The sequence below is a fragment of the Aquipuribacter aurantiacus genome, from assembly GCF_051216895.1.
Taxonomy (GTDB): Bacteria; Actinomycetota; Actinomycetes; order Actinomycetales; family JBBAYJ01; genus Aquipuribacter.
Window position 1 is genome coordinate 1 of the sequence record NZ_JBPKAO010000013.1, and the last position, 57671, is coordinate 57671.

At 74.8% G+C, this 57671-nt stretch carries 51 protein-coding genes (1 of these 51 running past the window's edge); 27 read left to right on the forward strand and 24 right to left on the reverse strand.

The genetic code is table 11. From position 1 onward, the window contains the following. Positions 1-208: 208 nt before the first annotated feature. Positions 209-1360, reverse strand: coding sequence for a ThuA domain-containing protein (locus tag ACR80Q_RS15435; protein WP_435378532.1), 1152 nt, complete (start codon positions 1358-1360; stop codon positions 209-211). Positions 1361-1509: 149 nt separating this feature from the next. On the opposite strand from ACR80Q_RS15435, the gene ACR80Q_RS15440 reads away from it, so the two are divergent. Then, positions 1510-2205 (forward strand): hypothetical protein, encoded by a 696-nt coding sequence (locus ACR80Q_RS15440; RefSeq protein ID WP_435378533.1) that lies wholly within the window; start codon positions 1510-1512, stop codon positions 2203-2205. A gap of 68 nt (positions 2206-2273) precedes the next feature. Here the strand turns inward: ACR80Q_RS15440 and ACR80Q_RS15445 are convergent, their stop codons facing one another. Further along, positions 2274-3410: a GTPase family protein gene (locus ACR80Q_RS15445; RefSeq protein ID WP_435378534.1), complete on the reverse strand. Its 1137-nt coding sequence runs from the start codon at positions 3408-3410 to the stop codon at positions 2274-2276. Between the two features lie 50 nt (positions 3411-3460). On the opposite strand from ACR80Q_RS15445, the gene ACR80Q_RS15450 reads away from it, so the two are divergent. Then, on the forward strand, positions 3461-4015 hold the full coding sequence (locus ACR80Q_RS15450; protein ID WP_435378535.1) for a 2'-5' RNA ligase family protein: 555 nt from the start codon (positions 3461-3463) through the stop codon (positions 4013-4015). 108 nt (positions 4016-4123) lie between these two features. Here the strand turns inward: ACR80Q_RS15450 and hrpA are convergent, their stop codons facing one another. Next, positions 4124-8122 (reverse strand): ATP-dependent RNA helicase HrpA, encoded by a 3999-nt coding sequence (hrpA, locus tag ACR80Q_RS15455; protein WP_435378536.1) that lies wholly within the window; start codon positions 8120-8122, stop codon positions 4124-4126. Positions 8123-8190: 68 nt separating this feature from the next. Between hrpA and ACR80Q_RS15460 the strand changes: the two genes are divergently transcribed. From ACR80Q_RS15460 to cls, 4 genes are read left to right on the forward strand one after another with little or no spacing between them, the layout of a single operon-like run. Beyond that, positions 8191-9615 (forward strand): DMT family transporter, encoded by a 1425-nt coding sequence (locus tag ACR80Q_RS15460; protein WP_435378537.1) that lies wholly within the window; start codon positions 8191-8193, stop codon positions 9613-9615. A gap of 10 nt (positions 9616-9625) precedes the next feature. Beyond that, entirely contained in the window at positions 9626-10660 is a 1035-nt protein-coding gene (locus ACR80Q_RS15465; RefSeq protein ID WP_435378538.1) for an alpha-hydroxy acid oxidase, read from the forward strand. 43 nt (positions 10661-10703) lie between these two features. Further along, positions 10704-12041 (forward strand): lycopene cyclase family protein, encoded by a 1338-nt coding sequence (locus ACR80Q_RS15470; RefSeq protein WP_435378539.1) that lies wholly within the window; start codon positions 10704-10706, stop codon positions 12039-12041. Positions 12042-12097: 56 nt separating this feature from the next. Then, positions 12098-13555, forward strand: a complete 1458-nt coding sequence (gene cls, locus ACR80Q_RS15475) for a cardiolipin synthase (protein ID WP_435378655.1) — start codon at positions 12098-12100, stop codon at positions 13553-13555. A gap of 30 nt (positions 13556-13585) precedes the next feature. Here the strand turns inward: cls and purB are convergent, their stop codons facing one another. The 3 genes from purB to ACR80Q_RS15490 form a co-directional block, all read right to left on the reverse strand. Then, positions 13586-15031, reverse strand: a complete 1446-nt coding sequence (gene purB / locus ACR80Q_RS15480) for an adenylosuccinate lyase (protein ID WP_435378540.1) — start codon at positions 15029-15031, stop codon at positions 13586-13588. A gap of 82 nt (positions 15032-15113) precedes the next feature. Continuing rightward, on the reverse strand, positions 15114-15971 hold the full coding sequence (locus ACR80Q_RS15485) for a fructosamine kinase family protein (RefSeq protein WP_435378541.1): 858 nt from the start codon (positions 15969-15971) through the stop codon (positions 15114-15116). Continuing rightward, positions 15968-16546: a low molecular weight protein-tyrosine-phosphatase gene (locus ACR80Q_RS15490; protein WP_435378542.1), complete on the reverse strand. Its 579-nt coding sequence runs from the start codon at positions 16544-16546 to the stop codon at positions 15968-15970. The genes ACR80Q_RS15485 and ACR80Q_RS15490 overlap by 4 nt, the downstream gene beginning before the upstream one ends. A gap of 188 nt (positions 16547-16734) precedes the next feature. Here ACR80Q_RS15490 and ACR80Q_RS15495 point away from each other — a divergent pair, with 188 nt between their 5' ends. The 8 genes from ACR80Q_RS15495 to ACR80Q_RS15530 all read left to right on the forward strand — a co-directional run bounded on the left by ACR80Q_RS15495 (position 16735) and on the right by ACR80Q_RS15530 (position 24573). After that, a complete protein-coding gene (locus ACR80Q_RS15495) occupies positions 16735-16926 on the forward strand; it encodes a hypothetical protein (protein ID WP_435378543.1) in 192 nt (63 codons plus the stop codon). Continuing rightward, positions 16923-17513, forward strand: a complete 591-nt coding sequence (locus ACR80Q_RS15500; protein ID WP_435378544.1) for a hypothetical protein — start codon at positions 16923-16925, stop codon at positions 17511-17513. Before ACR80Q_RS15495 ends, ACR80Q_RS15500 begins: the two co-directional genes overlap by 4 nt. A gap of 21 nt (positions 17514-17534) precedes the next feature. Continuing rightward, complete coding sequence (locus tag ACR80Q_RS15505) at positions 17535-18464, forward strand: alpha/beta hydrolase family protein (protein ID WP_435378545.1); 930 nt, start codon at positions 17535-17537, stop codon at positions 18462-18464. Next, positions 18385-19455: a histidinol-phosphate transaminase gene (locus tag ACR80Q_RS15510; protein ID WP_435378546.1), complete on the forward strand. Its 1071-nt coding sequence runs from the start codon at positions 18385-18387 to the stop codon at positions 19453-19455. The genes ACR80Q_RS15505 and ACR80Q_RS15510 overlap by 80 nt, the downstream gene beginning before the upstream one ends. A gap of 167 nt (positions 19456-19622) precedes the next feature. Continuing rightward, positions 19623-20645, forward strand: coding sequence for a hypothetical protein (locus ACR80Q_RS15515; RefSeq protein WP_435378547.1), 1023 nt, complete (start codon positions 19623-19625; stop codon positions 20643-20645). Positions 20646-20937: 292 nt separating this feature from the next. Then, positions 20938-22047 (forward strand): pyruvate dehydrogenase (acetyl-transferring) E1 component subunit alpha, encoded by a 1110-nt coding sequence (gene pdhA, locus ACR80Q_RS15520; protein ID WP_435378548.1) that lies wholly within the window; start codon positions 20938-20940, stop codon positions 22045-22047. Next, on the forward strand, positions 22044-23042 hold the full coding sequence (locus tag ACR80Q_RS15525; RefSeq protein WP_435378549.1) for an alpha-ketoacid dehydrogenase subunit beta: 999 nt from the start codon (positions 22044-22046) through the stop codon (positions 23040-23042). The genes pdhA and ACR80Q_RS15525 overlap by 4 nt, the downstream gene beginning before the upstream one ends. Positions 23043-23070: 28 nt before the next feature. Further along, complete coding sequence (locus ACR80Q_RS15530) at positions 23071-24573, forward strand: dihydrolipoamide acetyltransferase family protein (protein ID WP_435378550.1); 1503 nt, start codon at positions 23071-23073, stop codon at positions 24571-24573. Positions 24574-25593: 1020 nt separating this feature from the next. On the opposite strand, the gene ACR80Q_RS15535 is transcribed toward ACR80Q_RS15530, so the two are convergent. The 3 genes from ACR80Q_RS15535 to ACR80Q_RS15545 form a co-directional block, all read right to left on the reverse strand. Beyond that, positions 25594-26445, reverse strand: a complete 852-nt coding sequence (locus ACR80Q_RS15535; protein ID WP_435378551.1) for an LVIVD repeat-containing protein — start codon at positions 26443-26445, stop codon at positions 25594-25596. A 320-nt stretch (positions 26446-26765) separates the two neighbouring features. Continuing rightward, positions 26766-28505: an MDR family MFS transporter gene (locus ACR80Q_RS15540; RefSeq protein ID WP_435378552.1), complete on the reverse strand. Its 1740-nt coding sequence runs from the start codon at positions 28503-28505 to the stop codon at positions 26766-26768. Next, positions 28502-29044 (reverse strand): MarR family winged helix-turn-helix transcriptional regulator, encoded by a 543-nt coding sequence (locus ACR80Q_RS15545; protein WP_435378553.1) that lies wholly within the window; start codon positions 29042-29044, stop codon positions 28502-28504. The genes ACR80Q_RS15540 and ACR80Q_RS15545 overlap by 4 nt, the downstream gene beginning before the upstream one ends. 79 nt (positions 29045-29123) lie before the next feature. Between ACR80Q_RS15545 and ACR80Q_RS15550 the strand changes: the two genes are divergently transcribed. From ACR80Q_RS15550 to ACR80Q_RS15570, 5 genes are all read left to right on the forward strand, one after another. Next, a complete protein-coding gene (locus ACR80Q_RS15550; protein ID WP_435378554.1) occupies positions 29124-29762 on the forward strand; it encodes a copper resistance CopC family protein in 639 nt (212 codons plus the stop codon). An 8-nt stretch (positions 29763-29770) separates the two neighbouring features. Continuing rightward, positions 29771-31774, forward strand: coding sequence for a bifunctional copper resistance protein CopD/cytochrome c oxidase assembly protein (locus ACR80Q_RS15555; RefSeq protein WP_435378555.1), 2004 nt, complete (start codon positions 29771-29773; stop codon positions 31772-31774). Next, entirely contained in the window at positions 31771-33279 is a 1509-nt protein-coding gene (locus ACR80Q_RS15560; RefSeq protein WP_435378556.1) for a metallophosphoesterase family protein, read from the forward strand. The genes ACR80Q_RS15555 and ACR80Q_RS15560 overlap by 4 nt, the downstream gene beginning before the upstream one ends. A gap of 61 nt (positions 33280-33340) precedes the next feature. Further along, on the forward strand, positions 33341-35434 hold the full coding sequence (locus ACR80Q_RS15565) for a S9 family peptidase (RefSeq protein WP_435378656.1): 2094 nt from the start codon (positions 33341-33343) through the stop codon (positions 35432-35434). Positions 35435-35463: 29 nt separating this feature from the next. Beyond that, complete coding sequence (locus ACR80Q_RS15570; protein ID WP_435378557.1) at positions 35464-36576, forward strand: Gfo/Idh/MocA family protein; 1113 nt, start codon at positions 35464-35466, stop codon at positions 36574-36576. A 27-nt stretch (positions 36577-36603) separates the two neighbouring features. Here the strand turns inward: ACR80Q_RS15570 and ACR80Q_RS15575 are convergent, their stop codons facing one another. The 5 genes from ACR80Q_RS15575 to ACR80Q_RS15595 all read right to left on the reverse strand — a co-directional run bounded on the left by ACR80Q_RS15575 (position 36604) and on the right by ACR80Q_RS15595 (position 39234). Next, positions 36604-37176, reverse strand: coding sequence for a DUF805 domain-containing protein (locus tag ACR80Q_RS15575; RefSeq protein ID WP_435378558.1), 573 nt, complete (start codon positions 37174-37176; stop codon positions 36604-36606). A 57-nt stretch (positions 37177-37233) separates the two neighbouring features. After that, positions 37234-37647: a DUF805 domain-containing protein gene (locus ACR80Q_RS15580; RefSeq protein WP_435378559.1), complete on the reverse strand. Its 414-nt coding sequence runs from the start codon at positions 37645-37647 to the stop codon at positions 37234-37236. Between the two features lie 53 nt (positions 37648-37700). Next, the gene (locus ACR80Q_RS15585; protein WP_435378560.1) at positions 37701-38279 is read right to left on the reverse strand and encodes a DUF805 domain-containing protein; all 579 of its coding nucleotides are present in this window, start codon (positions 38277-38279) and stop codon (positions 37701-37703) included. After that, positions 38230-38409 carry a DUF805 domain-containing protein gene (locus ACR80Q_RS15590; protein ID WP_435378561.1) on the reverse strand — a complete coding sequence of 60 codons (180 nt, stop codon included), beginning with the start codon at positions 38407-38409 and terminating at the stop codon, positions 38230-38232. Before ACR80Q_RS15590 ends, ACR80Q_RS15585 begins: the two co-directional genes overlap by 50 nt. A 243-nt stretch (positions 38410-38652) precedes the next feature. Then, on the reverse strand, positions 38653-39234 hold the full coding sequence (locus ACR80Q_RS15595; RefSeq protein WP_435378562.1) for a YceI family protein: 582 nt from the start codon (positions 39232-39234) through the stop codon (positions 38653-38655). Between the two features lie 121 nt (positions 39235-39355). On the opposite strand from ACR80Q_RS15595, the gene ACR80Q_RS15600 reads away from it, so the two are divergent. After that, a complete protein-coding gene (locus tag ACR80Q_RS15600; protein ID WP_435378563.1) occupies positions 39356-40117 on the forward strand; it encodes a TSUP family transporter in 762 nt (253 codons plus the stop codon). Between the two features lie 32 nt (positions 40118-40149). On the opposite strand, the gene ACR80Q_RS15605 is transcribed toward ACR80Q_RS15600, so the two are convergent. The 4 genes from ACR80Q_RS15605 to ACR80Q_RS15620 all read right to left on the reverse strand — a co-directional run bounded on the left by ACR80Q_RS15605 (position 40150) and on the right by ACR80Q_RS15620 (position 44701). Continuing rightward, positions 40150-41046, reverse strand: coding sequence for a carbohydrate ABC transporter permease (locus ACR80Q_RS15605; RefSeq protein WP_435378564.1), 897 nt, complete (start codon positions 41044-41046; stop codon positions 40150-40152). Further along, entirely contained in the window at positions 41043-42254 is a 1212-nt protein-coding gene (locus ACR80Q_RS15610; protein ID WP_435378565.1) for a carbohydrate ABC transporter permease, read from the reverse strand. The genes ACR80Q_RS15605 and ACR80Q_RS15610 overlap by 4 nt, the downstream gene beginning before the upstream one ends. A gap of 67 nt (positions 42255-42321) precedes the next feature. Next, complete coding sequence (locus tag ACR80Q_RS15615) at positions 42322-43602, reverse strand: sugar ABC transporter substrate-binding protein (RefSeq protein ID WP_435378566.1); 1281 nt, start codon at positions 43600-43602, stop codon at positions 42322-42324. Between the two features lie 76 nt (positions 43603-43678). Continuing rightward, positions 43679-44701 (reverse strand): LacI family DNA-binding transcriptional regulator, encoded by a 1023-nt coding sequence (locus tag ACR80Q_RS15620; protein WP_435378567.1) that lies wholly within the window; start codon positions 44699-44701, stop codon positions 43679-43681. A gap of 134 nt (positions 44702-44835) precedes the next feature. Here ACR80Q_RS15620 and ACR80Q_RS15625 point away from each other — a divergent pair, with 134 nt between their 5' ends. Beyond that, positions 44836-46890 (forward strand): glycogen debranching N-terminal domain-containing protein, encoded by a 2055-nt coding sequence (locus tag ACR80Q_RS15625; RefSeq protein WP_435378568.1) that lies wholly within the window; start codon positions 44836-44838, stop codon positions 46888-46890. A gap of 46 nt (positions 46891-46936) precedes the next feature. On the opposite strand, the gene ACR80Q_RS15630 is transcribed toward ACR80Q_RS15625, so the two are convergent. The 4 genes from ACR80Q_RS15630 to ACR80Q_RS15645 are packed head-to-tail and all read right to left on the reverse strand — an operon-like array spanning position 46937 to position 51050. Next, a complete protein-coding gene (locus tag ACR80Q_RS15630) occupies positions 46937-47932 on the reverse strand; it encodes a HEAT repeat domain-containing protein (RefSeq protein WP_435378569.1) in 996 nt (331 codons plus the stop codon). Positions 47933-47936: 4 nt separating this feature from the next. Beyond that, complete coding sequence (locus ACR80Q_RS15635) at positions 47937-48614, reverse strand: HEAT repeat domain-containing protein (RefSeq protein WP_435378570.1); 678 nt, start codon at positions 48612-48614, stop codon at positions 47937-47939. A gap of 59 nt (positions 48615-48673) precedes the next feature. Next, entirely contained in the window at positions 48674-49330 is a 657-nt protein-coding gene (locus ACR80Q_RS15640; RefSeq protein WP_435378571.1) for a hypothetical protein, read from the reverse strand. Positions 49331-49340: 10 nt separating this feature from the next. Next, complete coding sequence (locus ACR80Q_RS15645) at positions 49341-51050, reverse strand: PHP domain-containing protein (RefSeq protein ID WP_435378572.1); 1710 nt, start codon at positions 51048-51050, stop codon at positions 49341-49343. Between the two features lie 123 nt (positions 51051-51173). Between ACR80Q_RS15645 and ACR80Q_RS15650 the strand changes: the two genes are divergently transcribed. Then, complete coding sequence (locus ACR80Q_RS15650) at positions 51174-51623, forward strand: YccF domain-containing protein (RefSeq protein WP_435378573.1); 450 nt, start codon at positions 51174-51176, stop codon at positions 51621-51623. Here the strand turns inward: ACR80Q_RS15650 and ACR80Q_RS15655 are convergent. Further along, complete coding sequence (locus tag ACR80Q_RS15655; RefSeq protein WP_435378574.1) at positions 51616-52026, reverse strand: DUF952 domain-containing protein; 411 nt, start codon at positions 52024-52026, stop codon at positions 51616-51618. The two genes, ACR80Q_RS15650 and ACR80Q_RS15655, sit on opposite strands and share 8 nt — an antisense overlap. Before the next feature lie 184 nt (positions 52027-52210). Between ACR80Q_RS15655 and ACR80Q_RS15660 the strand changes: the two genes are divergently transcribed. From ACR80Q_RS15660 to ACR80Q_RS15680, 5 genes are all read left to right on the forward strand, one after another. Beyond that, positions 52211-54151: an NHL domain-containing thioredoxin family protein gene (locus tag ACR80Q_RS15660; RefSeq protein WP_435378657.1), complete on the forward strand. Its 1941-nt coding sequence runs from the start codon at positions 52211-52213 to the stop codon at positions 54149-54151. Between the two features lie 45 nt (positions 54152-54196). After that, complete coding sequence (locus ACR80Q_RS15665; RefSeq protein ID WP_435378575.1) at positions 54197-54460, forward strand: DUF6458 family protein; 264 nt, start codon at positions 54197-54199, stop codon at positions 54458-54460. Positions 54461-54576: 116 nt separating this feature from the next. Further along, positions 54577-55296, forward strand: a complete 720-nt coding sequence (locus ACR80Q_RS15670; protein ID WP_435378576.1) for a nitroreductase family protein — start codon at positions 54577-54579, stop codon at positions 55294-55296. A 139-nt stretch (positions 55297-55435) separates the two neighbouring features. Continuing rightward, the gene (locus tag ACR80Q_RS15675) at positions 55436-57043 is read left to right on the forward strand and encodes an SGNH/GDSL hydrolase family protein (RefSeq protein ID WP_435378577.1); all 1608 of its coding nucleotides are present in this window, start codon (positions 55436-55438) and stop codon (positions 57041-57043) included. Between the two features lie 69 nt (positions 57044-57112). After that, positions 57113-57556 (forward strand): ferritin-like domain-containing protein, encoded by a 444-nt coding sequence (locus tag ACR80Q_RS15680; RefSeq protein ID WP_435378578.1) that lies wholly within the window; start codon positions 57113-57115, stop codon positions 57554-57556. 3 nt (positions 57557-57559) lie between these two features. Here ACR80Q_RS15680 and ACR80Q_RS15685 read toward each other — a convergent pair whose 3' ends face one another. Further along, positions 57560-57671: the final stretch of an acyl-CoA dehydrogenase gene (locus ACR80Q_RS15685; RefSeq protein ID WP_435378579.1), read on the reverse strand. 1748 nt of this gene lie beyond the right edge of the window; 112 of the gene's 1860 nt are visible here — the last part of the coding sequence; the start codon falls outside the window, past its right edge; its stop codon occupies positions 57560-57562.

Consider the following 57671-nt stretch of genomic DNA (forward strand, 5'->3'; position numbering starts at 1 on the left):
CCGACCCGCCCCGGGTGGTCGAGCGCCGGATCAGGGCAAGCCCGTATCCACACCGCAATCAGAGGGGGCGACCCGGTCGGTCGCCTACGCCTCTGGCGCTGAGCCCACCCGCCGCCGAGGCGCCCGGTGGACGCACGAACGGTCCGGTCGGTTCCCCCGAGGGCGCCGACCGGACCGTTCCGCGCGTGCTGGTGCTGGTGCTGGTCTGTCAGGCGGTGTCGCGCTGCCAGGTGCGCAGGTCCTCGACCTTGCTGATCAGCAGGTCACGGGCGTCGGCGTCGGTGACGTGGGCCCGGACCTGCGCGACGGCGGCCGACAGCCGGGTCGCGGCGTGGGCGCTCTGCCCGGCCTCGGCCAGGGCCTCCGAGCGCACGACCTGGTTCGTGATGCGCTCCGCGGCGTCCGCGGTGATGGTGCCGGCGGCGACCAGGTCGGCCAGCAGACCGTCCAGCTCGTTCCAGGTGACCAGGTCGGCCAGCAGGCCGTCCAGCTCGTTCCAGGTGACGCAGTCCCCGCCGCCGTCGACCGCGCCGGCGGACCAGGCGATGCCGCCGAGCAGGTGCTGCAGGAAGTCCGGCTCGAGGTAGGAGGCCTCGGTGTGGCCGCCTCCGGTGTACCAGGACCGGCCGCCCTCGAAGTTGTGGCACCAGGACAGCGGGTGGTCCGCACCCATGGCGTTGCGACCGGGGTCGTAGCTGGTCTCGTCCAGGTTGGTCAGGACGCGGACGTCCTCCCGGGGCGACTGGTTGAAGTTGTACCACTCGTCGAAACGGGTCCAGGTGTCACCGAGGTGCTGGGTCGAGGGGTGCGTGCGGTCCTCGACCTGCTGCACGGCGGTCTGGTTCCGGGGGTGGCTGACGAACCGGGCACCGCCCCCGCTGAGCCGGCCGTACCAGGGGACGGTGTGCATCGTGTCGGTCGCCGCGTGCACGCCGGCGTACCCGCCGCCGTCACGGATGTAGCCCTGGAACGCGGACAGCTCGTCGGGGTCCAGCAGGGTGGGCCGGGCGGGGTCGAGGTTGTTGGTGCCGTCGACCGTGGACACGAAGACGACCGTCGCGTACTGCGACAGGTCCTCCGCGGTGGTGAACGGCGTGGTGGCCATGGTCCGGGTCGGCTGACCGGGGGAGCTGCCCACCGGCGGGTCCCAGACGTCGACGGTGAAACCGTTGGCCTCGCCGAGGGCGATGATGGCGGTGGTCGCCTCGTCGATGCTGCTGTGGCGGAAGCCCAGGGTCTTGCCGACGACGAGCACCTCGTAGTCCTCGTCGGCAGCGACGGCCGGGGTGGCGACGGCGGCGAGCGGGAGCACGAGTGCGGCTCCCAGGGCAGCGGCGAGCATGGTACGGCGGTGGGTCATGGGGGGCCTCCGGGACTTTCGGGCGTTCTGCGTTGAACGTCTCGTGTCACGGACGAACGTATGATCCGTCACTGGTCAGGTCAATACCTTTGGGCCCGCAACTTATGTTCCGTCATCAGTGGAAGTCGCCGACGACCCCAGGAGACTCGATGGACCCCCGCACGCCAGCACCGACCACCACCAGCAGGGGACCCGGCGCCCCGGCGGTCGCGATCGCCCTGGCCGCGCTGCTGGTCGGGGGCGTCGTCGGCGGGGTCGTGGCCACCGCGGCCGGCGGTGACAACGGGTCGCCGGCCCCCGAGGCAGGGTCGGTCGAGGCCATCGCCGCCGAGCTGGCCGAGGGGCAGGCGGCCGCGTCGGCAGAGCTCAACGACGAGCTGGCGGAGGTGGCGGAGACCGCGCACGGCAGCGTCGAGGGCGTCCTGGCCGGGTTGGCGCAGGTCGCCCCGCCCGAGGGGGCCGTCCCCGTGGACGCGGACGTCGAGGCCGACCCGGCGGCCCTGGCCGCCGAGGTGGAGCAGGCCCGCGAGCGGTTGACGGCCACCGGTCAGGGGGCGGACGACCACGGCGTGACGCGGGCGGCGCTCATCGGCGCCCTGGACCTGCTCGCCGTGGCGGTCGAGGCGGCGTCCGAGCTGCCCCCGGGCGGGACCGAGCCGGACCAGGACGTCCTGGCCCGGGTGGCCCGGGACCGCGACGCGGCCGTGGACCTCTGGCAGGCCGGGGCCACCCGGCTGGACACCCTGGTGGTGGTCGGCGGCGGGGAGCACATCCACCTGTTCGTGGCCCCCGACGGGAACCCGGAGTCGCTGCCGCAGGAGTTCCAGGAGCTGCACGAGGACTGAGCGGGGTCGCCGGCAGCCAGCGACCCCGACGGGCGACGGTGACGACCGCCGCGCTCGGCGGCCGCGGGTCAGGCCTGCTCGACGCCGGTGGCGGTGGCCTTGCCGACGCCGGTGAACCGGCGACCGAGCTCCTTGGTGAACGCGTCCTTGAGCACGGACTGGTCGAACGCCAGCGTGCCCACCACGGTGTCGCTGCCGTACTTGCGGCAGACGGTGATCCACGCGGTCCCCATCGCGGCGGTGACCGACGAGGCCACTCCCGCCCCGATCAGCCCGCCGGTGATGGTGCCGGCGCCGGGGATGAGCTTGACCAGGCTCGTCGCCAGCGACCGCCCGGCCCCGGTCGTGGCCGCCACCGACCCCAGCGCGAGCAGGGTGGCGCGGTCCATCGGGACGTTGTGCAGCAGGGCGATGCGGGACATCATCCGCAGCTGGATCGGGACCAGCAGGGCGGCGTCAGCGAACGGGATCGGGGTCGCCGCCGCGGCGCCGGCTGCGGCCGCCGCGGAGGCCACGACTTTTTTTGCCTCCCTCGCCTTCGCGTCACCGCTCACCCGTTGCGCGGCCACCAGCGCCGCCTGCACGCCCTCGGGGGCCACCAGGCGGCTCTGCTCGACCAGCTCGGCCAGGCCGTGGGCGGGCCAGCCGGCGAAGTCGTCGCCCTGGGCCATCACCGGCCAGGCGCGACCACCGACGACCGGCAGGTCCATCTCGCGGACGGCGTGGTGGAACGCGACGGCGTCGGGGTGGGGGCGCCCGTCGCGCATCGGCACCTTGGTCATGACCAGGAGCACCGGGATGCCCAGGTCCACCAGGGTCTGCATGACGGTGCGCTCACTGTCCTGGATGCGCAGGTCGGAGGCCTGCACGCAGAACCACGCCACGTGGATCCGCTCCGCCTCGGGCCGGGTCCGGGAGTGCGCCACCAGGGCCGTCAGCTCGGCCACGATCGTGTCGGTGTCGTCCCCGATCTCCAGGCCCTTGGTGTCCACGACCTGCAGCCCGACGCCCTCGCGGCGGTAGAGGTGGCTGGTCTGCGTCACCGGCCGACCGATGCCCGTCTCGGCCAGGGTCTCCCCGAACACGGCGTTGACCAGCGTCGACTTGCCCACCCCGGTCCGGCCGAGCACGACGAGGGTGAAGGTGCCGAGGGACTGCGTCTCGTGGTCGAACGCGGCCTGGAACCCCTTGTCGGCGACGTTCACGCGGTCGGCGACGGGTCGTGGGATCTGATCACCGGACCCATGATGCCCGCATGGTGCAGTCTGTCGAGCTGGTGCTGGACCCCGCTCTCGAGGAGCGGGTGCGGGCCCAGTGGCGGGCCCTGGTCGAGGCCGACCTGCCCAGCCTGGGCCGGCACACCGGGCCCACCAACCGCCCGCACGTCACGCTCGGCGTGGCCCAGGGCGTGGCCCCGGAGCACGAGGAGCGGCTGGTCGCGGCGGTGGACGCCGCCCGGGCCCTGCCCCTGCCGGTACGCCTCGGCGGCCTGGTGCTGCTCGGCGGTCACAAGCACGTCCTGGCCCGGCTCGTGGTGCCGTCGGTGGCGCTGCTGCAGCTGCACGGCGCGGTCCACCAGGCCTGGCGGGACACGCTGGACCGGCCGGACCACATGGCGCCGGGGGTCTGGACCCCGCACGTGACCCTCGCGCTGCACCTGAACGACAGCCAGGTGGGGCAGGCGCTGACGGCGCTGCGCCGGATGCCGGACGCCGGCCGGGACGCGGACGGCGAGGCGGTGGCGCTGCGCCGCTGGGACTCCACCGCCCGGGTGGTGTGGGAGGTCGGCCGGCCGCCCCCGGCCGGCTGACCCGCCCACCCGACGGGGTCGTGGGCGTACCGTCCAGCGACGCAGGAGCGGCCCCCGCCGGTGCTCGACCGCCCGACCCGCGTGTCGCGTCGTTGGGCGGTACGCCGCTCAGCCCCGCGCGGCGGTCCAGGCGGCCAGCGCGTTGCGGATCCGCTTCTCGCTCACCGGGTGCGCCGTCCCCAGCTGCTGGGCGAAGACGCTGACGCGCAGCTCCTCGACCATCCACCGGACCTCCAGCAGCGACGCCGGGACCGCGACGCCGTCCGGCAGCGTGTCGACCACGTCGAGGTAGGCGTCGTAGGCGGGCAGCACCTTGTCCAGCAGCAGGGCGTCCCGGCCCGGGTCCACCTCGGCGGCGTCCAGCCGACGTTCGACGGCGGCCAGATAGCGCAGCACGTGAGGCAGCCGCTCGGCCCCGGTGGCCAGCACGAAGCCCTGCGCGACCAACCAGTCCACCTGCGCCCGGACGTCGGCGACCGTGTCGCGCAGCGCGGGCGAGGTGAGCCGGGACAGCCGGTCACGGACGCCGTGCGCCGCCGACAGCACCCGCGACACGGTCCGGACGACCTCCTCGGTGACGGGGTGGACGTCGGCGCGGACGACCTCGCGCAGCGCGTCGACGGCCGCGCGGTCCCGCACCGGCCACGTCCCGCCGGGTCGGTGCTGGCGCACGAGGGAGGTGACGGCCGCAGCCAGGCAGTCCTCGAGCATGTCCAGCACCGACGGGTACGGCGTCCACGACAACGCCAGCCGGGTCGGCACGTCCAGCGTCTTCGCGATGGCCCCCAGCGGGGAGCGCAGGTCCAGCAGGACGGCGCGACGGACCCCGCGGTCGTGCGCCACCACCGCCGCCTCGCGCGAGGACAGCACCCGCACGCCCAGCGTCGCGCCCTCGTCGACCCACGCCGGCCAGCCGCGCACCTCGTGCCCGGCGACCTCGCGCTCGACGACGTCGGGCAGGAGCTCGACGGGGGCGGCGTCCAGGCCGCGGCGCTCCATCGACGCGGTGGCCCTGGACAGCGAGTCCTGGGCCCGGCCGGCGAGGCGACCGCGCAGGTCGTCGACGTCGCCGCCCTCGGCCAGGACCGTGCCCTTCGTGTCCACCACCCGCACCCGCATCCGCAGGTGCGCCGGCAACCCGGAGGCGTCCAGGTCGTCGGCCTGCACGACGGGCCCACCCAGCTCGGTCAGGGCGCGCGCGACCACGGCCCGCACCTCGCCGGACGGCGTCGTCCCGCCCGGTGCCACCCGCTCCAGGACGCCCGCCGCGTGGTCGGGGGCCGGCGCGAACGAGCGGCGCAGCGCCTTGGGCAGCGAGCGGACCAGCGCCGTGACCAGCTCCTCGCGCAGACCCGGCACCAGCCAGCCGAGCGCGTCGGCGTCGAGGGCGGCCAGCACCTGCTCGGGGACGGTCACCGTCACGCCGTCGTCGGAGGCGCCGGGGGAGAACCGGTACGCCAGCGGCAGCGCGACCGTGCCGTCCAGGTGCGGCACGTCCAGGTGGTCGGGGAACTGCTCGACCACCGGCCCGGCCCGGCCGTCGCCGGCCAGCACGTCGGCCCGGGTCATGGTGAGCAGGTCGGGTGCGTCACGGCGGGCCTGCTTCCACCAGGCGTCGAAGTGCCGCGCCGAGACCACGTCACCGGGGACGCGCGCGTCGTAGAACGCGAACACCGCGGTGTCGTCCACGACGACGTCGCGACGCCGCGTGCGCTCCTCGATCTCACGCACCTCGGCCATCAGGGCGGCGTTGTCGGCCAGGAACGCGTGCCGGCTCTCCCAGTCGCGCTCCACCAGGCCGTGGCGCAGGAACAGCTCACGCGACAGGGCCGGGTCGACCCGGGAGTAGCCCACGGTCCGGGCGGCCACGAGCGGGATGCCGTAGAGCGTGACCTTCTCGGTCGCCTCGACCTGGCCGCGGCCGGCGTTCCAGCGGGGCTCGGAGTAGGTGCGTCGGACCAGGTGCCCCGCGACCGGCTCGACCCAGTCCGGTTCGATGACGGCGCAGTCGCGGGCGAACAACCGGGCGGTCTCGACCAGCTCGGTCGCCATCACCCAGCGGGGCCCGGCGTTCTTGGCCCGCTTGGCCCCCGACGTCCCGGCGGGTCGCGCGCGGGGCAGCACCGACCCGGAACCGATCGAGAACCGGGTGCCACGGGCGCCCAGGTAGTCGGTGGCGTCGCCCTCACGGAACCCGATGTGCGACAGCAGCCCGGGCAGCAGGCTGCGGTGGACGGTGTCGGCGACCGACGCCTCGAGCTGGGCGTAGGCCCCCGCGTCGGACCCTCGGCGGGGCTCGTCCTCGGGACGCAGCAGGCCGTTCGGCCCCAGCTTCGCCTCCTTGCACACCTGCCGCAGCTGCCCGTCCAGGTCGAACCACTCCCGCACCCGGGCATGGTGCAGGTGCTCGGCCAGGCACATCCGCCGGAACGCCGAGCTGGACAGCTCCTCGCGCCGGGCCTTGAGGTAGCGCCACAGGGCCAGCCGGGTCAGCAGGTCCGAGCCCTCGACCCGGAACCGTCGGTGGGCCAGCTCGGCGCGGGCCTCGTCGTCGGACGGCCGCTGCCGCACGTCGATGATCGACAGCCCCGCCACCAGCGCCCGCACCTCGTCCAGGCAGCCGTTGGTGTCGGCCTCCAGCAGCATCCGGCCCAGCCGGGGGTCGACGGGCAGCCGGGCCAGGGTGCGCCCGACCGGCGTCAGCCGCCGGTGGCGGGTGACCCGGCCCCGCTCGTCCTGCTCGAGCTCCTCCGCGACCGCCCCGAGCTCCTCGAGCAGGGCCAGGCCGTCCTTGACCTGCCGCGGGTCCGGCGGGTCGAGCCAGTCCAGCTCCTCGATGTCGTCGATGCCCAGGCTGGTCAGCTGCAGCAGGACGCTGGCCAGGTTAGTGCGGCGGACCTCGGGCTCGGTGAACTCCGGCCGGGCGTCGTGGTCGGCCTCGCCGTACAGCCGGATCGCGACCCCGGGTGCGAGCCGGCCGGAGCGACCGGCTCGCTGGGTGGCGCTGGCCTGGCTGATCGGCTCGATCGGCAGGCGCTGCACCTTGGTCCGCAACGAGTACCGGCTGATCCGGGCCAGGCCGGTGTCCACGACGTAGCGGATGCCGGGCACCGTCAGCGAGGTCTCGGCGACGTTGGTGCTGACGATCACGCGGGTCCCCGCGTGCGGGGCGAAGATCCGGTGCTGGTCCGCCGCGGACAGCCGCGCGAACAGCGGCAGCACCTCCAGCCCGAGCACCGAGCCGGACAGCTGGCGGGTGAGCGCCTCGCACGCCTCGCGGATCTCCCGCTCGCCGGAGCAGAACACCAGGACGTCGCCGTCGCCCTCGGTCAGCAGCTCGGTCACGGCGTCGACCACGGCCTGCGGCTCGTCCCGGTCGTCACCGGCCTCGGCCTCGTCGCCGGAGTAGGGCCGGTAGCGGATGTCGACGGGGTAGGTACGCCCCGACACCTCGACCACCGGGGCGCCGCCGAAGTGGTCGGCGAAGCGCTGCGGGTCGATGGTCGCGCTGGTGATGACGAGGTGCAGGTCGGGCCGCCTCGGCAGCAGCCGGTGCAGGTAGCCCAGCAGCACGTCGACGTTGAGCGACCGCTCGTGGGCCTCGTCGACGATGATCGTGTCGTAGCGACGCAGCATCGGGTCGCGCTGGATCTCGGCCAGCAGGATGCCGTCGGTCATCACCTTGAGCACGGTGCTGGGACCGGTGGAGTCGGTGAAGCGGACCGCGAAGCCGACGTGCTGGCCCAGCGGGGTGCCGACCTCCTCCGCGATCCGCTCCGCCACGCTCCGCGCGGCGATCCGCCGGGGCTGGGTGTGCCCGATCAGGCCGGTCGTGCCGCGCCCGGCCTCCAGGGCCAGCTTGGGCAGCTGGGTGGTCTTGCCCGAGCCCGTGGCGCCCGCGACGACGACGACCTGGTGGTCGCGGATCAGCCGGACCAGCTCCTCACGGCGACCGGAGACCGGCAGGTCCTCCGGGTAGCGCAGCGGCGGCATGGTCTCGCGCGCGGCGGCCAGGCGGGCGGTCTGACGCTGCGCCTGCTGCCCCTGCCCCGAGGAGGGGCGCCGTCCGCGACCGGACCGGCGGGCGGGACGCGTGGGGGAGGACATGGCGTCCACGAGGGTAGGCCCGCGACGCGACCGGTGCTCACGAGGGAGGCGCGCCGCCCGGCGGGTCGGTGACGGCCAGCAGCCAGCGCGACACCCGGGCCACGTGGTCGGTGGTCGTCGACGGCACCGGGGACCGCGTCCGCGACCCGGTCAGCCGCCGGACCGGCACCCAGATCGCCCGCTCCGGCAGCGACGGCGAGGGCTTCGGGCAGATCCAGCCGACGCGGGCCGTGGCCCCACCGGACCTCCGGCGCCGACGGGCCCGGGTGGCGTACGTGTCCGGCGTCACCCCGTCCCGGGTCGAGCGGTGGCGAGGGCCGACCTACCCTGGACCGGTGCGCCGACCCGGTACGTCCGCGACGTCCGTCGGCCTCACCCCCGCGGCGGTCGGGGCGACGGAGCCGGGCCCCGACCACGACCGTCGCCGCCACGGCCTCCTCGTCGTCCTCAGCCTGCTGGGCACCGTCGCCGTCGGTCTGCTCGTCGCGGCCCAGTCGCGCATCAACGGCGAGCTCGCCCCCGTCCTCGTGCCGGCCGCCGAGGCGACCCTCGGCTGGCGGGGGCCGGCCCCGGACCGGGTCGCGGCCGGCCTGGACGCGGCCCTGCTGTCGTTCGGGATCGGCTGGGTGGTCGTCGTGGTCGGGGCGCTCGTGACGCCGCGCGGTCGACGCGGCCTGCGGGCGCTGCGGACGTCGGTCCGAGCGGGCGGGCTGCGCTGGTGGCAGATGCTGGGCGGGGTCGGTGGGGCCGCGTTCGTGGCGGCGCAGGGCATCGCCGTCCCGGTGCTGGGCGTCGCCGTCTTCACCGTCACCGTCGTCGCGGGCCTCACGGTGGGGGGTCTGCTGGTCGACCGGCAGGGGTTGTCGCCCAACGGGGCCCGTCCCTTCACCGTGCGCCGGGTGCTCGGCTGCCTGCTGGCCGTGGGTGGGGTCGGGCTCAGCGTGTCCGGCAGCCTGGCCGGTGGTCTCACGACCGACGCGGGCGTGGTCGCGTTCGTCCTGGTGCTGGGCCTCGCGATGGTGGTCGGCGTCGGGACGGCGGCGCAGCAGGCCGTCAACGGTCACGTCGCGGTCCGCTCCGGGTCGCCCTGGACCGCTGGGGTCGTCAACTTCACGGCCGGGGTGCTGTCGCTGCTGGTGCTCAGGCTCGCCCTGGTCGGCACCGTCACGCCCGCCCCGCTGCCGAGCGGGTGGTGGGCGTACCTGTCCGGGCCGATCGGGCTGTCGTTCATCGTCCTGGCGGCCCTGCTGGTGCGCACGCTCGGCGTCCTGGTGCTGGGGCTCGGCAACACCGCCGGCCAGCTGGTCGGCTCCATCGCCCTGGACGAGCTGCTGCCCACCGCCGCCGGTCGCCCGGGCCCCGTCGAGCTGGTGGCCGCCGTCGTCATCTTCGCGGCCGTGGCCCTCGCCGCCAGCCGGCCCCGTCGACCGCGGCGGGAGCCCCCCGGGCCGACCGTCGGCGACCGCACCCCCGCGGGCACGGCCGCTCGCTAGTCTCCGACGCGTGGCTGCCCCGGACTACCAGGCCCGAGCCGAGCAGGCGCTGCCCCGCGAGGTCTACGACTACTACGCCGGCGGGTCGGGCCGCGAGGACACCCTCCGTGACAACCCGGCGGCCTGGTCCCGGGTCCGGCTGCGGCCCCGGGCGCTGCGGGACGTGTCGCGCGTCGACACCACCACGACCGTGCTCGGCACCGCGGTGGCCGCCCCCGTCCTCGTCGCCCCCATGGCGTTCCAGGGCCTGGTGCACGCCGACGGCGAGCGCGCCACGGCGGCGGGGACCGCGAGCGCGGGCAGCCTGCTGACCGTGTCGACCCGGTCCTCGGTCCCGGTCGAGGACATCGGCGCCGGCTCGTGGTGGTTCCAGGTGTACGTCATGCGCGACCGGGACCTGACGGCGCGCCTGGTGCACCGGGCCGCGGCCGCCGGGGCCCGCGCGCTCGTGCTGACCGCCGACACCCCGGTGGTCGCCCGCAAGCACCGCACCGCCCGCGCGGGCGCCGTGCCGGAGGCGCACTTCCTCGCCGCGCTGGGACCGGGGGTCGACCCCGCCTCCGCCGAGCAGGCCGCCGACATCACCTTCGAGGAGGTCGCCCGCCTGCGCCGGGACTGGGGTCTGCCGGTCGTGGTCAAGGGCGTCCTGCGGGCCGACGACGCCGAGGCCGCCCTCGCGGCCGGGGCGGTCGCGGTGGTCGTGTCCAACCACGGCGGGCGACAGCTCGACGGCGCGGTGTCCACGGCGGACTGCCTGCGGGAGGTTGTCGCCGCCGTCGACGGCCGGGCCGAGGTCTACGTCGACGGCGGGGTCCGCACCGGTGCCGACGTGCTCCGGGCCCTGGCGATGGGGGCGCGCGCCGTCCTGCTCGGCCGGCCCGTGCTCTGGGCCCTCGCGGTCGACGGGGCGGCCGGGGTGCGAGCCGTCCTGGACGGGGTCGCCGACGACCTCGCCCACACCATGGCGCTCGCGGGTGCGCCCACCGTCGCCGACGTCACCGCGGACCTGCTGGCCGCCCCCGTCGTGACCGGGTCCCGACCCTGAGCCCCGCGTGGCCGTCGGCGACCCGCCCGGCGATACTCCGACGGTGACACCGATCGCGGGCGCGTCCCCCGCCGGGCCGTCAGGCCCCGACCCCGGCGACCGGGCCGACGTCGTCCTCGTCGGGGCCGGCGGCGCGGGCCTGGCCGTGCTGCACGCGCTGGCCCACCGTGACCTGACGCTCGGGCTGCCGGGTCCCGTGCGGGTCGTCGTCGTCGACCCCGTGCCCGACGGCGACGCCGGTGCACGCCACCGGACCTGGTGCTTCTGGGCGACGGGCGACGTCACGGTCGCCCCGGCCGTGCACGCCAGCTGGCGGCACGTCCACGTCAGCGACGCGACCCGCGACCTCGTCCTGGACCTGGACCCCTACCGCTACCACCTGGTCCGCTCGGAGGACCTCGCGGCCCTGGTGGCCGACGAGGTGGCCCGGGCCCCACGGGTGCAGGTGGAGCGGGTCGTGGCCGCCGCCGAGCAGGTGGTGTCCTGCCGCGACCACGCCCACGTCGAGGTCGCGGGCCGGAGCATCCGCGCCGACCTGGTGCTGGACTCGCGACCCGCCCGACCGACCCGGTCCGGGTCGGTCTTCTGGTGGCAGCACTTCCGGGGCTGGACCCTGCCCGCGGGCTCGCTGCCCCCGCAGCGCCACCCGGGCCCGGTCGCCAGCCTGATGGACTTCCGCACCGAGCAGCCCGCGGCCGGGCTGTCGTTCGGCTACCTGCTGCCGCTGCCGGACGGCCGGGCCCTGGCGGAGTACACCGAGTTCTCGCCCGAGAGGCTGGACGACGAGGGCTACGACACCGCGCTGCGCGGCTACCTCGACCTGCTCGGGGTGGCGCGCGACGTCGTGCCGGACCACGTCGAGACCGGGGCCATCCCCATGACCGACGGGGCGTTCGCCCGGCACGTGGGCTCGCGGGTCGTCCGGATCGGGACAGCCGGCGGGGCCACCCGGGGGTCGACGGGCTACACCTTCGCCGCGATGCTGCGCGACGGCGCCGCGGTGGCCGGCCTGGTCGCCGGCGGCGCCCTGGGCCGTCGCGGCCCGGTGCGGCTGCCCCCCTCCTACCCGGCCCGGCACCGGTGGATGGACGCCGTCCAGCTGCAGGCCCTGGACGCGGGGCGCATCGACGGGCCCCAGTTCTTCACCGACCTGTTCGACCGCCGCCCGGCCGGGCAGGTGCTGCGGTTCCTCGACGGCACCACCGACGCCGGCGAGGACCTCGGCATCATGGCCGCCTCACCCACCCTGCCGATGACGTGGACGGCGATGCTGGACGGCGTCGGCCGGCTGCGGGCCGGGCTGGGCCGACGGTCGCCCGCGGCGGTCCCGGAGGTCCCGGCGGTCCCCGTCCCCACCAGCGGCCACCGGCTGCCCCGCTAGGCTCTGCCCCCACCCGGGCCGGCCGGGGCGGAAGGACGGCGCCGCGCCTCGTGACCCTGGAAGAGCTGTACGTCGTGGCGTCCGGCGTCGTCGCGGTCGGGTTCGGCCTGGTGGCGCTGGTCACGGCGCTGGTGGTCGTGCCGCGGGACCGACGCCCGTCGTCGGCCACCGCGTGGATCGTCGTCATCGTCTTCGTGCCGGTCGTGGGCGTGCTCGCCTTCTTCTTCATCGGCAACCCCCGGCTGCCGGCGGCCCGGCGGATCAAGCAGCGCAGCATCGACCGGCTCATCAACGAGCGGACCCGCGAGTACGGCCTCGGTGTCCAGCAGGCCCCCGGCCCGCCGTGGCTGGACCAGGTGGTGCGGCTCAACCGCCGGACGGGGGCGCTGCCGATGCTGCAGGGCAACAGCGCCTTCGTCGAGACCGGGTACGAGTCCTCGCTGCAGGCCATCGCCGCCGACATCGACAGCGCGCAGGACTTCGTGCACGTGGAGTTCTACATCCTCGCCCACGACCCGACCACGGCACCGGTGTTCGAGGCCATGGCGCGGGCCGTCCGCCGAGGCGTCACCGTGCGGGTGCTGCTGGACCACATCGGCTCGTGGGGCTCACCCGGCTACCGGCGGACCCTGCGCGAGCTGACGGCGACCGGTGCCCAGTGGCACCTGATGCTGCCGGTGCAGCCGCTGCGGGGGCGGTACCAGCGGCCCGACCTGCGCAACCACCGCAAGATCGTCGTGGTCGACGGCACGGTGGGCTGGGCCGGGTCGCAGAACCTGGTCGACGCCAGCTACAACAAGTTGGCCAACCGGCGTCGCGGGCTGCGCTGGCAGGACCTGATGGTCCGGCTGCGCGGTCCGGTCGTCCAGGAGCTGGAGGCGCTGTTCGTGACCGACTGGTTCAGCGAGACCGACGAGCTGCTCGAGGTCGGCACGCCCGAGCCGGACGCCGCCGCCCACGGCGACCTGCACATCCAGGTCGTCCCCAGCGGGCCGGGCTTCGAGACCGAGAACAACCTCAACCTGTTCAACTCGCTGATGTACGGCGCCCAGGAGCGCATCAGCATCACCAGCCCGTACTTCGTGCCCGACGAGTCGCTGCTGTACGCGGTCACCGCGGCGGGCCTGAGGGGCGTGGACGTCGAGCTCTTCGTGCCGGAGCAGGCGGACCAGTTCGTCGTCCACCACGCCCAGCGGTCCTACTACGAGCAGCTGCTGCGGGCGGGCATCCGGATCTACCTGTACCCGGCCCCCTACGTGCTGCACGCCAAGCACGTGGGCGTGGACTCCGACATCAGCGTCGTGGGCTCCAGCAACCTCGACATCCGGTCCTTCACCCTCGACCTGGAGTGCACGCTGCTGATCCACGGCCAGGGGTTCAGCGAGCAGCTGCGCGAGGTCGAGGACGGCTACCGCGCGGTGAGCCGCGAGCTGACCCTGCCGGACTGGCTGGCCCGGCCCAGGTGGCAGAAGGTGACCGACAACCTGGCCCGGCTGACGTCGGCCCTGCAGTAGGTCCGCCCCGGCGTCCGGGGCGGGGACGGGTCAGTCGTCCGCGCCGTCCTGCGGCGACCAGGCCGGGGCCAGGTGGTCGACGAGCTCGTCGGCGATCCCCGTGTAGGTCTGCGGCGTGAGCGCCACCAGCCGGTCGGTGACGTCCTGCGGCAGGCCCAGCCCGCGGACGAACTCGGTCATGGCCGGGCCGTCGACGCGCTTGCCGCGGGTGAGCTCCTTGAGCCGCTCGTAGGGGTTCTCCAGCCCGTGCAGGCGCATGACGGTCTGCACGGCCTCGCCCAGCACCTCCCAGGAGGACTCCAGGTCGGCGTCGAGCACGGCGGAGTCGACGTCCAGGGACGCCAGGCCACGGGCGGCGTTGTCGATCGCCAGCAGCGAGTGGCCGAGCGCCACCCCGATGTTGCGCTGGGTGGTGGAGTCCGTGAGGTCGCGCTGCAGCCGCGAGGTGGTCAGGGTCCGCTGCAGCACCTCGAGCAGGCCGTCGGACAGCTCGAGGTTGGCCTCTGCGTTCTCGAAGCGGATCGGGTTGACCTTGTGCGGCATGGTCGAGGAGCCGATCGACCCGGCCGGGGCCACCTGCGTGAAGTAGCCCTGCGAGATGTAGGTCCAGGCGTCGGTGCACAGGTTGTGCAGCACCCGGTTGTAGCGCTGGACGTCGGCGTACAGCTCGGCCTGCCAGTCGTGGGACTCGATCTGGGTGGTGAGGGGGTTCCAGGTCAGCCCCAGGCCCTCGACGAAGTCGCGCGACACCGACTGCCAGTCCACGTCGGGCGCCGCGGCGTGGTGGGCGGCGTAGGTCCCGGTCGCGCCGTTCATCTTGCCCAGGAAGTCCGCCCGCGTGACGCGGTCCAGCTGGCGCCGGAGCCGGTGGGCCAGCACGGCGAGCTCCTTGCCCATCGTGGTCGGGGTGGCGGGCTGGCCGTGGGTCCGGGCGAGCATCGGCACCGAGCGGTACTGCCGGGCCAGCGTCGCGACCTGGTCGACGAGCGACGTCGCCGCCGGCAACCACACCTCGCGCACCGCCCGCTGGACCAACCGCGCGTACGCCAGGTTGTTGATGTCCTCGCTGGTGCAGGCGAAGTGGACGACCTCGCTGACGTCGGCCAGGGACGTGCCGGCCAGCCGTTCCTTCAGCAGGTACTCCACCGCCTTGACGTCGTGGACCGTGACCCGCTCGATCTCGCGCAGCCGGGTCACGGTGTCGGCGTCGAAGTCCGCGGCGATGCCGTGCAGGCGCTGCACCTCCACGTCGGTCAGCCGCCGCACCCCGGGCAGCACCTGCTGCTTGGTCAGGTGCAGCAGCCACGCGACCTCGATCCGCAGCCGTTCGCGGTTCAGCGCCGGCTCGGACAGGTGCTCCAGCAACCCCTCGACGGCCGGTCGGTACCGGCCGTCCAACGGGCTCAGGGTGGCCTCGCCGAGGTCGGCGGCGATGCGGGCGGCGGTTCGGGACAGGGCGGGGGACTTCTCGCTCACGGGGTGATCCTCACAGACTCCGGGCCCACCCTGCTCCGCGCCCGCCGTCCCGCCCGCCGTCCCCCCCGCCGCGCGCCGACGCTCAGACGTACCGGGCGGCCAGCTCGGCGGCGTGGCTGCCGTAGCCGCCGCCGAACAGGGCCGCGTGCACCAGCAGGGGGTGCACCTGGTGCAGGGCCACCCGCTCCTGCCAGCCCGGCGCGAGGGGGGACGCCTCGTCGTAGGCCCGCAGGACGCGGGACAGGTGGGGCAGGTCGAACAGCGCCAGCATGGCCAGGTCCGTCTCGCGGTGCCCGCCGTGCGAGGCGGGGTCGACCAGCACCACGCCGTCCTGGGTCCACATCACGTTGCCGTTCCACAGGTCGCCGTGGAGGCGGGCCGGTGGCTCCGGGTCCCCGAACAGCCCGGGCTCGGCCACCAACCGGTCCAGCAGCCGCGACACGGTCGCCGACTCCTGCTCGGTGACGGCGCCGACGTCGTGGGCGGAGCGCAGGTAGGGCAGGAGCCGGAACTCCGCGTACCAGGCCGACCACACCGACCCGGTCCGCAGGGGCAGCACCAGGGGGCCGATGTAGCCGTCACCGGTCCAGCCGTCGGGGCCGACCCCGAGCCGGTCCGCCCCCGCCGCGTGGGTCCGGGCCAGCCCCCGCCCGAACTGCTCCGCCGCCTGCGGCGTGGGGGTGACCTCCGGAAGGCGGGGCAGCACCAGCGCGTCGTCGGTGACCGACAACGGCTGCACCACGGCGACGCCGGCGGCGGCCGCGAGCCAGCGCAGACCGGCGGCCTCGACGGCGAAGTACCCGGGCGGGGCGCCCACCCGACGCTTGACGAACACCTGGTCGTCCCGCAGACCCGCGGCGGCGGCCACAGCGGCGACGGCGTCGACGCCGTCGGGTGGCCCGGACCCGGTGCCGGGCCGCTGCCTGGTCCCGTTGCTCACCGGGTGCCCCTGGTCGAACGGCTGCCGTGGTGGTCGGAGGCCTCGACCCCCAGCTGGGCCTGCAGGTGCACCAGCAGGCCCGCGCACGCCCGCTCCACCTGGTCGAGCACGAGGTCGAAGGCGTCGAGGTCGGAGTAGTACGGGTCGGGCACGTCGAGCGAGCGACCGACGTCCTCACCGGACGCGGCCCGCAGCGACAGCGCGGCCGTCTGCGGGTCGAAGCTCCGGAGCAGCCTCACCTTGGCCTGCTCCTCCGCGTCGTCGGTCCAGCCCCGCAGCGTGCGGTGGTGACCCCGGTCCAGGGCGAGCACCAGGTCCAGCTCGGGCAGCCACTGCGGCTCGAACAACCGCGCCCGGTGCGGCCCGCCGTCGTACCCGCGGGCCGCGAGGGCCGTGAGCGTGCGCCGGTCGGCCCGCTCACCGATGTGCCAGTCCCCGGTGCCGGCCGAGGTGGCGACCACCAGGCCGGTCAGGTCCGCGTCCTCCGCCATGCGGGTGAGCACGACCTCGCCCATCGGGGAGCGGCAGATGTTGCCCGAGCACACGAAGCACACGCGCACCGGGGCTGGGGGCATGGCCGCCATTCTTCCCACAGGCACGGCCTCCGCGGCACCCCTGCGGCCCAGCGGATCCGGCGGTCACGGCGTGTCCACAGCAGTCGTCGTGCGGGTGCCGTCCCCAGCGGGACCTCGGCCGGGGCCGGTCGTCACGTCGTGCCCGGCAGCGTGGCCCGCGTGGGAGCACGGCGGGTCGGGGGGTGCCGGTGACGGACGGGGCGCGCGAACGGGTCGAGGCCCTCGCGGGCAGGGTGCGGCGGCTGCCGCCGCCGTCGTGGACGGGCCCGACGTCGGAGGCGTTCTCGACCGGCGTCGTCCGCGCGGCCCGGTTCCTCGACGCGGCGGCGGACTCGCTGGCCCGCGCGGCGGCGGCGGTGCGCCGGTCGGGTGCGCCGTGACGGTGGTCCGGGGAGGTGGGTCGGCCGGGGGCGACCTCGCGGTCGTCGGGGGTGCCGGCGGTGCCTCGGCGCGGCTGGAGGAGCTGGACGCCCTGGCGGTGGCCCTGGCGGACGCGGCGGCGGACTGCGCCGAGCTGGTGGTGGCCGTCGTGGCGGAGGCGGCCCGGGCCGCGTCGGGCACGGTGACGGGCGCCGTCCCGGACCCGGGCCTGGTGGCCCTCGTGGTGGGCGGTGCGGCGGAGGCGGTGGGCGGGCTGGTGCGGGCCGGCGCGGAGCTGGCCCGATCGGCGACCGCCGTGGCCGCCACGGCCAGCGCGTACCGCGCCCGGGAGGCCTCGCTCGCCGCCCTGGCCACCGCCGTCCCGGTGGCCCTCGGGACGCGGGCGCGGGCGGGCGTCTCCGTCGCGGCGGCCGCCGGCCCGGTCCCGCTGCTCGTGGTGGCCGGCGCATCGGTCGCCGGGCTGGTCGCCGTCGCCGCGGCCGGCGCCCGGGGGCAGGCCGCCGCGGTCGACCTCGTGGTCCGGGCCGTGCCGTCGCTGCTCGGAGCCGCCGACGTGGCGACGGCGGCCGCGGTGGTGTCCCGGTGAGGGGACGCCACGGGCCTGCTGGTGGAGACCCCGGTCGAGGTGAACGGCGGTCCACCGGCCCCGGTGTGCGTCGCCCCCGCGGGCGGGGTGGCCGACCTGCTGCGGCGCGGGCAGTCGGTCGCCGCCTGGCGGGCCCCCGGGCCGGGGCGTCACGACACCCTGCCGCCGGGCTCGACCCGGCCGGTGCGCGGTCAGGTGCGCATCGACCGGGTCGCCGGTGCCGACGGCGCCGTGGCGTGGGTGGTCCACGTCCCGGGCACGCAGGAGTGGGACGGCGACGGCCGGGGCTCGCCGATGGACCTGGCGGGCAACGTCGCCCTGGTGGGTGGCCGGGACACGGCGGTGGCCGAGGGGGTGGTCGCCGCCCTGGCGCGGGCCGGGGTCCGGCCGGGGGAGCCGGTCGTCGTCGTCGGTCACAGCCAGGGCGGCATGACGGCCCTCGACCTGGCCGGCGATCCCCGGGTCCGCCGGGTCGCCACCATCACCCACGTCGTCACGGCCGGCTCGCCGCTGGCCGGTCGCACACCCCCGCCCGGGGTCCAGGTGCTGGCCCTGGAGCACCGCGACGACCTGGTGCCGCGGCTGGACGGGCGCAGCCACCCCGACCGCCGGGACCGCCTCACCGTGGTGGCACCGGCGCCCGACGGTCCGTGGCACGACGACGCCGTCCCCGCGCACTCCTCCGGCGCCTACGTGGCCACGGCCGCCCGGGTCGACGCCTCCGAGCACCCGTCGCTGGTCGCCTACCGGGCCGGCCTGGACCCGTTCCTGGCCCGCGAGGGAGCCACCTGCTCGACCCGGCACGTCGTGCTGACCCGGTCGCCCGGGCCGCGGCGGTGGCGTCCGCGGCCGCCCCGCCTAGAGTCGGCCCGTGCCGACCACTCCCCGGCTGCGAGCCGCCCTGTCCGCCATCCCCGCCTACCGCCCGGGTCGTGCGCCCGTCGGCGGTGACGGCCCCTCCTACAAGCTGTCGTCCAACGAGAACCCCTACCCGCCGCTGCCGTCGGTGCTCGAGGTGCTCGCCGGGGCCGACCGCGAGGTCAACCGCTACCCCGACATGTTCGCCACGGGGCTGGTCCGTCGGATCGCCGAGCGGCACGACGTCGCGGCCGAGCAGGTGGTCTGCGGCACCGGCAGCGTCGGCGTGCTCGGGCAGATCGTGCAGGCGACGTGCGAGACCGGCGACGAGGTGGTCTTCGCCTGGCGCTCGTTCGAGGCCTACCCGATCGTCGTGGGCGTCAGCGGTGCCACCGCCGTCCGGGTGCCCCTGGACGACCGGGCCCGCCACGACCTGCCGGCCATGGCGGCGGCGGTCACCGACCGCACGCGCCTGCTGCTGGTCTGCAGCCCCAACAACCCGACCGGTCCGGCCGTGCACGACGCGGAGATGCGCGACCTGCTCGCCCGGGTCCCGCGCGACGTCGTCGTCGTGCTGGACGAGGCGTACACGGAGTTCGTGCGGGACCCGGACGCCGTCGACGGGCCGGCCCTGCTGGCCGAGCACCCCAACCTGGTCGTGCTGCGGACGTTCTCCAAGGCCTACGGCCTCGCGGCGCTGCGGGTCGGGTACGCGCTGGCCCAGACCGTCGTCGCCGACGCCCTGCGGGCGACCGCTGTGCCCTTCGGGGTCTCCGGTCCCGCCCAGGCGGCGGCCGTCGCCTCGCTGGACGCGGAGGACGAGCTGCTCGGCCGCGTCGCCGACCTCGTGGTGGAGCGGGAGCGGGTCCGGGGCGCGCTGGCCGCGGTCGGCTGGACGGTCCCGGAACCGCAGGGCAACTTCGTCTGGCTGGCAGCGGGTGAGGCCACCGCCGACCTGGTCGCGGCCTGCGAGTCCGCCGGGGTGACCGTGCGTGGCTTCGCGGGTGAGGGCGTGCGCTGCTCGATCGGCGAGAAGGAGGCGAACGACCTGCTCATCAGCACCGTGGGGCCGTTCGCACCCTGATCGGGGGACGTCCACCCGGTCACCCTGAGTACGTGACCGGTTCGGGCTAAAGAAATCGGACCTACTGGCCGATACCGTCTCCAGGACCGCAGAACCCCACCCGGTGGTGCACCATCCACTGTCGGCCCGCAGCAGCAGAGCACGTACGCGACACCGGAGGAGGGGCCGTGAAGATCAGCCAGGGTGCCTCCTTCGTCGTCGCCACCATCGCCCTGGGCGCCGTGTCGACCGCGTCGGTCGCGTCCGTCGCCCTGGTCGGCTGGTCCGCCTACACGCCGTCCGTCGTCGCGACGGGCGGCCAGCTGCCCTCTGCGGTGGCGACCGTCCGCACCCCCTCGGTCGAGGAGGTCCCGTTCACCCCCGAACGCGCGGCCGCGGTCCAGGCCGCCGTCGTCGCCGAGCAGGAGGCTGCGGCCGAGCTCGCCTCCCTGGCCTCCCTGGCCTCCCTGGCCGCCCTGCCGTCGCCCGAGCCCTCGGCCGGCCCGTCCGACCTGCCCTCCGCGGCGCCGCAGGACGCCGACGTCATCGACGTCGTCGTGGCCGCGCTGCCGGAGCTGGTGCTGGTCGTCGACGGGGGCGGGGGGACGGAGCCCACCGGCGACGACTCCGGCACCGGCTCCGAGGAGCCGGTGGCCACGCCCACCGACCCGCCTGCCAGCACCCCCGCCCCGACCGGGACCCCGGCCCCCAGCCCCACCGAACCCGTCGAGGCCGGCTCCCCCGAGCCGGCGCCGACGTCGCCGGTCCCGGACCCCTCGCCCACGACGGACCCTGCCCCCGCACCGGACCCGGCCCCCGCACCGGACCCGGCCCCCGCACCGGACCCTGCGCCGGACCCGGACCCCGCGCCGGCTCCGGACCCCGCCCCGACCACGGCCCCGCGGCCCCCCGCACCCCCGGCGCCCCCCGCACGCCCGGCGCCCCCCGCGGCGCCCGCACCCGAGCCCGCGCCGGGCAAGACGGCCGACCGGGACAAGAAGGACGACCGCGGCCGGGGGACCGAGAACCGCGCCCCCGCGCCGGCCAAGCCCGGCACACCCGCCGCGGCACCGGCCGACGCGCCCGCCTCGGGCGCCGGTCAGGGCCGCGGCGCGGACTCCGGCCAGGGCAAGGGCACGGACGGCGGCAAGGGCGGCAAGGGCACGGACGACGGCAAGGGCGGCAAGGGCAAGGGCGGCGGCCGGGGCTGACGCCCGCTCGCCGGGACGACGTCCCCCGTACCGGGGTCGCCGCCGGCCCGGCCATGGGTAAGGTCTGCACTGCCCGAGGCCGATCCCTCGGGTTCCGGTGGGGTCACGGCACGTGGCGCCCCGGGTCGGCGAGGCGGGTGATCCCCGCCGAGGCGAGGAGGTTCACGTGCCCGACACCGTCGTCGGACCGGCAGGAGGCCCCGATCGGGCCGACCAGGTCGAGCCAGACACCCGCACCGCACAGACCCGAGCAGAAGACACCCGAGCAGAAGACACCCGAGCAGCAGACACCATGATCCAGATGCTCACCCCCGAGGGTGAGCGGCCGGAGCCCACGGGCGCCGCGGCCGAGTACGCGAGCCACGTCGCGGACGTCACCGACGACGACCTGCGTGGCATGTACCGCGACATGGTCGTCGTGCGGCGCTTCGACGCCGAGGCCACCGCCCTCCAGCGGCAGGGCGAGCTGGGCCTGTGGGCGAGCCTGCTGGGCCAGGAGGCCGCACAGGTCGGCAGCGGCCGCGCCCTGCGGACCCAGGACTTCGCCTACCCCACCTACCGGGAGCACGGCGTCGCGTGGTGCCGGGGGGTCCCGCCCAAGACCCTGCTGGGTCTGTACCGCGGCGCCAGCCTCGGCGGCTGGGACCCGGCGGAGCACAACTTCGCGCTCTACACGATCGTCATCGGGTCCCAGACGCTGCACGCCACCGGGTACGCCATGGGCATCCAGCGCGACCACGCGGTGGGCACCGGTGAGCCCGACCGCGACGCCGCGGTGATCGCCTACCTGGGTGACGGGGCCACCAGCCAGGGCGACGTCAGCGAGGCCCTGGTGTTCTCGGCCGTCTACAACGCCCCCGTGGTGTTCTTCTGCCAGAACAATCAGTGGGCCATCTCCGAGCCCAACACCCGCCAGACCCGGGTCCCGCTGTACAAGCGCTCCTCCGGCTTCGGCATCCCCGGGGTGCGGGTCGACGGCAACGACGTGCTGGCCACCCTCGCGGTGACCCGTGCGGCGCTGGAGCGGGCCCGGTCCGGCGGGGGCCCCACCTTCGTCGAGGCGTACACGTACCGGATGGGTGCCCACACCACCTCCGACGACCCGAGCCGGTACCGCATCGCCGCGGAGCTCGAGGAGTGGAAGCTCAAGGACCCGATCGCACGGGTCAAGGCGTACCTGGCGCGCAAGGGCGCGGCCGACGAGGCGTTCTTCGCCGACGTCGAGTCCCAGGCGGGCGAGATCGCCAAGGAGCTCCGCACGGCGTGCCGGGCCATGCCCGACCCGCCGCCGGAGTCGATGTTCGACGACGTGTACGCGGGTCCCCACGCCGTGCTGGACGCCGAGCGCGAGGAGTACCTGGCCTACCGGGCCGGGTTCGCCGACGAGGGGGCGCACGCATGAGCAGCACGAGCCTGGGCAAGGCCATCAACATCGGGCTGCGGGCCGCGATGGAGCACGACCCCAAGGTCGTCCTCATGGGCGAGGACATCGGCGCCCTCGGTGGGGTGTTCCGGGTCACCGACGGGCTGCAGAAGGACTTCGGCGAGTACCGTGTCATCGACACCCCGCTGGCGGAGTCCGGCATCGTCGGCACGGCCGTCGGCCTGGCGATGCGCGGCTACCGACCGGTCGTCGAGATGCAGTTCGACGGCTTCGTGTTCCCGGCGTTCGACCAGATCGTCACCCAGCTGGCCAAGATGGGGAACCGCTCCGCCGGGCACGTGCGGCTCCCGGTCGTGGTGCGCATCCCCTACGGCGGCGGCATCGGCGCCGTGGAGCACCACTCGGAGTCGCCGGAGTCGTACTTCGTGCACACCGGCGGGCTGCGGGTGGTGAGCCCGTCGACGCCCGAGGACGCGTTCTGGATGATCCAGCAGGCCATCGCCTGCCCGGACCCGGTGGTGTTCCTGGAGCCGAAGCGCCGCTACTGGGACAAGGGCGAGGTGCCCGAGGGCTCGGTGCTCCGCTCCGACGACGACGCCCCGCGGCGGATGGACACCGCTCACGTCGCCCGCCCCGGAGCCGACGTGACGATGCTCTGCTACGGACCGATGGTGCGTACCTGCCTGGCCGCGGCCGAGGCCGCCGCCAAGGACGGCTCCGCGGACATCGAGGTCGTCGACCTGCGCGGCCTGTCGCCTCTGGACCTGCCGACCGTGATGGCCTCGGTGCGACGCACCGGCCGCGCCGTCGTCGTCCACGAGGCCCCGCTCACGCTGGGTCTGGGGGCCGAGCTGGCCGCCCGGATCCAGGAGAGCTGCTTCTACCACCTCGAGGCACCGGTGCTCAGGGTCGGCGGGTTCTCCGCCCCCTACCCGGCCGCCAAGATCGAGGACGAGTACCTGCCCGACCTCGACCGCGTCCTCGACGCGGTCGACCGGGTGCTCGCGCACTGACGCGCGGGCCTAGGAGAGGAGCGACGCCGTGAGCGTCCAGACCACCGGTGCCACAGGCACCGTCGAGCACTACCGCATGCCCGACGCGGGCGAGGGCCTGACCGAGGCGGAGGTCGTCACCTGGCGGGTCGCCGTGGGCGACGTCGTCGACGTCAACGACATCGTCGTCGAGGTCGAGACGGCCAAGTCGCTGGTCGAGCTGCCGTGCCCGTTCGCGGGCACGGTCGTCGAGCTGATGGCCGCCGAGGGCGAGACCGTGGCGGTCGGCACGCCGATCCTGGCGGTGCGCACCGACGACGGTGACGGCGGGGCCGGTGACGGTGGACCCGCCGCCGACGCGCACCCGCAGGCGGAGCAGGACGAGGGGGAGCCGGTCGTCGGTGACGCCGCGCCCTCCGACGACGCCGGGGCGCCCGTGGGCCCCAGCGCCGTCACCGCGGCCCACCCCAGCACGCAGGCCGCGGCCGGCGCCGGACGCACGGCGGTGCTGGTCGGCTACGGCCCGGCCGCGGGGGCGACCCGACGACGGGCCCGCCGCCCGGTCCCCGGGGCGCCCGCCGCCCCGGTGGCAGCCACCGCCCCGGCGCCCGAGGACACCCCGCAGGTCGTGCAGGCCACGGGCGCGGACGGTCGGGCCGTCAAGGTGCTCGCCAAGCCGCCGGTCCGCAAGCTGGCCAAGGACCTCGGGGTCGACCTGGGCACCGTGACGCCCACCGGTCCCGGCGGGGTCGTGAGCCGGGCCGACGTCGAGGCCGCGGCGGCGGGACCGGCACCTGCTCCTGCGCAGCCGTCCTCCGCTGCGACGGCGCGCGCCCCCCGTGCCACCACCCGGGTCCCCGTCAAGGGCGTCCGCAAGCACACCGCCGACGCCATGGTCGCCTCGGCGTTCACGGCCCCCCACGTCAGCGAGTGGGTCCAGGTCGACGTCACCGAGTCGATCCGGCTGCTGGAGCGGCTCAAGGCTGACCGGGCGCTGCGGGACCTGCGGCTCAGCCCGTTCACCCTGGTGGCCCGGGCGATGTGCGTCGCCGCCCGGCGGCACCCGATGGTCAACGTGTCCTGGGACGAGGCCGCCAAGGAGATCGTGGTCCACGGCCAGGTGAACCTCGGCTTCGCGGCCGCCACCGAGCGAGGTCTGGTGGTGCCCGTCGTCGAGCACGCCGACTCCCGGGACCTCGCGGACCTGGCCGGCGCCGTCGCCGAGCTGGTCGACACGGCCCGGGCCGGGCGGCTGCAGCCGGCCCAGCAGAGCGGCGTCACGCTGACCGTCACCAACGTCGGGGTGTTCGGCGTCGACGGCGGCACCCCCATCCTGCCGCCCGGCACCGGGCTCATCCTGGCCTGCGGGCAGGTCCGCCGGATGCCCTGGGTCGTCGGGTCCGGGGCGGACGAGCAGGTCGTCCCGCGCGACGTGATGACCCTGTCGGTGTCCTTCGACCACCGCATGATCGACGGCGAGCTGGGCAGCCGGTACCTGGCCGACGTCGCGCGCGTCCTGGAGGACCCGGGCTACGCCCTCGCCTGGGCCTGACGCACCGTCCGGGCTCGGCCGGGCACGAGGAAGGCCCCCACCAGGTGGTGGGGGCCTTCCTGTCGTGCGTGGTGCGGGTCGGTCAGCCGAGCTCGTCGGCCAGCTCGAGCAGGGCGTCGCCGAGGCCGACCTCGACGTCGGAGTCACCCAGCTGACGCTCGACGGCGCGCAGGTTGTTGGCCGCAGCGCGGGACTGGGGCCCGGTGCTGAAGCGCTCGGCGCGGTCGATGAACTTGGTCAGGTTGGCGTCGACGTTCGGCGCCAGCTCGTCCTGACGGTTGGCGGCGGACTGCCAGGCACGCACCGTGGTGAAGGTGGCGGGCCAGACGATCTGCTCCTGGGCCTGGACGTTGGTCTCGTCCGTGACGACCTGGGCGGCCGCGGCGAGCTCGACCTCGTTCAGCCAGTCGCTCTCGGTGACGGCCAGGGAGTCGAAGCCACGGGCGATCTCGTTGCCGAAGACCGCGCCGTTGTACCAGTAGGACGACCAGTAGCCACCGGACACGAGACGGTCACCGGCGATCGGGCCGCGGTCGAAGTAGGCGATCTCGACCGGGTTGGCGGTGTCGGTGAAGTCGAACACCGTGGTGCCGCCCTGGTACCAGGCCTGGACCATGATGTCGCGGCCCGGGACGGGGATCAGTGAGCCGTTGTGGGCGACGCAGTTCTCCTGGGCGCTCTGGACGTTCGGGATCTTGAAGTAGCTGGCGAGCTCCAGGGTCGGGGCCTCGTCGGTGCCCTCGATGTCGAACAGCGCGTTGGCGCCCCAGTTGGTGGGCGTCTCGCGGGTCCCGCCGAGGATGTTCGAGGTCGGGGTGCAGCGAGCGGCGCCGCCGCCGCCCCACTCGTCGGTGAAGACGACCTTGGTGCCGTCGTTGTTGAACGTGGCGGAGTGCCAGTAGGCGAAGTTCGGGTCGAAGACCGCGTCCATGCGGACCGGGTCGGCCGGGTCGGAGGTGTCCAGCAGCAGGCCCGCACCCTGGCAGGCGCCGGCGGTGACGCCCTTGTCGGCGTAGGAGGTCAGGTCGTGGCAGGTGACGACCTGCGCCGCGGACTGACCACCGGGGGCCTGGATGCCCTCCTCGACGCGGGGCTGGGGGTTGGCGAACGCGAGGCCGTTGAGCGCGCCGGTGGCGTGCTGGTCCTCGCAGGCGCTCGAGCCGCAGGTGGAGAAGATGCGGGCGTTGTCGACCCACTCGGCCGAGGCCGGATCGTCCAGCGGCACCTTGATGCCGAGGCCGGGTCGTCCAGCGGCACCTTGATGATGTCGATGGCGAAGTTGGCCGTGTTGGGGTCGGCCAGCGAGCTCGCGGCGGAGCAGCGGGCCAGCTCGGCGGCGCTGCGGATGCCGGCGGTGCCGGAGCCGTAGATGTACAGGTCGCCGTCCTTCTCGCCCACGATGGTGTGGGTGTGCGAGCCCTTGCAGGTCTGCACCTCGGCGATGTTGACCGGGTTGGTCCGGTCGGAGATGTCGAAGATGCGGATGCCGCGGAAGACGTTCTGCGGGTTCGCGGCACCGCCGGGGAGCTCGGTGGTGGTCTTGCAGTCGATCCGGCCGGAGGTGGCCTCGACGGACAGGATCAGCAGGTCGCCGTAGACCGAGATGTCGTTCTGGTTGCCCGGGCACAGCACCGAGGTGTCCAGGACCGGGGCGGCCGGGTCGGACACGTCGTAGATGTTCACGCCGTTGTAGTTGCCGCTGTAGGCGTAGTCGCCGGAGAACGCGAGGTCGGAGTTGGTGCCGTCGACCCCGGCGGGCTTGGGCTGCGTCGAGAGCAGCTCCAGGCCGTCGGACACGGTCTCCGCGTCGAACAGGCCCGGGGTGAGACCGGCGCGCGGGTCGTCGTCGACCGAGGAGGCGCTGGCAGCCATCGGGCTGATGGTGCCGATCAAGGCGGCAGCGGCGACCAGGCCGAGAGCCCGGACACCTCGCCGTCTACCTGAGGAGGGATGGGTAGGACGGAGCATTCGGGAGCCCTTCGGGAGGGGGTGCGGCAGCCACCCGGGTAGTCGAACGCGGAGACGTCGCCCCTCACCCGAATGGCGGTGAGCAGTGACGTCCCGCACCTGATCGTCGGACCATAAGGGGGTGAACGACCGTTCGGGAAGGGCTTCCGTGTGTCGATCGTGTTGCGGCGGGCCCGGATGTCCGGTCTGCCCCGCTCTCCCCGGCTGCGCCCGTGGCCACCTGGTCAGGGCCGGCTCTCGGGCCGGGTCGAGGTCCGGGCCTGCTCGGCGGCCTCGGCCGCGACGGCGTCCTCGCGCTCCTCCATGGCCGACTTGTGCCGCAACGGGAGCTCCGGCAGCCGGCTGACGACGACCAGCCCGATCGCCGTGATGCCGGCGGCGATCCAGAACACCAGCTGCATGGCGTCGGCGAAGCCCGCCTCGAACGGCGCGGCCAGCACGGGGTCGAGCGCCGACAGGAACGACGAGTCGTCCAGCACACCGGTGCCGTCGATGACCGGCGTGCCCCCGGCCTCGATGGTCGTCTGCGCCTGGGCCAGCTGGTCGACGACCGCGGCGTTGGCCGGGTCGGCGAGCACCTGCGGGTCGGTGATGGTGGCCTGGAACTGCGGGTCGGAGAACGCCGTGGCGAACCGGTCCGCGATGCGCGCCCCGACCCCGCCGAACAGGATCGACAGGAACACCGCCGTGCCGAGCGTGCCGCCCATCTGCCGGAAGAACGTGGCGGAGCTGGTGGCGACCCCGATGTCGGTGGCCGGTACCGCGTTCTGCACCGCCAGCACGATGGGCTGCAGGTTGCCGCCCAGCCCCAGGCCGAACAGCAGCATGACGACCGACGTCTGCCACAGCGGCGTGGTGGCGCTGATCTGGGCGAACAGCACGAACGCCACGACGAGCAGCGCCGTCCCGACCACGGGGAACACCTTGTAGCGGCCGGTGCGGGAGATCAGCTGCCCCGACGTGATCGAGCTGATCATGATGCCGAGCGTCAGCGGCAGCAGCGACAGGCCCCCGACCGTCGGGCTCTGGCCCTTGACGATCTGCAGGTACAGCGGCAGCGAGGCCAGCCCGCCGAACATCGCGATCCCGATGACCAGGCCCGACAGCGAGGCGACGGCGAACGTACGGATGCGGAACAGGCGCAGCGGCAGCAGCGCGTCGTCGCCGAAGCGTCGCTCGGCCAGGACGAACAGGACGAGGACGACGACCCCGCCGACCCCGGTCAGGACCGAGGTCGCCGACGTCCAGCCCCAGACCCGTCCCTGCTCGGCCAGCACGAGGAGGGGGACCAGGCCCGCGGTGAGCAGCAGGGCGCCGGGCCAGTCGATCCGGTGCGGGCGGCGGGTGTGGGGGATGTTCAGGGTGCGCTGGACGACGGCGAGGGCGAGGACGCCGATCGGGACGTTGACCAGGAACACCCAGCGCCAGCCTGTGATCCCGAGCAGGTTGTCGGCCCCGGCGAAGAACCCGCCGACCACCGGGCCGAGGACGCTCGCGGTGCCGAAGACGGCCAGGAAGAACCCCTGGTAGCGGGCTCGTTCGCGCGGCGGCACGATGTCGCCGACGATGGCGAGCGCCAGCGAGAACAGCCCGCCGGCCCCGAGGCCCTGCACGGCCCGGAAGGCCGCGAGCTCGACCATCGACGTGGCGAAGGCGCACAGCACCGACCCGACGACGAACACCGTGATGGCGGTCGAGAACAACGGCCTGCGACCGTAGATGTCGCTGAGCTTGCCGTACAGCGGCGTCGAGATGGTGGCGGTGATGAGGTAGGCGGTGGTCGCCCACGCCTGCAACGAGAGCCCCTGCAGGTCGTCGGCGATCGTCCGGATCGACGTCGCGACGATGGTCTGGTCCAGGGCGGCCAGGAACATCCCGGCGATCAGCCCGGCGAAGATCGCGTAGATCTGGCGCTGGGTCAGCCGGGGCGTCGGTGCCGTCGGGTCGCTCTGCTGGGTGCTCACCGGTCGTCCTCCCCGGTGCGGGCGGTGGTGTCGTGCTCAGGGAGCTCGGCGAGGCCGGCCACCGAGTCGTTGAACCGGGCGAGCGCGGCGGCGAACCCCGCGACCTCCTCGCGGCTCCAGCCCTGCAGGACACGGCCCACGAGCGAGTTCCGCAGCGCCCGGGTGTCCTGGAACGCCGTCGTGCCGGCGCTGGTGGCGCCCACCAGCCACGCCCGCCCGTCGTCGGGGTCGGCGACCCGCTCGACGTGGCCGCTGCGTTCCAGGCCCCCGACGTGCCTGGACGTGGTGGAGGGGTCCAGGCCGAGCCGGTCGGCCAGCGTCGAGGTCCGCATCGGCCCGGACGTGGTCAGGTGGTAGAGCACGGCGAGGCCGGAACCCTCCAGGCTGTGGCCGCTGGCGTCCAGCACCCGGGCCCGGAACGCCTCCATGGTCCGGCGGAGGCGGACCAGCTGCAGGCCGACCTGGTCGGCGCCGTCGGCGCCGTCGGCGGCGTCGGTGGGGTCGGTGGGGTCGGGCGCGGGGCGCACGAGGGGATCCACCCGACCAAGTGTATGCACCATGCACACACCACGGTGCCGGGATGAGGGCGACCCCGTCGGAGGACGTACCGTGGTCAGCGTGAGAGCCCTGCGCGCAGCCGCCGTCCTGACCGTCCTCGCGGTGGCCGGCGTCCTGACCGCCGCGCCGGCGTCGGCGCACGCGGAGTGGCTCGGTTCCGACCCCGAGGAGGGCTCGGTCCTCACCGAGCTGCCCGCCGCGGTGGTCATGACGTACTCCGAGGAGATCGCCCCCGACTTCGTCGACACCGCCGTGGTGCCGCCCGGGGGCGAGCCGATCCCGACCGTGGGCACGGCCGACGGGGTGGACGTGGTCGTCGACCTCGCCGGGGCTGCCGACGTCGTCGCGGTCGCGGACCAGGCGGGGGAGTGGCAGCTGGTCGCCCGGGTGGTGAGCGCCGACGGCCACCCCGTCGAGCACACGACGACGTTCGAGGTGGAGCCCGCCGTGGCCGCGGCGCCGACCCCCGCCGCCGAGCCGACGCCCGCCCCGGCGACCTCCGGGCCGCCGTCCGTGGAGCCGGCCGCCTCGGCCGCGCCGCTCGCGTCCGCCGAGCCGAGCCCGATCAGCAGCGACCCGGTCGCCGACGTCGCCGACGGGCTGCCGGGCTGGGCCGTCCCGCTGGTGGTCCTCGCGCTCCTGGGCGCCGGCGTCGCGGCGGTCGTCGTCCACCTGCGACGCGGCTCACCCGAGGCCTGAGCGACCCGGTGACCAGCTCCGCCCCGCCCCGCGCGGGCACCGCACCGGCCGCCGAGCGGGTCCGTCCGGCCTCCCTCGTCGTGCCGACCGGGGTGGCCGTGGTCCTCACGGTGGTCGTGGCCGCCGTCCTGGCGCCCCGCGCCAGCACCCTGCTGGCCGACCCCGGCGCGGCGGTCCGGTGGGGCCTGCCGGTCGCGGAAGGCCTGCACGACCTGGCGCTGCTGCTGACGATCGGGTCCCTGGTCCTGGCGGCGGTCGCGGTCCCGTTCGCCACCCCTGCTTCCACCCGGGCGCTCCGGGTGGCCACGGCCGCCTCGGCCGCCTGGACGATCGCGGCGCTCGCCGTCCTCGTCCTGACCTACGCCACGGTGTCGGGCACGCCCCCGACGGACCCGGCCTTCGGCGGGGAGCTGGGCAGCTTCGTCACCGGGTTCGAGGTCGGCCAGTCCTTGCTGGCCGTCGTCGTGCTGGCCGGGCTGGCCACCACCGCCGCGGCCGCGGCGACGGGACCCCGCGGCACCGCGCTCGCGGCGGCGCTCGCCGTGGCCGGCCTGCTGCCCATCGCCCTCACCGGGCACTCCGGCGGGGCCGAGGGGCACGAGACCGCGGTGACCGCCATGGGTCTGCACCTGCTGGGCCTGGCGGTCTGGGTCGGCGGGCTGCTGACGCTGCTGCTGCTGCGCCCCGTGCTGCCGGCCCCGGCGCTCATGACGGTGGTCGGGCGGTTCTCGGGCCTGGCGCTGGCGGCGGTCGTCCTGGTGTCGCTGTCCGGGGTGCTGAACGCCGGCACCCGGCTGTCCGGCTGGTCGGACCTGGGGTCCCGCTACGGCCTGCTGCTGGTGGCCAAGACGGTCCTGGTGGCCGTCCTGGTCGCAATGGGCTGGTGGCACCGACGGCGCACCGTGCCGCAGCTGGCCTCGGGCCGGCCCGGCCCGTTCTGGCGCCTGGTCGGGGTCGAGCTCGCGGTCATGGCCACGACCGTGGGTGTCGCCGTGGCGCTGTCCGGGACCGCGCCGCCGGTGTCCGACACGGACTCCCCGTCGGAGTGGTCGGCGGCCGAGGTGCTCATCGGCTTCGACATGCCGCCGGAGCAGACCCTGGGCCGCCTCCTCACGCAGTGGCGTCCCGACCTGCTCTGGGTCGTGCTCGTCGCGGGCCTGGCCGCCGCGTACCTGCTGGGCGTGCGCCGCCTGCACGCCCGCGGCGACCGCTGGCCGTGGTGGCGGACGGCGCTGTGGCTGTCGGGCCTCGCGGTGGTCCTGCTCGTCACCAGCTCGGGCCTGGCCGCCTACGGGCGGGTGCTGTTCAGCACGCACATGGTCCAGCACATGACGATGAGCATGGTCGCCCCGTTGCTGCTGGTGCCGGCCGCACCGATCACGCTCGCGCTGCGCACCCTGGCGCCGCGCCGGGACGGGTCGCGGGGCCCGCGGGAGTGGCTGCTCTGGGGGCTGCACTCGCCGGTGTCGCGGTTCCTCACCCATCCCGTCGTCGCCGCGGCGCTGTTCACCGGCAGCCTCATGGTCTTCTACTACTCCCCCCTGTTCGGGGTCGCGCTGCGCACCCACTACGGCCACGAGGCCATGCACGTGCACTTCCTGCTGACGGGCTACCTGTTCGTGTGGTCGCTGATCGGCACCGACCCCGGGGTCAGGCCGACGCCGTACCCGCTGCGCCTGATCGTCCTGTTCGCCACCATGGCCTTCCACGCGTTCTTCGGCGTCACCCTGATGGGCAGCACGACCGTCCTGCAGCCGGGCTGGTTCGAGACCGTGTTCGCGGAGCGGGGCTGGGGCGCCGACCCTCTCGCCGACCAGCAGTACGGCGCCGCGCTGGCGTGGGGGATCGGCGAGGTGCCGACCATCGTCCTGGCGATCCTGGTCACGCTGCGCTGGGTCACCGACGACAGCCGTGAGGCCCGGCGGCGCGACCGCAAGGCCGACCGCGACGGCGACGCCGACCTGACCGCCTACAACCAGATGCTGAGCCGGCTCGGGGAGCAGGACCGATGAGCGTCGACCAGCGTCCGGCGGGGCAGCCCTCGCGGCACCGCTCCCACCAGGTCCGTCGGGTGGCCAGGGTGGTGGCCGTGCTGGTGGTCGGGGTGTCGGCGGCGGCGGCCGCCGTGGTGACGCTCGGCCACGTCCGGGCCGGGGTCGGGCCCGTGGAGACGGAGCTGTCCGTCGTGCTGGTCCCGGCCGGGGGGACCGAGGTGTCGGTGCCACCGGTGGGCCGGCTGGTGATGGCGACGCACGCCGGGCCGCTGCGCCTGCGCGCCGACGTGCGCAACGTGGACGTGGCGGCCGTGTCGGACATCGTCCGGGGTGGCGTGGTCCCGAGCTCGGACACCTTCGCGGCCGACATCCAGGACGGCGTCGTGCGCCTCGTCGTCCGGTCGGTGCTCGTGGGCCTGGCGGGCGCGGCGCTGGCCACGGCGCTGGTCTTCCGCCGGGCGGGCGCCGTGGTCGTCGGCACCGCGGGGGCGGCTGTCGCCCTGCTGGCCAGCGGCGGGGTGGCCGCAGCGACGTTCTCGTCCAAGGCCCTGGACGAGCCGCAGTTCGACGGTCTGCTGGCCCAGGCGCCGGACCTGGTCGGCGGGGTCTCGCAGGCCCGCGACGCGGTGGACAGCTACGGGGCCCGGCTCACCGAGCTGACCGGCAACGTGGCCCAGCTGTACGGCGCGCTGGGGGACCTCCCGGTGGTGCCCGGGCCGGACACCACGACCGTGCTGTGGGTCTCCGACGTGCACAACAACCCGGCGGCCTACCGCGTGATGAAGGCCATGGTCGAGCAGTTCGAGGTGGCGGCCGTGCTGGACACCGGGGACTCCACCGACCTGGGCAGCGTCGTCGAGAGCCCGTTGATCAGCCCGGCGGCCGGTATGGGGGTGCCCTACGTCTGGATCCGCGGCAACCACGACTCGATGACGACCCAGGCCTACGTGGAGTCCCTGCCCGGCGTGATCGTGCTCGACGGCCCGGAGGTCGTCGAGGTCGCCGGGTTGCGCATCGCGGGTGTCGGCGACCCACGGTTCACACCGGTCCGCCAGGTCGCGACCGCGTCCGCCGCGCAGCGGGTGCTGCTGGTGGAGGCCGGCCAGGAGCTGGCCGACGGGCTGCGCGGCCGCGACGTCGACATCGCCCTCGTCCACGAGCCGCCGATGGCCGGGCCGCTGCACGGCGTCGTGCCGCTGGTGCTCAACGGCCACACCCACCGCCGCGGCGAGCAGCGGGTCGACGGGACGCTGGACCTGACGATGGGCTCCTCGGGCGGAGCGGGGCTGCGGACCTTCGACGGCGGTGACGGCTCGCTCCCCCTGGACATGTCGATCCTGCACTTCGACCCCGTCGACGGCTCGCTCGTCGCCGTCGACGAGATCACGGTCGCCGGGATCGGCAGCCAGCAGGTCACCTTCCAGCGGCGGAACGCGGCCGCGATCGCGCCCGAGGAGGTCGTCGAGCCCGAGGGGCAGGTGTCCGAGGACGCCGCCGAGCCGCGGGTCGAACCCCCCCCCTGAGCCCCGCCGCGACGGTGGTCGGGGGGTGGTGGCCCGGGTGGTGACCGGGGCCCGTGGCAGCATGCCGGGGGTGAGCGACGACGACACGACCGACGCCCCGACCAGCCTCTTCGCCGACCTGGACGCGTTCCAGGCCCTGCCGCGTGCCGCCGGGCTGGCCCTGTCCCCCGACGGCACCCGCCTGGTGACGGGTCTGCAGACCCTGAACCCCGACGCCAACCGGTTCGTCACGGCGCTGTGGGAGGTCGACCCGACGGGGACCCGCCCGGCCCGTCGCCTGACCCGGTCGGCCAAGGGCGAGCAGCTCGGTGCGTTCACCCCCGACGGCACGCTGCTGTTCACCTCCACCCGCCCGGACCCCGACGTCCCCGACGAGGACGACTCCGGCCGCGGCGCGCTGTGGGCGCTGCCGCCGGGCGGCGGCGAGGCCCGGGTCGTCGCCAGCCGGCCCGGGGGACTCACGGACCTGGTCGTGGCGCGCGGTTCGGGCGACGCCCTGCTGGTGACCGACGCCCTCCCCGGCTCGGGGCCCGACGCGGAGTCCGACGCCGAACGGCGCAAGGCCCGCAAGGACGCGAGGGTCACCGCCGTGCTGCACGAGCAGTACCCGGTCCGCTACTGGGACCACGACCTGGGCCCCGGCGGGCCCCGGCTGCTCGCGGGGCGCCTGGATCCCGACGTCCCGGGCGAGGCGGAGCTCGAGCTGCGGCAGGTCACCGGCCACACCGGCCACGCGCTGCACAACAGCGTGCTCGACGTGACCGCGGACGGCACCGTCGCGGTGGCGACCTGGCACGTCGTCGAGGGCCGGGCCAGCGCCCGGTCGACGCTGGTGTCGGTCGACCTGGCCACAGGGGCGCGGCGCACGCTGCTGTCCGACGTCGACCACGAGTACGAGGACCCGCGCATCTCGCCCGACGGCACGCAGGTCGCGCTGCAGGTGTACACCCGCTCGACGCCGCAGGACCCGGGCGGCTACCAGCTGGCCGTGGCCCCCCTCGCGCGCCCCGGGGACGGCGACGGCGAGGTCGAGGCCCGGGTCGTGGCCCCCGGCTGGGACCGCTGGTCGGGCCGGCCGACCTGGACCCCGGACGGCACGGCGCTGGTCGTGCACGCGGACTCCGACGGCCGCGCCCCGCTGTTCCGGGTCGAGGTGGCCTCGGGGCAGGTGACCCAGCTGACGGGCGACGACGCCGCCTACTCCGACGTCTGCGTCAGCCCCGACGGGCAGCACGTCTACGCCATGCGGTCCGCCATCGCGTCGCCTCCCTCGCCCGTGCGGCTCGACCCGCTGACCCCCCACCAGCACCCCACCGTGCTCCGGGGTCCCGTGCCGGCGCCCGTCGTGCCCGGCCACGTCGAGGAGGTGACCGCGACGGCCGAGGACGGCACCGCGCTGCGGGCCTGGTTGTGCCTGCCGGACGGCGCGGGCCCGGACGCCCCCGCGCCGCTGCTGCTGTGGATCCACGGCGGCCCGCTCGCGTCGTGGAACGCCTGGAGCTGGCGGTGGTGCCCGTGGCTCGCGGTGCAGGCCGGCTACGCGGTGCTGCTGCCGGACCCGGCCCTGTCGACCGGCTACGGCAAGGACTTCGTCGCCCGCGGCTGGGGCCGCTGGGGCGAGGCTCCCTACACCGACCTGATGGCCGTCACCGACGTCGTCACCGCGCGCGACGACGTCGACCAGGACCGCACCGCGGCCCTGGGTGGGTCCTTCGGCGGGTACATGGCCAACTGGATCGGCGGGCACACCGACCGGTTCCGCGCCATCGTCACCCACGCCTCGCTCTACGCCCTGGACCAGTTCGCCGCGACGACCGACGCCGCGCACTACTGGAGCCGGGAGATGAGCCCGCAGATGACCGAGGACAGTTCCCCCCACCGCTCGGTCGACCGCTGGGTGACCCCGACGCTGGTCGTCCACGGCGACAAGGACTACCGCGTGCCCATCGGTGAGGCGTTGCGGCTGTGGTGGGACCTGTCGAGCAAGGACACCGACGACGAGGGCGGCCTGCCGCACAAGTTCCTGTACTTCCCCGACGAGAACCACTGGGTCCTCACGCCCAACCACAGCACGCTCTGGTACCGCACGGTGCTCGCGTTCCTCGCCCACCACGTGCTGGACGAGGAGTGGGTGACGCCGGAGCTGCTGCGCTGAGCGGCGCGCGTCGTGGCAGCCTGGGGGCCATGAGCGCCGCAGCCTTCGAACCCGTCCTCGACCGCCCCGTCCGCTGGGGCGTGGTGGGGCCCGGTCGGATCGCGGCCGGCGTGGTGCGCGACCTGGCCGACGTCCCCGGCGGGGTCCTGCACGCGGTGGCTTCCCGCAGCCTCGACCGGGCCCGGGCGTTCGCCGACGAGCACGGCGCGCCGGTCGCCCACGGCTCCTACGCGGAGCTGCTGGCCGACCCCGACGTGGACGTCGTCTACGTGGCCACCCCGCACCGCCAGCACCACGGCGTCGCGCTCGCCGCCGTCGAGGCCGGCAAGCACCTGCTCGTCGAGAAGGCGTTCACGGTGACCCTCGCCGGGGCCCAGGAGGTGGTCGACGCGGCCCGGGCGCGCGGCGTCTTCGTGATGGAGGCGATGTGGACCCGGTTCCAGCCCGCCGTGGTCCGGCTGCGGGAGCTGCTGGCCGACGGTGCCGTCGGCGACGCCCGCTCGGTCCGGGCCGACGGTGCCGTCGGCGCCGTCCGCTCGGTCCGGGCCGACGGTGCCGTCGGCGCCGTCCGCTCGGTCCGGGCCGACCTGGGGCTTCGCGTGCCGTTCGACCCGGCCGACCGGCTGTGGGACCGGGCCCAGGGCGGCGGTGCGCTGCTCGACCTGGGGGTCTACCCGACCTCGTGGCTGCAGATGGTGCTCGGCGGGGTGCCGTCCTCACTGGAGGTGGCCGGGGTCCTAGGCCCCGACGGCGTGGACGCGGAGTCGACCCTGCTGTGGCGCACCGAGGACGGTCGCCACGGGGTGGGCACCTGCTCGTTGCTGTCCCCGCTGCCCGGGCAGGCCGCCGTGTTCGGCACGGAGGGCTGGATCGAGGTGCCGCCCCGGTTCCACCACCCCGGCCGGATCGTCGTCCACCGCACCTCGGGCGGGCGGTCCGTGGAGAGCAGCGAGGAGGTCGTGCTGCCGGCCACCGGGACCGGGTACTCCCACGAGCTCGACGAGGTGCACCGCTGCCTGGCGGCCGGTCTGACCGAGAGCCCGACCATGCCGCTGGACGACACGCTCGCCGTCATGTCGGTGCTCGAGCAGGCCCTGCACGCCCTCGGCGTCCACCACGACGAGGACCCCGCCGCGGTCTAGGCCGAGCCGGTCCCGCTCGGCGCGGCGTCAGGCCGGCGGTCGGTCGGGGTCCGGGTCGTCGCCGGGGCGGCCGCGGTCCTGGACGGGGCGACCGGCTCCCGGCTCGGCGGCGTCGGGCAGGTCCCAGCCGGGCGGGGTCCACGCTGCTCCGGGCACCCCTCCGACGGGGGCGGGCGTCGGGCCGTCGGCCACCTCGTCCGGCCGGGGCAGCTCACCGGACGGCTCGAGGTCGGTGAGCAGCCGCGGGTCCGGGCCGTGGGCGTTGCCACCCGCGGTGGACGGCGCCAGGAAGAAGAGCAGGAGCACGACGAACCCGGCGACCGGCACGAGCGCGATGAGCAGCCACCAGCCGGAGCGCGAGGAGTCGTGGAGGCGACGGACGCTGACGCTGAGGTTGGGCAGCAGCAGCACGAGCGCGAGCAGCGTCGACACAGGCCCGCTGGCCTCCCCGCCGATGCCCAGGGCCACCTCGGTGGCGGCGACGGTCAGGCCCACCAGCAGCGTGAAGAGGTTCCACCACCAGAACTCCGACCGGCGGGCGCGGCCGCGGAAGCCCGCGTACTGGCCGAGGACCGAGCTGACGGCCTGGGTGAAGGTCACCGAGGCATTGTCCCGTCCCGTGAGGGGTGGTGCGACCGAACGGAGGGTCGACGGGGGTCAGCCACGAGCGGGCGGGACGGGGGCGGGGCCGGTCCGGGTGGGGTCCAGCGGTGAGGGTCCGTTCTGGTTGACCCCCGGTTCCGAGACCCCCGCGAACCAGACCAGCAGGATCACGGCGCCTCCCACCGGGACCAGCCAGAGCAGGAGCCACCACGCGCTCCGGCCCGTGTCGTGGAGTCGTCGGGCGCCCACCGCCAGGTGCGGGAGCAGCAGCGCGAGGGTCGCGAGGCCCGCGACCGGTCCGCCGCCCTCCACCGGCTCGACGAGGCCGAAGGCCTGGTCGAGCAGACCACCGGCCGCGACCACGAGGGCCACGAGCAGCAGGAACCACCAGTACTCGGAGCGGCGGGCGCGGCCGGTGAAGTCCGCGTAGCGCCGCAGGCACGTGCCGATCGCCTCGGGGAACGTCATCGCTCCGCCTCTCGCAGCAGGAGAGGCCATCCAACCCTGGCCGGGGCCGTCTGTCACGGGCGTCGAGCCGACCACGGGGGCGCCGGCGGCCGTGGCGACCACGGGGGCGGGGGTCGTACCGACCACGGCGACGGCCCCGGACCACGCGCGGGCAGGGCGGACCAGGGCACCGGTGCGCGGCCCTTCGGGTCGGGGCCGAACCGGTTGGGTCCCGGGCGGCCGTCCTCGGCCCAGTACCAGTAGAGGATCATCGAGGCGTAGGGCGCGAGGAGCAGGAGCAGCCACCACCCGCTGCGGTCGGTGTCGTGCAGCCGTCGGGCGGCCACGGCGTAGGACGGCACCAGCAGGGCGGCGGCGCAGCCCCAGCCCACCAGGAGCAGGTACGCCCCCGCCGCGCCCGGGACCCATCCCGCGCGGCTGCCGGCCGCCCCCACCAGCAGCCCGACGAGCAGCAGGGTGGCACCGAGCGTCACGGGCAGGCCGACGACGAGGCCGTGGACCATCGCGAACCACCAGAACTCCGACCGGCGGGCCTGGCCGTCGAACCCGGCGTAACGGCTCAGGACGCGCCGGCCGGCCTCCTCAGGACGCGCGAGGTGCAGCCCGGCCGAGCACGGAGGTGACTGCTTCACCGAGCGCCACGGGCGGGCCGACGACGAGGCCGGGGACCATCGCGAACCACCGGAACTCCGACCGGCGGGCCCGGCCGTCGAACCCGGCGTAGCGGCTCAGGACGCGCCGGACGGCCTCCTCAGGACGCACGAGGTGCAGCCCGGCCGGGCACGGAGGTGACTGCTTCACCGAGCGACACGGGTGGACCCCTCGAGACGACGATCCCCAGCATCCGGACCGACGGGCCCGGCGCCGTCACATCCAAGAGCACCGGGGGGAGCGCCGTCCCAGGAACCGGCCGATCCCGCCCGGTCGTACGCAGAGGGCGGGGTCCCGGGGCGCGGGTGCGCGACCGACGGGGACCCCGCCCTCGAGGCGGTCCGGGAGCTCAGGTCAGGATTTGACCAGCGACACGTCGAAGTCGAGCTTGATCTTCTCGCTGACCAGGACGCCACCGGTCTCCAGCGCGGCGTTCCAGGTGAGGTCCCAGTCCTTGCGGTTGACGACGGCCTTGCCCTCGAACCCGGCGCGGTAGTTGCCGAACGGGTCCTTGGCGGAGCCGTCGAAGGTCACGTCGATGCGGACGGGCTTGGTGATGGTCCGGATCGTCAGGTCGCCCACCAGCACGAAGGTGCCGGCGGCCTGGTCGACGTCCTCGACGGAGGTGGAGGTGAAGGTCCACGTGGGGTAGGTCTCGACGTCGAAGAAGTCGGCGGAGCGCAGGTGGGCGTCGCGGTCGGCGGAGCCGGTCGACACGGTGGCCACCTGGATGGTCAGGTCGGCCCTGGAGTTGGTGGGGACGGCCGCGTCGATGACGACGGTGCCCTCGAACTCGCCGAAGTTGCCGCGGACGGTGGTGACCATCGCGTGGCGGGCCTGGAAGCCGAGCCGGGTGTGCGAGGCGTCGACGGTGTAGGTGCCGGACAGGTCGGAGATGGCCTCGGAGGGGGCCTTGTCGAAACCGGTGTCAGTCATGTGTCCTCCTGGACGGGTCAGCGGGTGTCGTTCTGGTCAGTCGCTTGAACTATCAACTACCTTGGCGTATTCCCGGCCCGAGCGCCAGCCCCCTCACCCGCAGGGCCTACCGTCGTCGCCCGTGGACGTCTGGGCGGTGTTCGGGGGCGACCCGTGGGTCGTCGCCGCCTGCGCGCTCGCGGTGGGGGTCGGCGCGCTGGTCCAGGGCGTGCTCGGGTTCGGGCTCGCGCTGCTGTCGGTGCCCGTCCTGGCCTGGCTCGCCCCCGACCTGGTGCCGGTGGGGGTCCTGGTCGCCGTGATGCCGCTCGTGCTGGTGTCGGCCGTGCGCGAGCGCTCCCACGTCGACCTGCGCGGCATCGGCTGGGCGATGGTGGGGCGGGTGCCGGGCGGGGCCGCCGGAGCGGTCGCGGTCGCCCTGCTCCCGGTGCGGGGGCTCCAGCTGCTGGTGGCGGCCACGGTCTGCCTGGCCGTGGTGGCGGCCGTGGTCGCCGACCGACGCCCGCGCGCCCCCCGACCGAGCCCACGGCGGAGCTCGCTCGTCGTGGCCGGTGTGCTGAGCGGGGTCGGGGGCACCACGTCGGGGATCGGCGGCCCCCCGATGGCGATCACGTTCCGCAACAGCGGCGGCCCGGCCATTCGCTCCACCCTGGCCGCGTTCTTCGCCGTGGGTGCCGTGCTGAGCCTGGCCTCGCTCGCGGTCGTCGACGAGCTGACCGTGGAGAAGATGCTGGTCGGCCTCGTCCTGGTGCCCCCGGTCGTCCTCGGCTACCTGCTCGCCGGTCCGCTGCGACGACGCGTGCAGCCCGCCGTGCTGCGGCTCGCCGTCCTCGTCCTGTCGGGTGCGGCCGGCCTGGCCCTGCTCCTGGTCGCCCTCCCGTCCTGAGGGCGCGCCGCCGGCATGACGCGGCGTCCCGCTCAGCCCTTCTCCGCGCCCGCGGTCGCGCCCTGGACGAAGTACCGCTGCAGCCAGAAGAACACCAGCGCCACCGGGATGGTCATCAGCAGCGCCGCGGCCATGGAGATCGGGTACTGGTTGCCCGAGCCCAGCTGCCCGCTGGTCAGCGAGGCCACCCCCTTGGTGAGGGTGGCCAGGTCCGGGTCCTGGCTGGCCACGATGAAGTGCGGCAGCTCGTTCCACGACCCCTGGAACGACAGGATGGTCAGGGTGATGAGCGCCGGTCGGGCCATCGGCAGCACGACCGACCAGAAGATCCGGAACGTGCCGGCGCCGTCGATGCGGGCGGCCTCCTCCACCGAGACGGGGATCGACTCGAAGAACTGCTTCATGATGAAGACGCCGGCCGCGTCCACCAGCAGCGGCAGGACCAGGGCCGGGTAGGTGTCGTAGATCCCGATGGTGTTCAGGACGAGGAACTTCGGGATGAGCAGGATGATCCCGGGGACGGCGAGCACCGCCAGGACCGCGCTGAACACCGCCTCCCGACCGCGGAACTTGATGCGTGCCAGGGCGTACCCGGCCAACGAGTTGAAGAACACCCGTCCCGCGGTGACGAAGACCGTGACCACGACCGAGTTGGCGAACCACAACGGGAACCGGGTGTCGAGCAACCGCTCGAAGGCCGCGACCGTGAACGGGTCGGCGATGAGCGACAGCGGGTTGCCGGTGGCGTCGGGCGCGGTCTTGAAGGACGTCGCGACCTGGATGACGAACGGGTACAGGTAGACGAAGGCGAACAGGATGAGCACGGCGTAGGCCAGGAACGCGACGAGGAGCGCTCGGTTGCTCGGCCCTCGTCGGCGCGTCGGCGCGGCGGGTCCGGTGGTGCGGCCGGCGGTCGTCGAGGTGCTCACAGGGATCCTCCGGTTCCGGGCTGCTGGTGGCCCAGCCCCGATGTCGCGTGCGCCCGCCGGGCCTCGAGGTCCGGCCGCCGTCGGCGGGCCCGCCGCAGGAGCGTGCGGTCCCGGGCGGCGTCCTTGTCGCGCAGCACGTACCGCTGCAGCGACGTCAGGACGAAGATGATGAGGAACAGCAGGAACGCCATGGCTGCGGCCACGCCCCACTGCTGGGACTCGAAGGCGTAGGAGTACGACAGGTACGCCGGGGTGAGCGTCGTCTTGCCCGGCCCGCCCTGGGTCATGACGTAGACCTGGTCGAACACCTGCCAGGTGCCGATGATGCCGAGAGTGATGACCAGCAGCAGCGTCGGCCGCAGGTGGGGCAGGGTGACGGCACGGAAGCTCTGCCACCGGTTGGCGCCGTCCACGCGGGCGGCCTCCTCGACCTCGACCGGCACGTCCTGCAGCGCGGCCAGGAACAGCAGCATGAACGTCCCGGTGGTCGTCCAGACGACGAGCATGATGATCACCGACAGCGCGACGCTGGGCCCGGACAGCCACTGCCACGCCGACAGGCCCAGGACCGAGGTGTCGGCCAGGGCGGCCGGCGGCGCACCGGCCTCCCAGAACCCGAGCCCGTCGCCGAGCAGGTGCAGCAGACCGCGGCTGTCGGCGAACCAGGTCGGCCCGTCGACGCCGACCAGCCCCAGGGCGGTGTTGACCACCCCGGTGCCGGAGAACAGGAACAGGAAGATCAGGCTGATGGCCACCGAGCTGGTCACCGACGGGAAGTAGAACGCCGTCCGGAAGAAGCCCTTGGCCTTGAGCAGCTGGTTGTTGAGCACCACGGCCAGGAACAGCGCGAACACCGTCTGCGCCGGCACGACGAGCAGGACGTAGTAGAAGTTGTTGCGCAGCGACGTCATGAAGTCCGAGCGGGTCAGGCCGTCGTCGGTCAGCAGCCGCGCGTAGTTGTCCAGACCGACGAAGCCGACGGTCCCGGCGAACGGCGACCCTCGTCCGTTCCAGTCGCTGAACGACACCCACAGGGCCATCAGGATCGGCACGAACAGGAACAGCCCGAGGACGAGCAGGGTCGGGCTGACGAACAGCCAGCCGATGGCGTTCCGCTCGCCGAAACGGCCCTTCCCGGCGCCGACGGGCGGGCTCGGTGCTCCGGCGGCCGTGCCCGCCGTCCCGGGCGTGGTGCTGAGGGTGCTCATCGCGTCTCCTTCGACCGATGTGGCGGACCGGTCGGGCGGGGGTGCGCCCGCCCGACCGGTCCAGGGCTCACTGCGGGGCGGCGGCCTCGGCGTTGGTCTGGAACGACTCGAGGATCCCGGCCGGGTCGGCGGTGGCCAGCTGCTCCAGCTGGGAGTCGAGGTCCGCGAGCACGGGCTGCAGGCCGGGCAGCGTCACCGGGCCCTGGCCGTACTCACCGCCGGCGATGAAGGGGGCGTCGTCCGGGAACGCGGCGACGTAGTCCTCCTCGGCCGACTGGCGGCTCGGCATGACGCCGAACGCCTCGGCGCTGGCCAGCTGGTTGTCGGCGCTGGTGAGCGCGGCGACCAGCTCGACCGCCGCGGCCTGGTTCGGCGACTCGGCGGCGATGCCCCAGCACTGCGTGAACAGCAGGGTGCCCGGCCCGGCCGGGCCCTCGGGCAGCTCGGCGACGGTGTACGCGACGTCGGGGTAGTCGTTGCTCATGGCGCCCCGGATCCAGTTGCCCTCCATGGTCATGGCGGCCCGCTGGGTGCCGAACGCCTCGCCGCCCCAGCCGGAGTCGACGGTCGGGGGCAGGACCGCGGAACCGCTGGCGAGCAGCTCCTGCACGTAGGTGAGCGCCTCGACGTTGCTCTCCTCGGTCGCGGTGATGGTGCCCTCGGCGCCGTCGACCCAGAAGCCGCCGTTCTGCACGAGGAACGCCCCGGCGCGGTCGCGACCGCCGCCGATGACCAGACCCGCCTGCTCGGGGGTGGTCAGGGTGTCCGCGACGGTCCTCAGCTCCTCCCACGTGGTGGGGATGTCCTCCTCCGTCAGCCCGGCGGCCTCCCACGACGCGGTGTTGATCTGCAGCGCGAGGGTGGAGAAGTCCTTGGGGGCGCAGTACTGGGTGCCGTCGAGCGTGAACGTCTCCCGCAGCGACTCGTAGAAGTCGTCGTTGTCCTCGAGCTCGTAGGGGTAGAGGTTGCCGTTAGCGGCGTAGTCCGCGAACGCGCCCGCGTCGACGTAGAACAGGTCGGGCGGGCTGCCCCCCGCGAAGCCCTGGGTGAGCTCCTGGGTGATGTCGGTGGCCACGACGACCTCGACCTCGTTCCCGGTCTCCTCCGCCCAGGCGTCGGCGGCCGTGGTGACGGTGCCGGTCTCGGCGTCGCCGCTGGAGGCGATGAGCACCCGCAGCGACGCGGGACCCTCCTGGGAGGCGGGCGGTGCGCTGGCGTCGCCGCCGCCGGCCGCGTCGTCCTCGAAGCTGCCGCCGCCGCAGGCCGCGAGCAGGCCCAGGGTGGCCAGCGTGAGGACCGGCAGGGCGGCCCCGCGCGAGCGGGCCGCACGGATGAGGGGGTTCGTCATGGTCGTGTCACTCCTTCGTGGTGGCGGTGCAGGGCCTGGGGGAGGCCCGTCGGTGGTGGGCGGTGCGGCGGGTGGGTCAGTCGGGGAGGGCGAGCGTCGGCTCGAGCAGGACCCCGCGGGCGGCGGGGGACTGCCCCGTCAGGCGGGGCAGCAGCAGGTCCAGGCAGGTGTGGGCGACCTCGCGGATGGGCTGGGCGACGCTGGCCAGACCCAGCGCCGACGCGACGGGGGTGGCGTCGAACCCGACGACGGACACGTCCCTGCCCGCCGCGGCGGCCGCCCGATGCGCGCCGAGGGCCAGGGAGTCGCTGGCGCAGACCAGGGCGTCCAGGTCGGGGTCACGTGACAGCAGGGCGGTGGTCTCGACCTGGGCGGCGTGGGACGAGTTGACGCTCGCGCCCTCGGTCGGGGTCCCGGCCAGGTCGGCGGCGGTGAGCGCCTCGGCCCAGCCGCGGCGGCGGTCCCGCCCGGTCGCGGCGTCGTCGGGCCAGCCCAGGAACCCGATCCGGCGTCGCCCGGTGGCCAGCAGGTGCGCCACCGCCAGCCCGGTGCCGTGGGCGCCGTCGACGTCGACCCAGTCGTGCGGCGGCTCGTCCGTGCCCCAGGGGCGTCCGAAGGCGCAGAACGTCAGTCCCGCGTCGATCAGGTGGGCGGGGCGGTTGTCCCCGACGCTGGTGGCCGTGAGCACGACGGCGTCCGCGGCGCCGCTGCCCATCAAGTCCTCCACCAGGGACAGCTCGGCGGCCTCGTCGGTCTGCTCGGGGTAGAGGACCACCCGGTTGCCGCTGCGCTGACCGGCCTCGGCCAGGCCGTGGAAGAAGATGTCGAGGACCATCCCGGAGATACCGTCCTGCGGGCGGTCGGCGCGCACCGCCACCGCCTGCGCGCGCCGGGTGGCCAGCTGGCGGGCGGGCAGCGAGGGGCGGTACCCGGTCTCGCGCACGGCCTGCAGGACCTTGTCGCGGGTGGCGGCGGCCAGCCGGTCGGGGCGGTGCAGCGCGTTGGACACGGTCTGCCGGGACACACCGGCCCGGGCGGCCACGGTCTCCAGCGTGGGCAGGCCCGGTCCGGGTCGTGCCGCCGGGGGTGTCGCCGACATCCGGGCCTCCTCGCGCGGGTCTGGCGGTCGGCCGTGAGGACGACTACGGTTTGAGCGCTCAACTTTGAGCGCTCAAAACATAACCTGCCGGCGCCCGGATGTCACGGGGTGGTGGGTGGGAGAAGGTGGCGCACGTGATCGCAGACATGTCCCCGGCCCGTCAGCCCTGGGTGCACGACCTCGCTCTCGTGCTCGCCGCGCCCACGCAGGCCTGGTCCGGGCGGGACGGTCAGGTGCGTGACGCCGGCGTCCAGGGCTTCCTGCACGCCGACCGCCGTTTCGTCCGGGAGTGCGTGGTCACCGTCGACGGCGAGGAGCCGTCCCCGCTGACCGCCCACGACGACGGCGGCGACGCCCACGTGTTCCTCGGGGTCGCCCGCTCCCTCGGTGACACCGGCGCCGACCCGACCGTCCGGGTCGAGCGTCGTCGCGAGGTCGAGCCGGGCCTGGTCCGGGAGCAGGTCGCCGTGGTGTCCACGGCGTCGGCCCCGGTCAGCTGCGTGGTGCAGGTGCGGGTGGGTGCCGACCTGGCCCCGCTGGACTCGGTCAAGGGTGGGCACCGCCACCCGCTGGTGGCCCCGACCGACGTCGGCGGACCCGAGGCGGTCTGGGTGCTCGACGGCTTCCGGGGCACGATGCGGGCCCACGGGGCGGACTGGTCCGTCGACGGCGACACCGTCGTCGTGTCCTGGCGGGTCGACGTCGACCCCGGGCACAGCGTGACGCGGGAGCTGCTCTTCGGCCTGCACGACACCGGGGCCGTGGTGACCAGCCCCAGCCGACCCGCCTCCTGGCGCTCGCTGGACGTCGTCAGCGCCGACCGGCGGCTGGCCCCGGTGCTGAGCCGGGCCCTGGACGACCTCCGCCTGCTGCGGTTGACCACGACCGACGCGCCGGACGAGGAGTTCCTGGGGGCCGGGGCGCCGTGGTTCCTCACGCTGTTCGGCCGGGACAGCCTGTGGGCGGCTCGCATGATGCTGCCCGTGACCACCGACCTGGCCGCCTCGACGTTGCGGGTGCTGGCCGCCCGGCAGGGCACGCGCGTCGACCCCGACACCGCGCAGCAGCCCGGCAAGATCCTCCACGAGGTGCGCGGGGCGTCGTTCTCGCTCGGCGAGGCCCACGCCGACGACGGCGTCGACCGGTCCCTGCCGCCGGTGTACTACGGCACGATCGACGCGACCCCGCTGTGGGTGCTCACGCTGTCCGACGCCTGGCGGTGGGGCATGGCCGACGACGCCGTCGAGCCGCTGCTGCCCACGCTCGAGGGGGCTCTGACCTGGCTCGTCGAGCACGGGGACGCCGACGGTGACCACCTGCTGGAGTACGTCGACTCCTCCGGGCACGGCTTGTCCAACCAGGGCTGGAAGGACTCCGGCGACGCGGTGCGCCGCATCGACGGCTCCCTCGCCCACGCCCCGGTCGCGCTGTGCGAGGTGCAGGGCTACGCCTACGCGGCCGCCCTGGCCGGTGCGGACCTGCTCGAGGCGCACGGCCGCCCCGGCACCGACCGGTGGCGGGAGTGGGCCGCCCGGCTGCGGACGGAGTTCCACCGTCGCTTCTGGGTCGAGGACGCCAAGGGCCCGTTCCCCGCCATCGCGCTGGACGGGGACAAGCGGCCGGTCGTGTCGCTGACCAGTAACGTCGGGCACCTGCTCGGCACCGGTCTGCTCGACGCCGAGGAGGTGGACCACGTCGCCCGCCGGATCGCCGCCCCGGACATGCTGTCCGGGTTCGGCGTCCGCACGATGTCCCGCGACGCCGCCGGGTACTCCCCGACCGGCTACCACGTGGGTTCGGTGTGGCCCCACGACACCGCCATCTGCCTGGCCGGTCTCGCGGCCGAGGGGCGGGCGGAGGTGGCGCCGGTCGCCGAGGCCCTGCTCGGGGCGTTGCACGCGTTCGACGGCCGCCCGCCGGAGCTGTTCGCCGGTGACGCCCGCAGCGCCCACCCCCGGCCGGTGCCCTACCCCGCGGCCTGCCGCCCGCAGGCGTGGTCGGCCGCGGCGGCGGTGTCGCTGCTCGCCTCGGTCACCGGCCTGCGCGCCGACGCCCCCGCCGGCTCGGTGACGGCGTCCCCGGTCCAGCCGTGGTCCTTCGGCGACACCACGGTCGCCGGTCTGCGCGCGGGCGGTCGTGACCTGGGCCTGTCGGTCGACGAGGCGGGGGGCGCGACCGTCACCTGGTGACTGCGGTCGTCCCGACGGCACGGCACGTCGTGGCGGGCCCCGGCGCCTACGCCTCGGCCGGCCGGGCGCGCAGCAGGGACGAGGCGGTGAGGGCGACCCCGCGGTCGGGGTCCTCGAGGAGGCCGGTCAGCGTCCGGCGGGCCGCCGGGCCGGGGACCTCGGCCAGGGCGGCCACCAGGCGTCGGCGTCCCTCGTCGCCCGTGCCCGCGAGCCGGGTGGTGATCGCGCGGGCGATGTCGTCGGCGCAGCCGTGCCGGGCGGCCAGCGCGCCGAGCACACCGGCGGCGTCGACGTCGTCGCGCCCCCCGGCCACCAGGGCGACGAGGGCGGGGACGGCGTCGAGGTCCCCGCGGGCGCCCCGGGCCAGGGCGGCGCGTCCGGCGACCAGCGGGTCGGGGTGGGCGACGGCGTCGGCCAGGACCGCCGCGGCCTCGGGCGAACCGATCTTGCCGAGGGCGGCCACCGCCCGGTGCCGGCGTCCGGCGACCGGGGAGTGCAGCGCCTCGGCGAGCACCGGGACCCCGCTGTCCCCGGTGCGGGCCAGGGCCCAGCCCAGTGCGCCGGCGACGACGGGGTCGGTCTCGTCCAGCGTCGCGGCCGCGAGCGTCGTGGCGTCGCCCGGGTCCCTCAGCGACAGGGCGAACCGCTGCCGCGCCGACGGGCTGGCGGCATCGAGCCCGCGCACCAGCCCGACGAGGCGCAGCACGTCGGACCAGGCGGCGGGCCGGCTCGCCCGCACCTGCGCGAGCCGGCGCAGCAGCTCCTGCTCCTGCGCGAGCCGCTCCTGCGTGCGGGCGAGCAGACCGTCGACCACGGTCGCCGGGTCGAACGAGAGGTCGTCCAGCACCGCCGCGACCTCCGGCAGGCCGAGCCCGAGCGAGCGGAGGGCCTCCACGTGGAACAGGCGTCGGAGGTCCTCCTCCTCGTACTCCCGGTACCCGCCCGCCGAGCGACCGGACGGGGGCACGAGCCCCATGGAGTCGTAGTGGCGCAGCATGCGGGCGCTGATCCCGGACCGCCGCGCCACCTCGCCGATCAGCACGCCCTCACCCCGTCCCGTCGGGTGCCACCGGAGCCCCGAGGAGGGCCACGACGCGGCGTGCTTCCGCGAGGGCGGCATCGAACCCCGCGTCCGGGTCCTGCACCAGCCGCTCGGTGGCGAGCGCGTGGGTGCGGACGGCCTCGTTGGTCGAGGTCGTGGCGCGGGCGACGACGGCCGCGGCCGGTGCCCCCAGGTCCAGCAGCGCGCGGCTCAGGCTCAGCTGGACCTCGCGGTCCCCGCGGCCGAGCTGGGTCGACAGGGTCTCGGCCAGGGCGGACGTGTCGTCCAGGGGCACCAGGGCCACCGCCGTGCGCCACGCGGTCCGGCCCACCTCGTCGTCGGGGTCCCGCAGGAGGTCGCCGGTGACCGCCGGCCACGCCCGCGGGTCACGGGTCTTGGACAGCGTGTGCAGGGCCTGGCTGCGGGCCTGGGCCCGGCGCGACCCCAGCTCGCCCAGCAGCCGGTCCACGGTCGACGACCGCTCCTGCCGGGTCAGCGCCCAGCTCAGCATGTCGCGGACGAAGAAGTCCGGCTCGACCGCGCAGCGCCGCAGGAGCACCTCGACGAAGGAGAGGTCGGGGCTCGTCCCGGCGGCGAGCGCGGCCTGCAGCCGCACCGAGGACTCCGGGTCCTCCAGCGCGGTCCGCAGCCGCGACGCGACCGTGCTGTGCTCGTGGGTCATGGGGACCACCTCCGTCCCCGATCCTCGACCTTGTCACCGTGTCAAGGTCAAGGCCAGGGTCAGTGGTCCTCGCAGCAGCGCTCCGGGTTCTCCTTCTCGAAGGGCACCATGACGCCGCCCACCGCGGGCTGGACCAGCAGCCGGACCCGTCCTGCGCTCAGCACGGGGCGGACGAAGTCGCGGGTGTCGACCAGGGTGGTGCCGTCGTGCCGGCTGCCGCCGACGACGACCACCTCGTCCACGACCGAGCGGGCGACGACGTCGGAGACGGGCAGCACCCCGCGCAGCTCGTCGACGCCGGGGTAGCGGACCAGCCGGCCCGAGGAACGGGTCGCGGCCGCGGTCACCGCGGCCCACGCCCCGGCGAGCGCGCCCGGGTCGTGGCCCCGCGCGAGCCCGTCCGGCAGCCGCGGCGCGGTCGCGACCACGGCGCCGTCCGGCCCGGCCACGTCGTGCAGCACGTCGAGCAGACCGTCGAGGCGCCCCGGGCGTGCGGCGTCGGGCGCGGCGTCCGGCACCCGGCACGACACCGCGGTGTGCGCCCGGCCGGAGCGGACCTCGTGGGTGGCCAGCTCCAGCCGCTCCCCGACGTCACCGCCGAGCAGCGCCCCGACCACCTCGCGCACCCGGTGCGCGAGGTGGTCGGCGTCCTCGCCGTCGTGGGACCAGCCGTCCACCCCGATGATCACGACCGGCTCCAGCAGCGAGACAGGCATCAGTCGTCGATCAGAGCGGCGTGACGAAGATCGGGTTCGTGTAGAACCACAGGTCCTCCCACGGGTCGGCGTCGCCGACCACGTCCAGCGCCGGGCCCTCGGGGTCGATGGCGGCGCCCAGGTAGCCGGGCTGGGAGCGGTTGCCGTCGGTGCCGCGGGCGCGGACGTAGAACGGCTCCGTGACGTTGCCGAGCGGCTGCACCAGCTCGATGGTGCCGCTGGTGCCGGAGGTGTCCCAGGAGCGGACCACCCGGGTGTCCGGCGCGAGGAACGTGTCCTTGTCGGCCGGGCCGGCGACGTCGACCGAGCCCCGGATCAGGTCGACCCGGTTGAGCACGGGCAGGAACGAGGCCCAGTTGGGCAGGTCCTGCAGCGTGATGGTGATGGACAGCTCCAGCGCCGTGCCGCGCGGCACGGCGACGGTCGAGCCCAGCGGGGAGTCGCTGCGCGGGTTGCGGGGGCGACGCACGACCATGCTGATGCCCTTGACGAGCCGGCCGTGGTCGACCCACACCCGGCCGTCGCGCAGGCCCTGCATGACCTCGAGGTAGCCGGGACGGTTCACGCCGACGACCGTGCGGCTGTACTGGCCGGGCCAGAAGTCGCCCGCCGTCTCGCCGGGGGACCCGGAGTAGACGGGGTCCCGGTACCGCCCCTCGGCGTTGAAGCTGCTGCCGGGCCCGCGCGAGGCGGTGGCCAGGTAGTTGAAGTGGCTGTCGGAGTTGGCGCTGATCCACCAGGGCTTGCCCTCGGCCAGCATCGAGTCCCACAGCCCGCCCACGGTCGAGGTCATCCAGTCGAAGCCGCCCCAGGTGCGGAACGACTCCGGCGGGTAGGGCACGAACCGGTTGGGGTTGGTGCCCGCGTTCGTGTAGAAACCGCGACCGGACCGCGCGCCGTTCGGCAGGCCCGCCGCCTGGTGCCCGGGGGCGCCCTCGAACCCGACGGCGACGCGGGGGTCCGCGTCGCGCCAGGCCCGCAGCTCGTGCGGGCTGTCGATGCCCTGCCGGGCCGGGTGGTTGGCCAGGAACAGCGCGGAGTCGATCCGCTTGTCGTCGACCTGCTTGCCGAGCCACTGCACGCCGGCCACGGCGAGCGCCTCGTTGGCCGGGTTGTTCGCGCCCGCGCCCCTGACCGAGCCGTCATAGTCCTGCTCGAACTGCTTGAGGACGGCCACCTCGTTGTCGCCCGGGGCGACGAACACGGTGCCGTGCTCGGCCGCCGGGATGTTCCACTCCAGGCCCTGGAAGATCATCGTGCCGGGCAGCGCCTCGCGGGCGGCGCGGATGTCGGGGTTGACCAGGTCGACGCCGATCCGGGCGTGCGTGGCGCCGCCGTGGTCGGTGATGACGAGCCAGTCCAGGCCGTACGCCTTGGCGTACTGGGCCTGGTCGGCGACGGTGTAGATCGCGTCGGCGCTGTACTGGGTGTGGATGTGGTGGTCACCGGCGACCCACTGGTTGACGACGCTGCGACCGCGGGGCTGGGTCGGGCCGGTCGTGGCGGCGGCGGCGGGCGCGGCGCTGCCCAGGCCGACGGCGGCAGCCGAGCCGACCACGCCGGCGGCGCGCAGCAGGTTGCGCCGCGACAGCTGGGTCGGGCTCAGCTCGGTGTCCGGGACGGAGGTGTCGATGGCGACGGCGGTGGTGTCGTCCACCGCGGTCTGCTCGTGGGTGTGGCCGTGCGGGTGCTCGTGGCTGTGGCCGTGGTCGTGGCTCATGCGGGACCTTCCGGTCGGTGCTCGGAGGAGGACGGGGCGAGGCAACATGCGCCTGTCGACATCTGTGCGTCCGGGTGACGGCCGGCCGGTTAACGGGGCACGAACAATGAGAGACCTCTCACCATGACTGCCACCCGGGCGACGGGCTGGGACCATGTCGGGGTGATCGCCCTGGTCCTCAACGTCCTCTGGCTCGTGTTCGCCGGGCTCGCGACGGCGCTCAGCTACGTGCTGGCCGGCGTGATCGCGTGCGTCCTGATCGTCACGATCCCGTTCGGCATCGCCTGCTTCCGCCTGGCGGGGTACGCGCTGTGGCCGTTCGGGCGCACCGTCGTCGGCCGACCCGACGCCGGGGTGATGAGCGCGCTCGGCAACGTCCTGTGGTTCGTGCTGATCGGCTGGTGGCTGGCGCTGTCGCAGGTCGTCTACGCGGTCGGGCTGATGCTCACCATCATCGGCATCCCGTTCGGGATCGCCGTCCTCAAGCTGGCGATCCTGTCGTTCAACCCGCTCGGCAAGGAGGTCGTCAGCAGCGCCGAGGCCAGCGGGCGGTACGTGCCCCGGATCAGCTGAGCGGCAGCCGCCAGGCCCCGTCCACCCTGGCCATCGCCTCCACCCGCACCACGGCGTCGACCGGCAGCGGCCCGTACACGTGCGGGAACTGCTCGCCGGTGCCCTCGAGGTCCTCGTGGACCACGTGGACGTCGAGCCGCTCGGGGTCCAGGTGCAGCACGAGCAGCGTGGCGTCCGGGTCCTGCAGCAGGTCGCCGTAGAACCGGGCCGCGACGGCCTCGACCTGGTGCGGGTGGGCGCAGTGCACGAAACCCACCTCGCCCAGAGACAGCCCCCGGGTCGAGCGGTCGTAGGACCCGGTCGGGACCGCCTCCTGCCACTCCTCCGGCAGGGCGAGGTGCAGCAGCGCGGGCGTCGGTCCTGGTGCCGCTGAGGGGGTCGTGCCCGGCGTCGTCGTCGACATCTCTCCACCCTGGCACGGACCCGCGGGAAGCGACGGGCCCGGCATCGGGTTGACTCCAGCTGTGTCGACCCCCGCCGCCAGCCGCACGACCAGCAGCACGACCAGCAGCACGACCTCCGGCAGCACGACCGCCGGCACCACGGCCGCCGGCGTCCGCAGCCGCGCCCGGGTCCGCGCGCCCGAGCTGGCCGGCCGGGGCTGGCTCAACACCGGCGGGACGCCGCTGTCGCTGGCCGGGCTGCGCGGTCGGGTCGTGGTCCTCGACTTCTGGACCTTCTGCTGCGTCAACTGCCTGCACGTCCTGGACGAGCTGCGCCCGATCGAGGCAGAGCTCGCCGACACCGTGGTCGTGGTGGGCGTGCACTCGCCCAAGTTCGAGCACGAGGCCGACCCGGACGCGCTCGCCGCGGCCGTCGAGCGGTACGAGGTCCACCACCCCGTCCTGGACGACCCGGAGCTGCTGACCTGGCAGGCCTACGCGGCCCGCGCCTGGCCGACGCTGGCCGTCGTCGACCCCGAGGGCTACGTCGTCGCGCAGCTGTCGGGCGAGGGCCACGGGCCGGGCCTGCGGAGCCTGCTCGACGAGCTGGTCGCCGAGCACGAGGCCAAGGGCACCCTGCGTCGCGGCGACGCGCCCTACGTCTCGGTCGTGCCGGAGGGCACCACGCTGCGCTTCCCCGGCAAGGTGCTGCCGCTGCACCGTGACGGGCGCACGACGCTGCTGGTCAGCGACTCGTCCCGGCACCGGCTGGTGGAGCTGGACGCGGACGGTGTCACCGTGCTGCGCACGGTCGGCAGCGGCGGGCGTGGCCTGCTCGACGGCCCGCCGGGGGACTCCCGCCTGGCGGAGCCGCAGGGCCTCGCGCTGCTCCCGGCCGACGTCGCGGCCCGGGTCGGCTACGACGTCGTGGTGGCCGACACGGCCAACCACGTCCTGCGGGGGCTGCGACTGGCCGACGGGCACCTGGTCACCGTGGCCGGCACCGGCGAGCAGCTGCGTGAGCGGGCCGGCGGCGGGCCGGCGCTGGGCCAGCCGTTGAGCACGCCGTGGGACGTGGCGTGGTTCGACGGCCAGGTCGTCGTCGCGATGGCGGGCCTGCACCAGCTGTGGGCGTTCGACCCGTCCCCGCGGCCGGCCGACGGCGTGGTGCGGCTGCTGGCGGGGACGTCGGCCGAGGGGATCCGCGACGGCAGGGCGGAGCAGGCCTGGTTCGCGCAGACGTCGGGCCTGGCCACGTCCGCCGACGGCCGACGGCTGTGGCTCGCGGACTCCGAGACCAGCGCGCTGCGCTGGCTGGAGCGGGCCGACGGGGCCGAGAGCGCCGGCGCCCCGACCGCGGCCCCGGACCGCGGGACACCGCTGGTCACCGACACCCGCCTGGCCAACGCGGCGGCGGCGGCGCTGCCCGGGTACGTGGTGGGCACGGCCGTCGGCAGCGGGTTGTTCGACTTCGGTCACGTGGACGGTCCGGCGTCCGGGGCGCGGCTGCAGCACCCGCTCGGGGTCGGCGTCCTGCCGGACGGGTCGGTGGCGGTCGCCGACACCTACAACGGTGCCGTCCGCCGCTACGACCCCGACGCCCACGAGGTCACGACCATCGCGCGCGACCTGGCCGAGCCCTCGGACGTGCGCGCCGACCCGGACGACCCGTCGCTGCTGCTGGTGGTGGCGTCCGCGGCGCACGAGGTCGTCCGCGTCCGGTTGCCGCGCGAGGCCTCCCGGGTCGACACCGGCGAGCAGCGCACCCAGCGCCCGCCGACCCTGCTCGCCCCCGGTGAGGTCGAGCTGACAGTCGCCTTCACCCCGCCGAAGGGGCAGAAGCTCGACGACCGCTGGGGCGACCCCACCCGGCTCACGGTCCAGGCCACCCCACCCACGCTCCTGGTCTCGGGGGAGGGGACGGCCACCGGTCTGACCCGCACCCTGCGCCTGGCCGGGGAGCCGGGGTCGGTGGGGGTGCTGCACGTCAGCGTGCAGGCCGCCTCCTGCGACGGGGACCCCGAGACCGGTGAGGTCCCCGAGCACGCCGCCTGCCACCTGTTCCAGCAGGACTGGGGGATCCCCGTCGTGCTGGAGCAGGACGGGGCCGACCGGTGCGACCTGGACCTGCGCGGGGTGGTCTGACCGCGCTCAGGTTTGGTGGGGCGACCTCACGGGTACCCGGCGTCCATGACTATCGGCAGCGGTATCGGGCTCATCATCCTGGGCGCCATCCTCGCCTTCGGCATCGAGGCCGACGCGATCAGTGGCATCAACCTGCAGTTCATCGGCTACATCCTGATGGCGGGTGGCGCCGTCGGGCTGATCATCGGCATCGGCCTGATGTCCCGTCGCGCGGGTCCCCGTCGTACGAGCCGGACCGAGGTCGTCGAGCAGAACCAGACGCCCAACGGGACCGAGACCGTGCGGCGCAGCGACAACGTCATCGACTGACCGGCCCCGACCAGGACGAGCGCTCGCGCTCGCCGCACCGCAGCACGACCGAGGCACGCCAGACCAGCACCACCGGTCGGCGTGCCTCGTGCGTGCGGAGCGGGCAGGGTGGCGCCGTGGAGCACCAGGACGTCGTCCGCGCCCGGCGCATGGTCCGCAGCTACGACCCCTCGCGCCCGGTCGCCGACGAGGTCCTGGCGCGGCTGCTCGAGCAGGCGACCCGGGCGCCGTCCGCCGGCCACACCCAGGGCCGCGACCTCGTGGTGCTGCGAGGTACCGCCCGCGAGCGGTTCTGGGACGTGACCACGGCTGGCACGACGACCGGGCCGGACCGCTGGCAACGGGGGATGCGCACCGCGCCGGTCCTGGTCCTGTGCCTGTCCGACCCCGGCCGGTACGTGCAGCGCTACGCGGAGTCCGACAAGGCCGGTGACCGCGCGGCCGACGGGGCCGCTGCTCGCGGGTCGGGACCGGACGCCTGGCCGATCCCGTTCTGGGACGTCGACACCGGCATGGCGGCCCTGCTCCTGCTGCTCGGTGCCGTCGACGCCGGCCTCGGGGCCTGCTTCTTCGGGGTGCCGGACCACCGCCACGACGACGTCCGGCACGCCTTCGGCCTGCCGCGCGACCGCCGCCTCGTCGGCGTCGTCAGCCTGGGCCACCCCGCCCCGGACCGGCGCTCGCCGAGCCTGCGCCGCGGTCGTCGGCCGCTGGCCGAGACCGTCCACGAGGGCCGCTACGGCGTCCCGTTCTCCCCCGGGCCGCAGGCACCGTCCCAGGTGCCGGCGCCCACCAGCGGCGCTCCGCGCGACCGGGAACACCCCGGCGCCCCCTGACGGCGACCTCGCGCGGGCCCGACGTCGCTGCCCGTGCCTTGTCGGACCTGTCCGTGGCGGGGTGGTCATCGGTATCAGTCCGGCCGTCCCACGTTCCTGGGCGCGACGGTCGAACCCCTTCCCGGCCCCGGAGGCGACGATGCCCGACGACCTGCTCATCCCGAAGGACGCCCCGGAGTCGGTCCGCGCCCGGGCCCTGGAGCCGCGGGTGCCCGTGTTCGACCCGACCGTGGGGATCGAGGTGGACCGGGTCCGCGACCGCGACGTACCGCCCCACCGGCTCGTGGCGATCGGGGACTCCCTGACGCACGGCTTCCAGAGCGGGGCCGTCCACAACACCGACCTGTCGTGGCCGTCGATCGTCGCCCACGAGCTCGGCTGGACCGGCCTGCGGGTGCCGCGCTACGAGGGGATGGGCGGGCTGCCGCTGAACATGGAGCTGCTGCTGCGCGAGCTGGAGCACCGCTACGGGTCGCGGCTGTCGCCGTGGGAGTTCCCGCTGGCCCTGTTCCGCGCCCGACAGCTGATGGACCAGGTCGAGGACTACTGGGAGCGTGGCCCGGGCGCCACCCCGCCGGACCTCACCGGGTCCATGCACGCCCTGGCCGTCTACGGGTGGGACCTGCGCGACGCCCTGTCGCGGACGGCCAAGTCCTGCCAGGCGGACATCCAGGCCCCGTCGGACGGCTGGCTCAAGCAGATCGTCGAGAACCACGCCGACCGGGCGGCGCTGCGGGTGTACCCCACCGGCAAGGCCCAGGCGGGCTCGACCCTGTTCGACGTCGCCGAGGCGCTGGGCGAGGAGCACGACACGTCGACCGAGGCCGGGATCGAGACCCTGGTGGTGTTCCTGGGCGCGAACAACGCGCTGGGGGCGGTGACCACCCTCGACGTCCGCTGGTCCGGTCCGGACTACGCGCACCCCAAGAAGAAGCGCGCCTACAACGTCTGGCGGCCCGAGCACTTCGAGGCCGAGCTGGCCGAGGTCGTCGAACGGGTCAAGCGGATCAAGGCGCGTCACGTCATCTGGTGCACCGTCCCCCACGTGACGATCGCCCCCATCGCCCGCGGCGTCGGCGGCAAGCTGCGCGCCGGCTCCCGGTACTACCCGTACTACACCCGGCCGTGGGTCGACGCGGCCCGGTTCGACCCCGCCCACGACCCGTTCATCACCGGGGCCGAGGCCAGAGCCGTCGACGCCGCGATCGACTGCTACAACGACGAGCTCGAGCGCGTCGTGACGGAGGCGCGCGGCGGGCAGGGAGGGGACGGCGAGACCCCACGCGACTGGTACCTGCTGGACGTCTGCGGCCTGCTCGACCGGCTGGCCTCCCGGCGCTACATCAGCGATCCCAACGCGCGGCCGGAGTGGTGGACGCCGTACCCGCTGCCCTCCTCGCTGGCGACCCTGGACCCGGTCCCCGACTCCCGGTTCCTCACCAGCGACGGCGAGGGGGGACGGGCGACGGGCGGCATCTTCTCCCTGGACGGGGTCCACCCGACGACCGTGGGGTACGGCATCGTCGCCCAGGAGGTGATCGGCGTCATGCAGCGGGCCGGCGTCCGGTTCGCCGACCGGCGCGGTCGGGAGCGGACCGGTCCGGTCACGGTCGACATGGACCGCCTGGTGATGCGCGACACCCTGCTGCGCAACCCCCCGCAGAACCTCACCCCCGGTCTGGAGCTGATGGGCTGGGCCGACGAGACGCTGGACTGGGTGGCGCGGACCCTGCGCTTCGCCCTCTGAGGACCGGTCGACGCCCGGACGGCGCCGGGCGGACGGTTCGTGCCGGTTCCGGCTGGGTACTCACGAGTCATGTCCGACGACAAGAACGCCGCGAAGAACCTCGTCACCACCCTCAAGGACGGTCAGAAGGGCTTCGGCGAGGCCGCCGAGAAGCTGACCGACAGCAACCGCCCCGAGTGGGCCACCACCATGAACCGGTTCGCCCAGCAGCGCACCCAGTTCGCCCAGGAGATCGTGGCCCTGGGTCACGCCTACGGCGACGACGTCGACGAGAGCAGCTCCGTGGCCGGTGCCGCCCACCGCGGCTGGCTCGCGCTCAAGGACGCCGTGACCGGCGACGAGCCCTCGGGCGTCCTCGACGCCGCGCTGCAGGGCGAGGACCACAGCGTCGCGGCCTACGAGGACGCCCTCAAGGAGGACCTCAGCGAGGGCTTCCGCACCGTCGTGCAGCGTCAGCACGCCGAGGTCGTCGCCGCCCGCGACGAGGTCAGGGCCCTCAAGGCCGCCAGCTGAGGCTCAGAAGGCGCTCTCCGGCAGGTCCATCAGGCCGTTGTCGACCGTCTCGGCGATCCTGCGCTCGGCGGTGAGGCGGGGCAGCACCGTCCGGGCGAAGAACCGGGCCGCGGCG

Excerpts from the sequence above, each read along its gene's own strand:
- ACR80Q_RS15435 (WP_435378532.1), bottom strand. The coding sequence starts at position 1,360 with ATGACCCACCGCCGTACCATGCTCGCCGCTGCCCTGGGAGCCGCACTC.
- ACR80Q_RS15440 (WP_435378533.1), top strand. The coding sequence starts at position 1,510 with ATGGACCCCCGCACGCCAGCACCGACCACCACCAGCAGGGGACCCGGC.
- ACR80Q_RS15450 (WP_435378535.1), top strand. The coding sequence starts at position 3,461 with ATGGTGCAGTCTGTCGAGCTGGTGCTGGACCCCGCTCTCGAGGAGCGG.
- hrpA (WP_435378536.1), bottom strand. The coding sequence starts at position 8,122 with ATGTCCTCCCCCACGCGTCCCGCCCGCCGGTCCGGTCGCGGACGGCGC.
- ACR80Q_RS15490 (WP_435378542.1), bottom strand. The coding sequence starts at position 16,546 with ATGCCCCCAGCCCCGGTGCGCGTGTGCTTCGTGTGCTCGGGCAACATC.
- pdhA (WP_435378548.1), top strand. The coding sequence starts at position 20,938 with ATGATCCAGATGCTCACCCCCGAGGGTGAGCGGCCGGAGCCCACGGGC.
- ACR80Q_RS15525 (WP_435378549.1), top strand. The coding sequence starts at position 22,044 with ATGAGCAGCACGAGCCTGGGCAAGGCCATCAACATCGGGCTGCGGGCC.
- ACR80Q_RS15535 (WP_435378551.1), bottom strand. The coding sequence starts at position 26,445 with ATGGCTGCCAGCGCCTCCTCGGTCGACGACGACCCGCGCGCCGGTCTC.
- ACR80Q_RS15560 (WP_435378556.1), top strand. The coding sequence starts at position 31,771 with ATGAGCGTCGACCAGCGTCCGGCGGGGCAGCCCTCGCGGCACCGCTCC.
- ACR80Q_RS15565 (WP_435378656.1), top strand. The coding sequence starts at position 33,341 with ATGCCGGGGGTGAGCGACGACGACACGACCGACGCCCCGACCAGCCTC.
- ACR80Q_RS15570 (WP_435378557.1), top strand. The coding sequence starts at position 35,464 with ATGAGCGCCGCAGCCTTCGAACCCGTCCTCGACCGCCCCGTCCGCTGG.
- ACR80Q_RS15580 (WP_435378559.1), bottom strand. The coding sequence starts at position 37,647 with ATGACGTTCCCCGAGGCGATCGGCACGTGCCTGCGGCGCTACGCGGAC.
- ACR80Q_RS15595 (WP_435378562.1), bottom strand. The coding sequence starts at position 39,234 with ATGACTGACACCGGTTTCGACAAGGCCCCCTCCGAGGCCATCTCCGAC.
- ACR80Q_RS15610 (WP_435378565.1), bottom strand. The coding sequence starts at position 42,254 with ATGAGCACCCTCAGCACCACGCCCGGGACGGCGGGCACGGCCGCCGGA.
- ACR80Q_RS15615 (WP_435378566.1), bottom strand. The coding sequence starts at position 43,602 with ATGACGAACCCCCTCATCCGTGCGGCCCGCTCGCGCGGGGCCGCCCTG.
- ACR80Q_RS15620 (WP_435378567.1), bottom strand. The coding sequence starts at position 44,701 with ATGTCGGCGACACCCCCGGCGGCACGACCCGGACCGGGCCTGCCCACG.
- ACR80Q_RS15635 (WP_435378570.1), bottom strand. The coding sequence starts at position 48,614 with ATGACCCACGAGCACAGCACGGTCGCGTCGCGGCTGCGGACCGCGCTG.
- ACR80Q_RS15640 (WP_435378571.1), bottom strand. The coding sequence starts at position 49,330 with ATGCCTGTCTCGCTGCTGGAGCCGGTCGTGATCATCGGGGTGGACGGC.
- ACR80Q_RS15645 (WP_435378572.1), bottom strand. The coding sequence starts at position 51,050 with ATGAGCCACGACCACGGCCACAGCCACGAGCACCCGCACGGCCACACC.
- ACR80Q_RS15650 (WP_435378573.1), top strand. The coding sequence starts at position 51,174 with ATGACTGCCACCCGGGCGACGGGCTGGGACCATGTCGGGGTGATCGCC.
- ACR80Q_RS15655 (WP_435378574.1), bottom strand. The coding sequence starts at position 52,026 with ATGTCGACGACGACGCCGGGCACGACCCCCTCAGCGGCACCAGGACCG.
- ACR80Q_RS15665 (WP_435378575.1), top strand. The coding sequence starts at position 54,197 with ATGACTATCGGCAGCGGTATCGGGCTCATCATCCTGGGCGCCATCCTC.
- ACR80Q_RS15675 (WP_435378577.1), top strand. The coding sequence starts at position 55,436 with ATGCCCGACGACCTGCTCATCCCGAAGGACGCCCCGGAGTCGGTCCGC.
- ACR80Q_RS15680 (WP_435378578.1), top strand. The coding sequence starts at position 57,113 with ATGTCCGACGACAAGAACGCCGCGAAGAACCTCGTCACCACCCTCAAG.